The following is a 57671-nucleotide window of genomic DNA, read 5'->3' as shown; positions in this document are numbered from 1 at the left end:
ATCGCCGGCGCTGGAACAGCAAGAAGGATCCCGTTTTCGATCACTGGATCCTGAGTATCCCGCTCACCGTCCCTGAGAATGGGGGTCCTAGTCTTCCCGGCAAGCTGCACTGGCATTGCCTTGCCGCGCCCTATGAGGCGGAAGGAGAGGATGACGGCGCGCTCGCACTTCTCCTCCCCCGTGACTTCGCGTTCTCGCAGCCCCTCGACCTTTCTATTCGTCCCGAGATGGCGGCGCTGATCGTGGATTACATCCAGCTTCTTCATCGCTCGCTTCCCAACCGGACGGAGCGGGATGCCGAACATATCGCCGTCGCGACGACCACATTGCTTGCCGCCTGCCTCGCGCCATCACGCGATCACCTTGTCGAAGCGGATGGACCGATCAACGGCGTGATCATGGCACGCGCGAAGACGCTCATTGCCTCGCAGCTCGCCAAGCGCGACCTGTCACCGGAAAAGCTGTGTCGCGACCTGAACATCTCGCGATCCCGCCTCTATCGGATTTTCGAACCCAGCGGCGGCATTTCGAATTACATCCGCCGCCAACGCCTGCTGCGCACCAGGGACATCCTTTGCGATGACAAGGACCGACGCTCCATCTCGCTGATCGCCGAGGAATGGGGTTTCATGGACCCATCGACATACAGCCGCACATTCCGGCGCGAATTCGGGATGACGCCGAATGAAGCCCGCGAGGCGGGGAGGCTGCAGGCAAATCGGCCACCGAGACTTTCCGCGGCGCATTTCGCCGAAGGCGGCCCGCCTTGGACGTCCCTTTTGGAGAGCGGTGACATTGCGAGCCGCTCGTGACCGCTCCCACGAACATCTTCCCGATCCCCGGCCAGAAAGCTCGGCGCGCCATCGGCGTCCGCGACAGTCTGGCCGCGCGTCCGTGGCTGTGCAGTTTATCCCATCGTCGTGCACGGTATCCATTTCTGCGCGGATGGGCGCAAAACCCCTGTCGGCAGGGCATTTTCCGCTTTCCGGGCCGCACGTTGCAGAAATATGCTTTCCGCGCTGCCGTTGGAGCCGAAGGTCTGACTCCGGTTCTATTCACAGCTTCGGCCATGGCCATTGACGCTTTCAGGAGTGTGACGAATGGGAATTCCTGGCAGATTTTCTGGTGCCTTTCTTGCCTCGATCATCGCAGTTTCGCATTCAATGACGGCTTCGGCGCAGGCCGACGACACACCGAAAGTGGCAACGATCACCGTTGCGCTCGAGGATGTTTCGCCAAAGCATGAATTCGTCGGGCGGGTGGAGGCACTGAACGCCGTGGATATCCGATCCCGGATCGACGGCTTCGTCGATCGGAGGCTGTTCGAGGAAGGCGCCGTGGTTGACGAGGGCCAGGAACTCTTCAAGATCGACAGCCGCGCGCTTGATATCGCACTTGCCGATGCCAATGCCAATCTCGCCCGCGCCAAGGCGACGCTGCTCGATGCCGAGCGGCAGATGACGCGCAACCAGTCCCTCAACCAGACCGTTGCCCGGGCAACCATCGAACAGAGCGAAACCGCGCGAGACACCGCCGCCGCGAACCTGCAGTCTGCGGAAGCGGCCGTAAAGCAGGCCGAGCTCAATCTGAGCTACAGCCGCATCATGTCTCCCCCTGAAGGGGAGGATCGGGACCGCTGCCTTCTCCCCGGGCAGTTTCGTCACCACCGCCTCACCGGCGCTTGCGCGCGTCGTGCAGATGGATCCCGTCAGGGTGGTCTTTTCGGTCAGCGATCGCGCGCTGCTTGATCTGCGCGAAGCCGCCGGCAATGTCAGCAAGGACGAGCTGGCCCAGCGCTACCAGACGCGTCTGAGGCTGTCCAACGGACAGATCTATCCGCAAACGGCGCCCATTTCCTTCCTGGGAAACGAGGTCGATCAGGGAACCGGAACCCTTGCGGTCCGCTCGGTCTTTCCAAATGGCGATTTCCTGCTGATCCCGGGCCAATTCGTGACCGTCGTCGTCTCCGAAACCGCGCGAAAGGAACGCCCGACGGTTCCGCTCGGGGCGGTCCAGCAGGACCGCGAGGGCAAATATGTCATGCTGGTCACGCCGGAAAGGAAGGCCACGGAGCGCAGGATCACAGTATCCGAGCAGAGAGAGGGAAGCTGGATCGTCGACGACGGGCTGGCGGGCGGTGAAACCGTCATCGTCGAGGGGCTTCAGAACGTCGCCGAGGGAGCGATCGTCGAGATCGTCCCGGATCAGAACGCGTCTCAGCCGGCGGTGTCGAAATGAACATTTCCGCTCCCTTCATCGGCCGGCCACGCTTCGCGATGGTGATCGCCGTCGTCATGCTCATCGCCGGCGCGGTCGCGCTCATGCAAATCCCGGTGGCGCAATTTCCGCAGATCACGCCGCCAGAAGTTCAGGTCACCGCCAGCTATCCCGGCGCCAATGCGCAGGTGATGACCGACAGCGTCGGCGCACCGATCGAGGAACAGGTGAACGGGGTCGAGGGCATGATGTACATGTCGTCGTCGAGTTCCGACAACGGCACCTATAGCCTCACCGTCACCTTCGAAGCCGGAACCGACCCGGCGATCGCCCAGGTCAATGTCCAGAACCGGCTGGCGCTCGCGACCCCCGCCTGCCGGCGGCCGTCACGCAGGCAGGTGTCACGGTGCGCAGCCGCTCGTCCAGCATGCTGCTCGGCCTGGCGCTCTACTCGCCGAAAGGCACGCGCGACGAAGTCTTCATCAGCAACTACGCGACGATCAACATTCGCGACGCCATCTCCCGTCTTCCCGGCGTCGGCGAAGCCGCCGTTTTCGGGCCAACCTACAGCATGCGCATCTGGATGATGCCGGATCGCATGGAGGCACTGGGCGTCACGGCCGCCGATCTCATGTCGCTCATTCGCGCCCAGAACGCGCAGGCGTCCGCCGGGCAGATCGGCTCGCCTCCGGCGATGACCGGACAGCAGCTGCAGCTAACCGTAACGGCGCGCGGACGGCTCGCCGACGCCGCCGAATTCGGCAACATCATCGTTCGCAGCAATCGCGACGGCGGCGTTGTCCGGCTGCGCGACGTCGCCCGCGTGGAACTCGGCGCCCAATCCTACGACACCGCCTCGACGCTGAACGGCAATCCAAGCGCGACCGTCGTCGTCTACCAGGCATCCGATGCCAACGCGCTTGCGGTGTCGAACGCCGTGCTCGGTGAGGTCGAGCGGCTCTCGAAGCAGTTCCCCGATGATGTCGCCTATACGCTCGTCTTCGACACGACGTCCTTCGTGCGCGAAACGATCCGCGAGATCTTCGTGACGCTCGCCATCACCTTCGTGCTCGTCGTGGCCGTCGTCTTCGCGTTCCTGCAGGACTGGCGGGCGACCATCATCCCGACGCTCACCATCCCTGTATCCCTCATCGGCGGCTTCGCCGTTCTCTACGTTCTCGGCTATTCGGCAAATACGATCACGCTCTTTGCCGTCATTTTGGCGATCAGCCTCGTGGTTGATGACGCCATCATCGTCGTGGAGAACGCCCAGCGACTGATGAGCGAAAAGGCGATGGATATACGAGCGGCCACGCTTGCCACCATGCAGCAGGTCACCGGACCGATCGTCGCAACCACGCTTGTTCTCGCCGCACTCTTCATCCCGGTGGCATTCCTGGCCGGCATCACCGGCGAACTCTACCGCCAGTTTGCCGTCACCATCCTCGTGACCGTGGTTTTTTCGACCATCAACGCGCTCACCCTCAGCCCGGCGCTCTGCGTGCTGATCCTGAGACCCGCCCCTGAACGCAAGACGGGCCTTTTCGGCCGGATGAACAACGGCCTGGAGGCCTCGCGCCGCTTCTATCTCGGGCTGTTTACGATGTTTGCCCGGCGCCTCGTGCTGGCCGGTGTGCTCTTCGTTGCGGTCATCGGTGGTATTTACGGTTTCTACCGCGTTCTCCCCACCGGCTTCGTGCCGGCCGAGGACCAGGGCTACCTGTTCATGAACGTGCAGCTTCCCAATGCCGCCTCGCTGGAGCGAACGCAGCGGACGATCGCCGAGGTCAGCGCGCTTCTGCAGCAGACACCCGGGATCGCCAACACGATCGGCATCGCCGGCGTCAGCATGGTCGGCGGTGGCGGGTCTAACAGCGGCATGATCATTTCCGCGCTGGAGCCATGGAGCGAGCGCCCCTCCGATCAGAGCGCCTTCGCCCTCATCGCCAAGCTGCGCCCCCAGCTGGCGGCCATCTCGACGGCATCGATCGTGCCGTTCAACCCGCCAGCGATCCCCGGCCTCGGCACGACAGGCGGATTCGACTTCCGCCTTCAGGCGCGGGCCGGCCAGAGCCAGCAGGCGCTGGCCGAGGTCATGCGCGACCTCATCATCCAGGCGAACCGGACACCAGGCCTTGCCGGCGTCTTCAGCACCTTCTCCGCCGACGTGCCTCAGCTCTATCTCGACATCGACCGAAAGCGGGCCGATCTCTACGGCGTCTCGCCGGCGGCGATCTTCAGCACATTGCAGGCGCATCTCGGATCGGCCTATGTCGACGACTTCAACATTTTCTCGAGGGTTTACCAGGTGCGGCTTCAGGATGAGCCGGCCTACCGCCAGCGCATGGACGACATCCTGCGCCTCAGGGTACGCAGCCAGTCGGGCGAACTCGTTCCGTTGCAGAGCATGGTTTCCATTGAGACGATCTATGGGCCGAGCTCGGTCAACCGCTACAATCTGTTTTCATCCGCGGCCATCAACGGCCAGGCCGCGGCCGGCACGAGCTCCGGCCAGGCGCTTGCTATCATGGGCAACCTCGCCAACGAGACAATGCCCGATGGCTTCGGCTTCGAATGGACCGGGCTTGCGCTTCAGGAGCAGCAATCGGGCAACGAGACCGTGATCATTCTCATCGCTGGCATCGTCTTCACCTATCTCTTCCTCGTCGCGCAATACGAAAGCTGGAGCGTTCCTGTTGCCGTCATGCTGTCGGTCGCGGTCGCGGTCGTCGGCGCCTTGGGCGCGCTCGCCGTCGGAGGGATCGATCTCAACATCTACGCCCAGATCGGCATGCTGCTGCTGATCGGCCTTGCGGCCAAGAATGCGATCCTGATCGTCGAATTCGCCAAGGAGCGCCGAGAGGAGGGGATGAGCACCCTTGACGCGGCCTCCGAAGCCACGTCCCAGCGCTTCAGGCCCGTGCTGATGACCGCGCTCGCCTCGATACTGGGTGTCGTGCCGCTGGTCGTGGCGACGGGCGCTGGAGCCGGCAGCCGCCAGGCGATCGGCGCCACCGTTCTTGGCGGCCTGCTTCTCGGCACGGTGCTTGGGCTTGTCGCGATCCCGGTTCTCTACCTGGTTGTTCAGAGCCTTCGTGAAGCGCTCAAGCAGCGACTGTTCGGTGTTAAACCCGATCCGGTCAGCAGCGTCGCTGCGGAATAGGTGTTGCCGGCGAGGATCTACCCGGCTCGGCCTTCGTCGGGAGCGGTTGGCTCATCCGTGGAGGCCGGTGCAAGCGATTTGAACGCCCCCTGCCCCAAGAGCATGAGCCAGGTGACAAGGACGAATGTGGAGGTCAGGACCGGCATCCCGATCGGCTTGAGGAAAATGGCGACCGATGCCCAGAGCCAGCTGGAAATGACCGCGCCGAAGACCGCGTAGAGCAGGCTGCGCCAGGTCAGCGCCAGGAAGACGCCACCCAGCGCCATGGCTGTCAGCGCGGAGTTGTAACCGAAGAGTCCGTCGCGAACCGCGCCCTCCGGACCACCGTAGACGGCCGCCACCACCGTGCCAACGACCGCGCCGAGCAGGGCCATCGCAGCGGTGACACGGGAATTCAGCGCGATCGCGATCACGATGAGGTAGCCGGAGATCCAGTTATCCTGAAAGAATATCTGCCCGATCGATGTCCCAATCCCCTCGTACCAGGTCGCAAGGACATACGGCACCGTTTCGGAAAACTGATCGGGCGACACGGGCTTCGCCATCGGTCCCGCATCGATCGCGTCGAATTTCAGCACCGCGAACAGAAACAGCCATCCCACAAGAACGAAAGGCATCGTGAGCGGCGCGGTCTTGTAGGGCGCCAGAACCGCCCCCATGCTTGCGAAAGCCATGGTCGTGAAGGCGGCAGCGCAAACGAGATAGACGACCATGGCCACGGACGGTATGGCACCCGTGCGAAAATCCTCGCTCGTGAAGGCGACGAGCGCCAGCCCCACCAGCGCGCCATTGAAACCGTATAATCCATCGCGCATGACCGCCCTGTCGGCCTTCAGAACAAGCGCGGTCGCCGTGCTTGAGATGACGCCGAGCACGCAGATCGCGGCATAGATCCAGGAATTCCACGCAAGTGCCGCGAGGATCACCAGCCCGGACAGGGGATTATTCTGAAAGACGACCTGGCCCACGCCGCGCAACGACCAGTCCACGAAGAACAGCGACGGATGATCACGGAAACGATCCAAATTCATTGATCTCTGCTCCTTCGGCCAGCCCGCAAGCGACTCATGCCTCGTTCGCGCGGCGTGTTGGTCCGGCTCGGGCGCGACGCCGCGCCCCGCCTGGTTTGTCCCTAGAAGAGGAAGTATCGCTGCGACATCGGCAATACATCCGCCGGCTCGCAGGTGATCAACTGGCCATCGACGCGGACATTGTAGTTTTGCGGATCGACTTCCAGCTTCGGCGTCAGATTGTTATGCACCATGTCCTTCTTGCGCACGGTTCGCGTGCCCTTCACGGCCGCGAGCTGCTTGGACAGTTTCAGCTTCTCGCCGATCCCGTCGTCCAGTGCCGCCTGCGACACGAAGGTGACGCCCGTCGAGCCGAGCGCCCTTCCGAGCACGCCGTACATCGGACGGTAGTGCACCGGTTGCGGCGTCGAGATCGAGGCGTTGGGATCGCCCATCGGCGCGATAGCGATCATGCCGCCGATCAGGACCAGTTGCGGCTTGATCCCGAAAAATGCCGGCTTCCAGAGCACGAGATCGGCGCGCTTGCCGACCTGGATCGAGCCGATCTGGTCGGCAAACCCATGCGTCAGGGCCGGGTTGATCGTGTACTTGGCGACATAGCGCTTCACGCGGAAATTGTCGTTGCGCCCGCTATCTTCAGGGAGCGGGCCGCGCTGCACCTTCATCTTGTGCGCCGTCTGCCAGCACCGCAGCGTCGTCTCGCCAATACGACCCATCGCCTGCGAATCCGACGACATCATCGAAAACACGCCGAGATCGTGGAGAATGTCTTCCGCCGCGATCGTCTCGCGCCGGATGCGCGACTCCGCGAATGCGACGTCCTCGGGGATTTGCGGGCTCAGATGATGGCAGACCATCAGCATGTCGAGATGTTCGTCGACGGTGTTGATCGTATAGGGTCTTGTCGGGTTGGTGGACGACGGAAGGACATTCTCCTCGCCCGCCGCTGTGATGATGTCAGGCGCATGCCCGCCGCCTGCACCTTCGGTGTGGAAGCTGTGGATCGTACGTCCCTTCATGGCCGCGAAGGTGTCGCGCACGAAACCGCTCTCGTTGAGCGTATCGCTGTGAAGCGCGACCTGCACGTCCATCTCGTCGGCAACCGTCAGGCAATTGTCGATCGCAGCCGGCGTCGTGCCCCAATCCTCGTGCAGCTTGAGCCCGACAACACCGGCGCGAACCTGTTCGCGCAGCGGATCGGGCAGGCTGATATTGCCTTTTCCGAGCAGCCCGACATTGATCGGCAGCGCTTCCGCCGCCTCAAGCATGCGGTGTATCGCCCACGGGCCGGCCGTTACCGTGGTCGCGAGCGTGCCCACCGTCGGGCCGGCGCCGCCGCCGACGAGCGTCGTCGTGCCGCTCGCCAGCGCCTCTTCCGCCTGTTGCGGGGCGATGAAGTGAATATGGGTATCGATCCCGCCCGCGGTGAGGATCTTGCCTTCTCCCGCAATGACGTCGGTCGCGCCGCCGACGACGATGGTCACGCCAGGCTGGATATCCGGATTGCCCGACTTGCCGATCCCCGAGATCCGTCCGTTCTTGATGCCGACATCGGCTTTGATGATGCCCCAGTGGTCGATGATGATGACATTGGTGATGACGACGTCGGCGACCTCGGCATGGGGGCGCTGCCCCTGCCCCATGCCGTCGCGGATCACCTTGCCGCCGCCGAAAGTCACCTCTTCCCCGTAAACCGTGCGGTCTTCCTCGATCTCGATGACGAGTTCGGTATCGGCCAGCCGAAGCCTGTCGCCCTTGGTCGGGCCGTAGAGATCGGCATAGGTCTGCCTTGTGATCGTTCCCATCATAGCCTCCTACAGCTTGCCCATGACCTTGGCGTTGAACCCGTAAACCTCACGCTTGCCGTCGAGCGCCACGAGCTCCACCGTTCGCTCCTGGCCCGGCTCGAAACGGACCGCCGTACCGGCCGGAATGTTCAGCCGAAACCCGCGCGTGGGCTCGCGATCGAAAAGAAGCGCCTCGTTCGTCTCGTAGAAATGATAGTGGGAGCCGACCTGGATCGGCCGGTCACCGGAGTTGGCGACATCGATCTTCTGTGTCTGCCTGCCCGCATTGAGGTCGATCGAGCCATTCTCGATGAAATATTCGCCGGGTATCATGATGGCCTCCTCATGGGATCGGGTTGTGGACGGTGACGAGCTTCGTACCGTCGGGGAAGGTTGCCTCCACCTGGATGTCGGGGATCATCTCGGGCACGCCCTCCATGACCTCCTCGCGGGTCAGCAGCGTCGCGCCGTAGGACATCAGGTCCGCCACCGTTCGCCCCTCGCGCGCGCCCTCCAGCAGGGCCGCCGAGATATAGGCGATGACCTCGGGATAATTCAGCTTCAGACCCTTCGCCTTGCGCCGCTCGGCGACCAGTCCGGCCGTAAAGATCAGGAGCTTGTCTCTTTCACGCGGTAGCAGTTCCATGAGCTTGCCTCCTTGCTTGCTGTTCACGTTGCCCAGATGCGCGGAGCGACGGCCTTCTTCATCAGGCCGCGTTCGCGAAGAATGCTCCACGCTTGCAGAAAAAGTGCCTTGCCCTCGGACATCCGGCTTCCGAGATATCGGCAGACGATCACGCGGTTGAGCTGGCTGGCCGAGAAGACGCCGCGCGCCTGCGCGCCGAGTTCGTCGCGGATATGCTCGACGGTGTTTTCCAGCGCCGGTCCCGCATAGACCATGGTTCCGACGATGGGCTTTCCGGCAAAGAAGAGCGGAGCGTCAAGGACGTCCGGCGCTCGCGAAAACGCCATTCGCTCGAACCAGATCAGCTCGTCGTTGCGAAAAATCTCGACGCGTTGGGCAAGCCGTCCGCTCGCGAAACCCTCGCCCGCGGCCGGGCGACCGAGGCTGACGAAATCCCAACCGACATAGGCCGCGTCCTCGCCGAGCATGACGCGCGTGCTGATCGAGGCATCCGCGCCTTCGAACAGGATCGTCTCCTGCGGAAGATTTTCGCAGACCGCGCCGGCGCCGACATCGATCCGTATGCGCTGCGTACTCGTGCCGTGCTCGCTGCGGTAGAATTTCGTCGCGCCCGGCGTGGTCAGGACACAGCGCGCCTCGGGCGCAAGACGGCAGGTGATATCGAGGACATCGCCGCCGGCCACCCCTCCGGGCGGATGCAGGATATAGACATGGGCGGAGCCGTCATCCTCGGGATGAAAGGCGCGCTGCACCGCAAGCGGACCGACATGCCGCCTGCGCATCAGGCGCGTTTTCCCGTGGGAGTTCGCGAACCACAAATCAAGCTCGGCATGCCAACCATCGACCATCGGCGAAAAACCCTTCCAATTCCGGCCTCCCGGCCCTTCCTGCCACTCCGCAAACTCGCTCAAGCGCTTTCACGCCGGCTTGTCTGGTCTCTTCCTCTCGCGCCCCTCGCTTCTGTCGTGCCGCGTCTCTTCCGACAGATGGTGCGAGCTGGCGGTCAGCTTCATGGCACCTGCCAGGAGCAGCGCCGAGACCGGAAGCACGAGCGACTCCCATTGCGGCGGTGTCTGCATCTCACCCACCTGCGCCGCGAAGTGCACGACCAGATAGAGAATGATCATCTGGAAGAAGAGGTTCTTCAGTTCCGCAACGGTATCGATGATCATCCACTGCGGCAGCTTCGATCGCTGTTCCGGCGGGATATCGAGGGCAAAGCCGAGAGCGATGCCGCAACCAACAACCATCAGCACGATGCCCAGGAGGATCTTGTCGGTGGCGCGCAGCACCGAAACGATGACCGACATATCCGCATTGAGCCGCGTCATCCTGAAGGTTTCCACGAGCATCAAGATGGCCTCCCAGAACATCAGGAAAGCACCGAAAAGCACACCCGCGGCAGCAAGTATGAGAATGGACCGGAGACCGCGGAACAACGAAATCAAGGCAGTATTCCTCCTCGGATTGCTTGGACTGCATGAGATCCGGCTGCTTGCCCGGTCGGAGTCTATGAACGAAACAGCCGGCTGTATTGCGTTTCATGCCATGCGCTTGCCATTGCCATTGCCGGCGCCGCATTGCCGATCTCGTCGTCGCCAGTCATCTCCGCCGTGCGGGCCGCCCGCTCGATGACCTCGGCGGCCGCGATGAGAAGCCGCTGCCCGGCGGTATGCCCCAGCGGCACCAGCCGGATGGCGGCCGACACCTGACCCTCGACAGCACTCCACAGCAGCCCACGCAACGCATCCGCCGGCGCGATCTTCCAGTTGACGGCCGCGAGCGCAAAGACCGCCGGATAGGTGAGCTTCACCGTGGTGAAGGATTTCGCGGAGGAGACGCCGAGATCGCAGAGAACCGTGAGCATCGACGCGCCCATCTGCTTGTCCTCCAGCTCCACCTCCTTGCTTTCGCGCGCGGCAGAAAGCCATGCGTCGGCCTTTAGGAACGACGCGCGATCATCCGCTTCGAGCGCATGCATCATGCGCAGGAACAGCGCCGCATCGCAGACGGCGTAGCTGTGCTCGATCAGCCTGAAGATCCAGTCGCGCGCGGTCGCCTCGTCGCGAACGGTCCGATCGTGGACGGCCCATTCGAGCCCACGGGAATAGGCGAACGCACCAACCGGCTGGCTGGGGCTCACCAGCCGCAGAAGCTGAAGGGGCAGGCCGCCCGATGTTGGTTGAAACGTCACATAAATCTCCCGAAGCGATCACCCGCGGCCGGACCGAAATCCGGCCTACGGTCTTCAAATGCGTCCACGGTTCAACTCGCCAGCAACAGCGCGCCGCCAAGTGCCGTGGCTCCGCCGGCAATCCGCAAGGCCGCCGTGCCGCGTGTCAGCCGACCGGCGGCAACGCCCATTCCGATTCCCACTGCGTGCAGAAGCGCCGTCGCCAGCACAAAGCCCATGCCGAAGAACAAGGCGTTTGCGCCTGCCAGTTCAGCGCCATGCGAATGCCCATGGAAGAATGCGAATCCGCCGACGATTGCGGCGACAAGCCCGGGTGACGCCGGGCGGGCGATCGCGACCAACAGCCCGATGACGACGGACGAGGCGAGAATGACCGGTTCGACAAAGGGCAGCGGCAAGCCGGCAAGCGCTGCGAAGAAGCCAAGGAGCATGACGCCGACGAAAGCCGCGGGGATGGCCAGTCGTGCACCGCTCCCGAGCATGACCGCGCACAGACCGACCGCGACCATGGCGAGCACGTGATCCGCTCCCGAAAGAGGATGCAGGAAGCCGGAAATAAAGGAACCGTTGTCGCCAGAGCCAACATGCGCGAATGCCGGCGTGCTTACCATCAGCAACGGTGCAAGAATCAAGAGATGCATCTTTTTCATGGTACGAGCCTTCCTAAGGTTGATCGAACAGGAACGATTGACATCCGGTAGTTCAGGCATTTCATCGCGCTCATCTCGCCCGCCCAGTCGATGAGACCTGTTCAGAACGAGCCGAACATCGACCCGAGCACGAAGACCGCGACAAGCGAGATGATGACGCCGACGATCACGGTCATCACCATGTCGAAATAGCTTCCGGCATGTGTCTGCCTGCTGATCTGCAGGAGCAGAAGCACGGTGCCGTTGTGAGGCAGTGCATCGAGCGTCCCGGCGCTGATGGTCGTCAGGCGATGCATGAGCGCGGGATCGATGCCATACTCAGCAGCAAGACGCATGTATTCGGCGCCGAGCGCATTGAGCGCGATGGCCATGCCGCCGGAAGCCGTCCCCGTTAGCGCGGCCAGCGCGTTCATCGCCACGACCAGCGAAACAAGCGGGCCGCCAGGCATCTGCAAGACGGCATCGCGCACCACATTGAAAGCCGGCATGGCAGCGACAACCGCGCCGAAACCGACGAGGCTTGCAACGGTCATGATCGGCAGGACAGCCGAGTTGGCGCCCGCGTCGAGACTTTCGCGCAATGCGCCCAGCCGTCCATAGTTGGCGGCGATCACGGTGACGATCGCCGCGGCCAGCGCAATGAGGACCGCCCACACGCCGAGCGTGGAGGTGATGTTGATGCCAAGCGCGGCTTCGGCGCTGGAGAAGTCGATCCGGGGCAGCACCACGAGTGCCATCAGGAAATTGACGCTGATGACGACAATCAGCGGCAGCACCGCGAAGAGGAAGGACGGGCCCTCATCGCTCTTCTTGCCATGGGTGAGCTCGCTCGGGTCGAAGTCGCCCGAGGTCGTTGCCTGTTCGCGCACCTTTTCCGTGATGATGACGGGCGTCTCATCCTCCGTGTATCCTTCGTTGGCGGCGCGGGCTTTGGCCTCGATGCGCGCCAGCCACCACATTCCGAACGCGAAGGTGATGATCGAGGCGATGATACCGAGGCCCGGCGCGGCGAAGGTCGTCGTGCCGAAGTACGGCATCGGGATGGCGTTGTTCGTCGAGGGGGTACCGGGCATCGCCGACATGGTGAAGGTGAAGGCGCCGAGGCCGATCGCCGCCGGCATCAGCCGCGCCGGGATATTCGCCGCGCGAAACATCTCCCGCGCCATTGGCACGAGCACGAAGAAAGCGACGAACACGCTGACACCGCCATAGGTGACAACGGCGGATGCCAGCACCACGGAGAGCATGGTTCGCTTCACGCCCAGCCGCTCCGTCAGGAAACGGGCGATCGACGTGATGGACCCGCTGTCATCCATCATCTTGCCGAAGATGCCGCCCAGCAGGAACATCGGGAACCACTGCGTGACGAAGCGCGCCGTGCCCATCATGAAGGTCGAGGTCCAATGCGGAAGCAACGGCTGGCCGGAGGCCGCGGCAACGACAAGGGCAGCCGCTGGCGCCAGGAGGAGCACGCTCCATCCGCGATAGGCGAACCACATCAGCAATCCGAGTCCAAGCAGAATTCCAAACAGCCCCATGGATCCGCCTCTCAATCCGATCAGGCCAGCTCAGATGCCCCGCGATCCATAGCCTTACGCCCGTCAAGGTGCAGCTAAGTGCGCGGTACAACTCACGGCCCTATCTGGTTTTCATGAACCACGCCCGCGGATGTGTCGACCGGTGACACGCGCAAAGTCCCTGGCCGCCGGAAGAAATGGACGCCGTGCTCACTTCTGGGATTTCGTACCAATCAAGCCGCGCAGGCTGTCACCGTTGGAAGGCGAGCGCATTTGCCAATTCATGCGCGGACACCATCGCGACAGGGTTGGCGCCACCAGCGACGCCTATCGATAACAGCGCTTGTTGTATTCCTCAGGAGCATTATAACGTACACGCCAACCGAACATTCCGAAGCCCTCATGTCATCGAATTCCGACCGGGTAGACATCGCCCATCGCACCCTCAGACAAGCCATCATCGAGCAGGCGCTGAAAGCCGGCACCAAGCTGCCGGAAGACGAGATCGGCCGGCACTTTTCCATGAGCCGCACGCTGGTGCGCGCCGTGCTGGCCAAGCTACAGGCGCAGGGGCTGGTCGACACCTATCACAAGCGCACCGCAACGGTGGCCCAGCCGAGCCTTGAGGAAGCGCGCGACGCGTTCGCCGTACGCCGCGCACTGGAACGCGAGGTGATGAAGGCGGTGGTCAAGCGCTGGAGCCCCGCCATCGAGAAGAGCCTGCGCGAGCACGTGCAGGAAGAGGAAGCGGCTCACGCCAAGGGTGACGTCCGGCTTTCGACGCGGCTGGCCGGCGAGTTCCATCTGAAGCTTGCCGACCTTGCGGGCAACGCGCTGCTGGAGCGCTATCTTTCCGAACTCGTGTCGCGCTGTTCGCTGATCCTTGCCATGTACAGCCGCCCGCATTCCAGCGAATGCGCCATCAGCGAGCACTCCGGACTCATCGGCGCGCTCAAGAAAGGGGATATCGCCGCGGCAGAGCGCCTGATGGACGATCACCTCTCATCCGTGGAAAGCCGGGCCCTCTTCGAGGACGAGGCAGCTGTCGAGCCCGATCTCGGTTCGATCCTCTCGCGCTTCTCCGCCCGCGAAGCGAGCTGACTGCCGCTTTTTCAATCACGTATACATGGTTTTGCATTTTATGTAGACGAAAAATCGTCGATCATAATTTGAGCGGGCACGCATGACCAGGTGTCGGGGCCACTTTATCTGAATGAATCCATACGTCTAGCGCACAAGCGTCGGGATCAAGACGTCGATCGATACGGACTGGCATCAATGTTGCATACGTGATTATAGAGATCATGTAGCCAAGATTGTCATCATGCCACCATCGCCACATACCGAACATAGATCCGAACATCGGCTCGAACTGCGCGGCATCCGCAAGGCCTATCCGGCCGTGGTCGCCAATGACGGGATCGACCTCCGTGTCCGCCCCGGCGAGATCCATGCCGTGGTCGGCGAGAACGGAGCCGGCAAGTCGACGCTGATGAAGATCATCTATGGCATGGTGCGGCCGGATTCCGGCGAACTCCTGTGGGATGGGCGCGAAGTATCGATCGCTTCGCCCGCCGATGCACAGAAGCTCGGCATCGGCATGGTGTTCCAGCACTTCGCGCTGTTCGACACGCTGTCGGTGGCGGAAAACATCGCGCTGGCGCTTCCGGGACGGCCGGCGATCGAGCCGTTGTCGCGACGGATCGCGGAGGTCGCGGCGCGTTATGGTCTGCCGGTCGAGCCCGGCCGCCATATCTACACGATGTCGGTCGGCGAGCGGCAGCGGGTCGAGATCATCCGCGCGCTGTTGCAGAATCCACGCTTGCTCATTCTCGACGAGCCGACCTCGGTGCTGACGCCGCAGGCGGTCGAAACGCTGTTCGTCACGCTGCGCCAGATCGCGGCCGAGGGATGCAGCATTCTCTATATCAGCCACAAGCTGAACGAGATCAGGGATCTCTGCCACACGGCCACGATCCTTCGCGGCGGCCGGGTGACCGGCATGTGCGACCCGAGGCAGGAAAGCCCGGCCTCGATGGCCCGCATGATGATCGGCGCCGATCTGCCCGGCTTTCGTCATCGCGGCCACACGCCGGCCAGTAAAACGCGCCTCAGCGTTTCCGGCCTGACGCTTCCCACCCAGGACCCGTTCGGAACGGCGCTCGCCGATATCGGCTTTACGGTGCGCGGCGGTGAGATCCTCGGGATCGCCGGCGTCTCGGGCAATGGCCAGCAGGAGTTGCTGGCGGCACTGTCGGGCGAAACGCCACTGTCGAACGCCGGCGCGATCACCATCGACGGCATGTCGGCGGGTGATCGCGATCCGGCCGGGCGGCGGCGGCTTGGTCTCTGCTCCGTTCCAGAGGATCGGCTCAAGCAAGGTTCCGTCCCCTCGCTGCCGCTCCTGGAGAACGTGCTGCTCACCGCCAATCGCAACGGCGCCGTTCGCGCCGGCCTCATTCGCTTCGATCGCGTCAAGGCCTATGCCGAGCGCTGCATCGAGGCCTTCGACGTCAGGACGCCCGGCGCGCAGGCGCCCGCCGGCAGCCTGTCGGGCGGCAATCTCCAGAAGTTCATCATCGGTCGCGAGATCTTGCAGGAACCGGGCGTGTTGATCGTCTCGCAACCGACCTGGGGCGTGGACGTCGGCGCGGCACTGGTCATCCGCCAGGCGCTGCTCGACCTGCGCGATCGGGGTGCGGCGATCGTCGTCATATCCGAGGAACTCGACGAACTTTTCGAGATTTCCGACCAGATCGCCGTTATAGCCGGCGGCCGGCTGACGGCGGCCATACCGATCGCGGAGGCGAACCGCGATGCGATCGGTATCGCCATGTCCGGCCAAGGTGCCGGCGATGCCCCAGACGAACGCGCCAGCAAGGAGCTTGCCCATGCGCTTTGAACCGCGCCCCAACCCCTCGCGCATCATGATCCTGATGTCGCCGGTCATCGCGATCGCGCTGACGTCGATCGTCGCCATGGCGCTCTTTGCCCTTGCCGGGCTGAATCCACTGGAGGCGCTGATCACCTTTCTGACCGCACCGCTCGCCGATCTCTATGGTTTCGGCGAACTCCTTATCAAGGCCGCTCCCCTGGTGCTGATCGGTGTCGGGCTCGCGATCGGCTTTCGCGCCGGCATCTGGAACGTCGGCGCGGAAGGGCAGTTGACCGTGGGCGTCATCTTCGCCGGCTATGTGGCGCTGAACTACGGCGCGACCGGCGGCTGGTGGGTTCTGCCCGCGATGGTCATCGCCGGCGCCGTCGGCGGCGTCCTCTGGGCTGCCATCCCCGCACTGCTCCGGACCAGGTTCAATGCCAGCGAAATCCTGGTCAGCCTGATGCTCAATTATGTCGCGGCGCTCTGGCTTTCATGGTTGGTCTTCGGTCTGTGGCGCGACCCGGCCGGATTCAACTTCCCGCAGTCGGAACCGCTGGCGCCGGATGCCCTCTTCCCGATCCTGATCGAAAACACCCGCGCCAATGTCAGCGTGCTCTTCGCGCTCGGCGCGGTGCTGGCCGGCTGGCTGCTCATGAACCGCAGCTTCGCCGGCTTCCAGCTCAAGGTTACCGGCCTCTCCGAAGGAGCCGCGCGCTACGCCGGCTTCAGCGTCAGACGCGCGGTCTGGATCGGCATGCTGGCGAGCGGTGCCGCGGCAGGCATCGCGGGCGTCGGGGAGATCGCCGGGCCCCTCGCCCAGATCTTCCCGACCGCATCGCCCGGCTATGGCTACGCGGCGATCATCGTCGCCTTTCTCGGGCGACTGCACCCGGTGGGCATCCTGCTCTCCGGCCTACTGATGGCTTTGCTCTATCTCTCGGGCGACGTCGCGCAGATGTCGCTCGGCATGCCGTCTTCGATCACCGGCCTGCTGCAGAGCACGCTGCTCTTCTTCCTGCTGACGACGGACGTCTTCATTCAGTACCGCGTCCGCTTCCAGTCCTCCAACCGGCAGGGAGCCGCCGCCTGATGGACCAGATCCTTCCCATTCTCGTGGCCACGCTCGTTGCCGGCACGCCGCTGATCTATGCCGCGCTCGGTGAACTCGTAGCCGAACGCTCCGGCGTCCTCAACATGGGTGTCGAGGGCATGATGGTCATCGGCGCGGTAATCGCCTTCATCGTCATGATGGCGACAGGCAGCCTGTGGCTCGCCGTATTCGCGGCCATGCTGGCGGCCATGCTGCTTGCCCTGATGTTCGCCGTTCTCGCCGTCGGCTTCCGCGCCAATCAGATCGCGGTCGGGCTGGCATTGACGATCTTCGGCACCAGCCTCGCCTCGTTCATCGGCAAGCCCTACATCGGAAAGGCGATCGTGATGGAGCCTTCCACAGCGTCCAACCTTGCCGCGAAAATCCCGTTCCTGGGCGCGGTTCTCGGCCAGCTTCATCCGCTCGTCTGGCTCTCCTGGATCTTCTTTGGCGGCGTCTGGTATTTCCTGAACCGCAGCCGCAGCGGCCTGATCCTGCGCGCCGTCGGCGAATCGCCCACCTCCGCCCACGCGCTCGGCTATCCGGTCAACACGATCCGTTACCTCGCCACGCTGTTCGGCGGCGCCAGCGCCGGCATCGCGGGCGCCTATGTGTCGATCGTCTACACCTCGCTTTGGACCGAGGGACTGATCGCCGGGCGCGGCTGGATCGCCGTGGCGCTCGTCGTCTTTTCCACCTGGCGGTCGGGCCGCTGCTTTCTCGGCGCCTATCTGTTCGGCGGCGCCACCATCGCCCAGCTCTTTGCCCAGAGCGCCGGCATCGGCCTGCCGTCCGAGCTCATGTCCGCCCTTCCCTATCTCGTGACCATCGTCGTGCTGGTGCTGATCTCGCGCAACGCCGCGCTGATGCGCCTCAACGTCCCCGCTTCCCTCGGCAAGCCATTCGCCGCCGAGGGCTGAAACCGCCGCCAATCATCCAAACCGAAAATCAACAGAGGGAACCGAAATGACTACATTCTCCAGACGCGACTTCCTGAGAACCAGCGCCGCCGGCGCCCTTGCGCTCGGCGCCGGTGCGAGACCGCTCCTGGCCGCCGATGAGCCTCTCAAGGTCGGCGTCATCCACATGGGCGCCATTTCCGATACGGGCTGGGAATACTTCCAGGCCAACGCCTGGAAAGCCCTCGAAAAGGAATTCGGCGACAGGGTGAAGGTGACGGTGCTTGAAAACATCGCCCAGGTGCAGGATAGCGAACGGCTGTTCCGGCAGCTCTCCGCCCAGGGCAACAAGCTGATCTTCGGCACCACCTTCTCGCAATACGCCTCGCTGAAGAAGCTTGCGCCGACACTGCCCAAATCGCATTTCGAGTGCTGCGCCGGCATCGAGGCGGGCAACAATCTCGGCGTCTTCGAAGCCCGCCACTATGAAGGCACCTACATTACCGGCATCGCCGCCGGCCGCACGACCAAGACCAACGTGCTCGGATGGGTCGGCGCCTTCCCGGTGCCGCAGGTCATCTACAGCCTCAACGCTTTCCTGCTCGGCGCCCGCTCGGTCAACCCCGACGTGACGCTGAAAGTCGTCTGGGCCAATGCCTGGGTCGATCCCGGCAAGGAAAAGGACGCTGTCGCGGCACTGATCGCGCAGGGCGCCGACGTCATTTCCGGCAGCCCCAACACACCGGTGCAGGGATTGGCTGCCGAGGAGAAGGGCGTCTGGTCGATCGGCTCGACCGGTGATTTTTCCGCCTATGTAAAGAAGAAGCAGCTCGTTTCCTTCGAACTGGATTGGAGCTCCGCCCATATCAACGCCGCCAAGGCCGTGATGGCCGGCACCTGGAAGCCGGAAAGCCGCTGGCTGGGCCTCGGACCGGGCGGCTATGTCAAGATGACGACAAGCAATCCGGACCTGCCGGAAGCCATCGCCGCCGAAATGAAGGCCGCCGAAGCCGCGATCATCAGCGGCAAGCTGAAGCCCTTTGCCGGCGAGATCAAGGATCAGAGCGGCAATGTGAAGGTCGCCAAGGGCCAGGAGCTTGCCGATGCCGACATCAGAGCCATGACGTGGCTGATCGAAGGTGTGCAGGGAACCCTGCCGCAGAACTGATCGCCGCCCCGTGCGATCAAACGATACAGCTTCTCCCCTCACCCTTGAGGGGAGAAGCATCTCAATGACAACAGAACAAAGACATCAAGGGAGACCCCGGTGACCGAAACACTGTTCACGAACGCCAGGCTGGCCGACGGCACGCTCAACGACATTCTCGTCTCGGGTGGCCGCATCTCGGCGATCGACAAGGCCGGCAAAAGCGCAGCCACGGCGAAGACCGTCGACATTGCCGGCGCACTTCTGGTTCCGAGTTTCGTCGAGGGACACATCCATCTCGACACCAGCTTTTACGGCGACAAGTGGATCCCGCACAAAGCCTGCACGAACGGCTTCGACGTGCATGAACGCGTCGCCTTCCAGGCCGAGAACATGGCCGCCGCAGCGCCGATGGACGAGCGCGCCCGCAACCAGCTCGACCTGTGCATCGCAAACGGCGCGCTGCAGATGCGCAGCCATGTCATGGTCGATGGCTCGGTCGGGCTGAAGTCGCTGGAGACCATTCTGGCCGTCCGCGAGGCCTACAGGGACATCATCGATATCCAGCTCGTGGCATTCCCGCAGAGCGGAATCCTGAAAAGCCCCGGCACGCCCGAGCTGATGGACGAAGCGATCGGCATGGGCGCCGACCTCGTCGGGGGGCTAGATCCGCTCTCTTTCGATCGTGACATCAAGGGGCATCTCGACGTGGTCTTCGGGATTGCCGAAAAGCGCGGGGTCGATGTCGACATCCATCTTCATGACGCCGGCACGATGGGCGCGATGACCATCGAGGAGATCTGCGCGCGCACGACAGCACTCGGCATGCAGGGGCGGGTCGCGGTGAGCCACGCCTATGGTCTCGGCGATCTCGGTCCCGATGCGATCAAGAAGATCGCCGCTCTCATTGCCAAGAGCGGCGTCGCGATCATGACCAACGCGCCCGGCAACCACAATTTCCCGCCCGTGGCGCTGCTGCGCGCGGCCGGTGTCACGGTGTTTTCGGGCAACGACAACATCCGTGACTCCTGGTGGCCCTTCGGCGACGGCGACATGCTGCGACGCGCCGAGATCATCGCCTACCGTTCCGGCTTCTACACCGACGCAGAGCTGGCCGCCGCATTTGACGTGGTGACAGCGGGAGGCGCCAAGGCGCTCAACCTGGAAGGCTACGGCATCGCCATCGGTGCCAAGGCCGACTTCGTGACGCTCGCCGCCGAACATGTGGCGGAGGCGGTCGTCGCCATTCCGAAGCCCCGCCGCGTCTTCAAGGAAGGCAGGCTGGTCGCCGAGAACGGCGCCGTGGTGCGCTGATGAACCATCGGAGCCGGCAGACAGAGACTGCCGTCGCGCAATCGCGCGATGGCATGGTGACGACGCCGCACTGGCTGGCCAGCGAAGCCGGCGCCAGGGTGCTGGCGCGCGGCGGCAATGCGATCGAGGCGCTGGTCGCGGCGGGCGCCGCGCTCTCCGTCGTCTACCCGCATTTCTGCGGTCTCGGCGGTGACGCCGTCTGGATGGTCTGCGACCGGGACGGCGATGCACGAACGTTTCTCGGCATCGGGCAGGCAGCCGCGAATATCCATGTCGACGGCCCGATCCCGTCGCGCGGTCCGGCTTCGACGCTGACCACGGCGTGCCTGGTCGACAGCTGGGAGAAGGTGCTCGATCACTCGGCAGCGGCCTGGGGCGGCGCGGAGCAGCTACCCGCATTGCTCGATGATGCCATCGCGCTCGCGGAAGACGGCTTCGCCGTCAGTCCATCGCAAACGTTCTGGCACGATTTTCGCGCGGCTGAATCCGAGACATGGCCGGGCTTTAGCGATCTCTTCCAGCGCGACGGCATACAGCGTCAGCCGGCTTTGGCGCGAACCCTCCAGACAATTGCCGATAGTGGGCTCAGGGAATTCTACGAGGGCGCGCTGGCGGACCGGATCGCGCGGGGGCTTTCCGCCGTCGGATCACCGCTGACGATCGCCGATCTCGCGGCGACGCGAACCAGGGTCGCGGAGCCGGTGCGCCTTGCCTACGGCGACACTGTTCTGCTGGCGCCGCCGCCGCCGACCCAGGGCGTGACCACGCTGGCGATCATGGGCGTGCTCGCGCAACAGGCCGCGAAGGACAAGGCGCCCGACAGCGCCGCCTATTATCACGCGCTGGTGGAATCCGTGAAGCAGGCCTTTGTCGACCGCCACCTGATCGGCGATCCGGAGTTCGGCCCCGACGCCACGAAAATGCTTCTCGATCCCGGGCGCCTGGCCAGAAAAGCTGCGGCGATCGATCCCAACCGCGCCGCCGACTGGCCTGTGCCGTACAGCCAGGGCGACACCGCGCTTCTGGCCGCGGTCGATGCCGATGGCCGGGCCGCGTGCGTATTGCAAAGCATCTATTTCGATTGGGGCAGCGGCGTGGTTGCCGGCGACACCGGCATTCTCTGGCAGAACCGGGGAGCAGCCTTCAGCACCGACCCCGCCAGCCCGAACCGCATTCGCTCGGGCAAGCGACCCTTTTACACGCTCAACCCCGGCATGGCGCTCAAGGACGGGCGCCCGCACCTGGTCTACGGGACACAGGGTGCCGATGGCCAGCCGCAGACGCTGGCGCTGTTGCTAAGCCTGCTGATCGACCATCATCTTGATCCGCTGGCCGCGCTGTCGCGGCCGCGTTTCCTGCTCGGCCGGACCTTTTCAGATAGCCGCGACAATCTGAAGATCGAGGAGAATATCGGCGCCGACACGCTCGCAGCGCTCGGCTCCATGGGCCACGAAGTCGCGACCATCGCCCCGCTCAGCCCGCTCGGCGGCCAGGCCGGCGTCATCCGCATCCATGCGGATGGAGGAATGGAGGCTGCCCACGACCCCCGCAGCGACGGCGGAGCCATCGGTCTATGAGCATGCAGCGCGACAGACTTTTCGACCTCGTCATCCGCGATGTCCGAGTGGCGGAGGATGGCGTCCTCGTCGACATCGCGGTGCGTGATGGCCTCATCGCCGCGATCGAGCCACGCCTCAGCTGCGACGCCGTCTCGGACTTCGATGGCAAGGGCAGCTTTGCCTTCGGCGGTTTCGTCGACACGCATGTGCATCTGGACAAGGCCTGCATCCTCGATCGCTGCTCGATCTGTGAGGGAACACTTGCAGAGGCGGTGCGCGAGACAGCCCGCGCAAAGCCCGGCTTTACCGAGGAAGACGTTTACGAGCGAGCCGCGCGCGTCGTCGAAAGAGCCATCTCGCACGGCACGGTGCGGATGCGGACCTTCGTCGAGATCGATCCCCGCGCTGGTTTCCGCTCCTTCGAGGCAGTCAAGCGTATCCGCGCGGATTATGCCTTCGCGATCGATATCGAGATCTGCGCATTCGCGCAGGACGGCCTCACCAACGAGACAGACACTTGGAAGATGCTCGACGCGGCACTTTCCGATGGCGCCGATCTCATCGGCGGCTGCCCCTACACAGATCCCGATCCTGAAGCGCATATCGCGCGCATCTTCGAGCTCGCGGAGAAACACGACGTCGCCGTCGACTTCCATCTCGACTTCAGCCTCGACCCCGACAAGACCGACCTGCCGGCCGTCATCGCGGCCACGAAACGCCACGGCTGGCAAGGCCGCGTCTCCATCGGTCACGTCACCAATCTCTCGGCATTACCGGAAGCATCCGTGATCGAGATCGCGAACGCCCTGACAGAAGCAGGCATTGCCCTGACGGTTCTTCCGGCCACGGATCTCTTCCTGAATGGCCGCGCTCACGAGCGGCTGGTGCCACGTGGCGTCGCTCCCGCCCATATCCTCGCCGCGCAGGGCGTCGTCGCCTCGATCGCCACCAACAACGTGCTCAACCCCTTCACGCCTTTTGGCGATGCCTCGCTGATCCGGATGGCCAATCTCTATGCCAACGTCGCCCAACTCTCGCGCGACGCCGAGATCGCGGGCGTTTTCGACATGGTTGGACGATCCGCCGCGCGCCAGCTCGGCATTCCCTACGGGCTTGCGGTGGGTAACGACGCCACGATCATCCTCATCGACGCAGCGGGACCGAAAGCCGCCGTGCGCGAGGTCGGAAGGATCGTGGCCGGCTGGAAAAGCGGTCGCCAGAGCTTCGACAACGGCCGGCCGCAGATCCACAAGCCGGACAGACAGTGATCCCCGACGCCGACTAACGATCGAGCATCTGCTGGAACCGCTGCAGCTCGGCGGCATCCATGTTGACGACGTGGCGGCCTTCCGGATAGGCGGCAGACGCTACATCGCCGACATACTCCCGGAAGGCCGCGATCCTCTCCGACTGAAGCCGCTCGTATTCGGCGGCGAAATTGCGATAGACCTTGGAATGGCGCGGGACATGCCCCTTCGTCTGCCCGAGAATATCGTCCGCGAAAAGATATTGCGCGTCGCACCCGGCGCCCGCGCCCATCGATAGCATGATGAGTGACGTGCGCTGGGAAATGGCGGTGGCGACTTCGACGGGCACGACCTCGATTTCCGCACCGACGGCGCCTGCCGCCTCGAGCTGTCGAACGGCCTCGAAAACGTGCATGGCCTGTTCGGCCGTCTTGCCGACTGCCTTGAAGCCTCCCGTCCACGTGGCGCGCGATGGAATGAGCCCGACATGACCGACGACCGGAATGGCCTCGTCGGCCATTCGCCTGATGGTCGCCAGGCTCGCGCTGCAATAGACGGCATCGGCGCTCGCCTTGTAGACGCGGAAGGCCCACCGCACGAAATCGTCGGCGGTGCCTATCTCGTAGAAATTATCCCCGGGCATCGTGAAGAGGTTTGGCGCCGCGTCCCGGTAGCGGGGATCGCAAACCAACTCCGGCGGAACGGAGACGATGTCGACGCCGGCCTTGTCGGCGGCCTCGGCCTCCTCGAGCGTCAGGACGCGCAGCATCGTCAACTGCCGCTTGCCCTTCATCGATCTCAAATCTGCAACGGTTGGTCTTGCCTGGCGCATAATTACCTCTCGGGGGTGGCGAACGTGTCAGCCGATCATGATCCGCACGCTGTCGGCTTCGATCTGGACGGGATAGGTTCGCAGGTTCACGCAAACGGGAGCGCCCTTGGCCTCCCCGGTCTTGTAGTTGAAGCGGCCGTTATGCTTGGGACACTCGATAATCTCTCCCATGACAAGGCCATCGGCGAGATGCACCTTTTCATGCGTGCAAAGACCGTCGGTCGCGAAATATTCGTCGTCCTCCGACCGATAAATCGCGAACGTCTGGCCGCCATGATCAAACCGGATAAGGTCTTCCGGCTCGATATCGCCGACCTTGCATACTTCAATCCACATTCCGCTCGACTTCCTTATTCGGCGGCGCGTGTCGCGCCATCAAGGTGATGAAACTCGTCCTTGTAGGGCCGAGCAGTTGGGGGCAGTTCGCGCTTGAGGAAATAATCCTCGTTTCGCAACTGCCGGATCAGCACCGGGAACACCTCCCTGTAGGCGTGCCACATCGATGGGTTGGGCGCGGGAAGGTCGTGCTTGATGAGCGCGTGCAGTCTCGGCAGCGCGTGAAACGGCACCATCGGGAACATGTGGTGCTCGACATGGTAGTTCATGTTCCAGTAGATGAACCGGCTGATCGGGTTCATGTAGACCGTGCGTGTATTCAGCCGGTGGTCGATCACGTTATCCGCCAAGCCGATATGCTGCAGCAGGCCGGTCAGGACCATGTGCCAGCAGCCGTAAAGACGCGGCAGCCCTATCAGTAGCAGGGGCAGGATCGAGCCGATGATAAGCGAGACCGCGATCGTCGCGACGTAGATGGCGATGTGGATGCGCGCCGCGAAGACCACCTTCGCCCATTCGCTTTCGGGGACGAATGTCTTCTCCTCCGCCGTCACGCTGCCGCAGCTGTTTCGCAACAGGGCGATCATCGAGTACCAGGCGTCCAGAATGCCGAAGAAATTGACGACCACCCGGAGCAGATCCGGCGGGCGCATGACGGCAATCTCCGCATCGCGCCCGACGATGGTCGTATCGGTGTGATGGCGTGCATGGCTCCAGCGCCAGGTCACCGGATTGCGCATCAGCATGAAGCTGGCGATCTGATAGATCACATCGTTCATCCAGCGGGTCTTGAAGGCCGTCCCGTGGCCGCATTCATGCCAGCGGGAATCCGACGAGGAACCGTAGAGAACCCCATAGACGAAAAGGAAGGGAATGCTCAACCAGCTGGGCCAGAAGTAGATCGCGCCTGCCGCCGAAACGGCGAACGCGGCAAACCAGATCAGCGTATCGCGGATGGCGGGCAGGTCGGAGCGCTGCATCAGCTCCTTCATCGTCTTGCGCGGCACCTCGGTGTGATACCAATCCGCCGACGCCAACCCGATCTCGATCGCTCGTTTCGTGCTTTCGCCGACGAGACTGTAATCGCGCTTCATCATGATCTTTTCTTGCTGTTGGTCTGTCATTGCAAAGTCACCTCGAAGAGGTGCCCGGTGTGGCGTCAGCGCGCCGACCGAGCATGGGAAAAACATTCGATGGTTCGGGAAAGTCTGCGTCAGGCGCCGTTGCGACGGATGCGATCCTGCTCTGTGCGGCCTCCAACGCGCCGCGCCCGTCAAGAATGCGGAAGGTCAAACTGTATGGACGCTCATCGCCATGCGAGAGCCAGACGATCTCGTCGCGTTCGCGGGCGAAGTTTTCTCCAAGGACATGATTGGTCGAGGGTTCTATTCCCAAGGCATATTGCCCGGCCTGATAGTTTTGCCAGACATAGGCGCAGGGAAGCTGCTCCCTGACGGTCTCGATCTCCAGACCCAGCTGCAACCGGTCGTTCATGACGGCAACAGGTACGCGCCCCGCCGTATCGGCGGCCATGGCGTGCTGCCAGACTTGTTCGCGAAACGCTTGCCGCGGCGCGACCGCCGTTCGATAGCCCGCTTCCTGCTTTCGAAAATCAGCGCCTGCATGCGACGCCCAGACCACGTCTTCGATCGGCGCCAGATATCGCGTGCCGGCGTCGAGCAAGGGGTAGCTGACATTGATGTGGTAGAACAGCATATGCGGCGTCGGCATGAAGCCCTGGTTGATCACCCGATCCGTCACCCTGATTTCATCGCCGCCCACATCGGCTTCGATCCGGCGCACCAGATGCAGATTCTCGCCAAAGACCGCGGCCTGTTGCACGACGCCTTCGGCCCACAGGACGCAGCGATCCTCGAACCAGCTTTCGCCATAGCCGACCAGACGAGCCGGGATGTTGCCGACCCGCCCGTGCAGCGAATGGCGAATGGTTTGCTTGCCCGGATAGTTGAAATGCGCGGCGGAGACCTCTTCCGGGCCGAGGATGTGATCGAGGCCGCAGGTCACCAGCAACCCCGAAAACGACCGCGCCCAGGCCAATCCACCCTCGCCCTCGTATTCATGGAGGGCAGGATTGCGAAAGCCGGTTGGCGAGTTCCAGGCGATCCCGAGCCCTTTGTAGTCGCAATCGCCGATGTCCATCGCCCGATCGACCAGCACCGTGAAACGCAAGCCGCTTCCCGTCCGGAATTCCAATATGCGGACGCCGCGCTCGACGCCATCAGAGAGCGTCATCAGGCGCACCCCGGCGACCTGCGACAGGCTGCCCGCTCGCTCGGCGAGCTGGCGGCGGCTTAGCGTCTGACCGTAAAGTTCCACCATCGCCGCCTCAGTGTCCCGCCGCTTCGCCCGCCAGGGCGGACTTGTCGACACCCATGATGAGACTTTCGACCGTCAGCAGATCTCGTCTCGGCCACCACCAATTCCGAAACCACCTCGCCGCGTCGCATGACGACGATGCGGTCGGCCACCTGGAAGACGTGATGGATATTGTGTGTGATGAAGAGGACAGAATGGCCTGCCTGGCGCATGTCCCTGACGAAACGCAACACACCATGCGTCTCCTCGACGCCGAGATTGTTGGTCGGTTCGTCGAGAATGATGACCTTCGCGGCGAATTGCATCGCGCGCGAGATGGCGATCGACTGCCTCTCGCCGCCCGACAGCGTGTTGACGGCGGCATCCGCATCGAGCTTCTTGGAAATGCCGACCCGCTTCAGAAGCGTGGAAGCGGCCTCCCTGAGCTTCGCGAGGTCCATCGGCGCGAGAACGCCAAGCCATGACGATGTTGTCGGCTCACGACCGAGAAACAGGTTGCGAGCGATGCTGAGATCGGGCGCAAGCGAGGTATCCTGATGGATGGTCTCGATGCCGAGATCCATGGCCTCGCGCGGCGACTTCACGGACACCCTCTGGCCAGCAACGAATATGTTGCCGCCATCGGCAGGATGAATGCCGGAAATGGCCTTGATCAGGGTAGACTTGCCTGCGCCGTTGTCGCCGAGCAGAGCCACGACCTCGCCCTCGTTCAACGAGAAGGAGGCGTTGCGCAGCGCGCGGACATTGCCAAAGGATTTCTGCACGTTTTCCAGTCGAAGAACCTCGGACATCCCTTCAGCTCCTTGCGACCGTTTTCTGCAGCAGCGCGTGCAGGATGAGCATGACGAGGATGATGCCGCCGACGAATATGTTGTAGGCGAGGCCAGGTACGCCGATCAGCACGATGCCGTTGCGGATGGCGCGCAGCATGAGAACGCCGACGACTGTGCCAAGGATCGTGCCGCGCCCGCCGGTCAGCGCCGTGCCGCCGACCACGACCATCGCGATGACCTCCAGCTCGTAGCCTGTGCCGGCAACCGGCGAAGCCGCCGATATGCGGAAGGCGCTGATCATGCCGGCGAGACCCGCGAGAACGGACGTCAGAATGAACAGCCAGATCTTGACGCTATCGGCGGGTACGCCACGGGCGATGGCGGCATTGCGGTTCGAGCCGATGGCCGAAATCCAGTTGCCAAGCTTCGCGAAGCGCAACACATAGGTCGCGGCCAGAGCCAGTGCGATGAACCACAGCAGGGAAACGTAGAGCCTGAATGGCCCGATCATGAAATCGCCGGCGAGAAGCGTGACGAAAATGCCGGGCTGATCCCAGGACTTCAGCGGAAAGCCCTGGGTGATGTAAAGAGCGACGCCGCGAATGATCAGCAACATCGACAGGGTTACGAGGAAAGACGAGATCTTGACCTTGGTGACGATCAGACCGTTGATCGCGCCGATGAGGACGCAGAGCAGGAGACCAGCTAGCAGCGAGAACCCGATCCCCCAGTCCGCATTTTGCACCAGCAGGGTGACGATGACGGGCGCGAGCCCGAAGACCGCGCCCACCGAGAGATCGAACTCGCCAGCCGTCAGCAACAGCGTCATGCCGAGCGCGATGATGCCGAGTTCAGGCAGGAAGGCCAGCATGTTGGACAGGTTGAGCGGCGACAGGAAGTTGTCGTTGGCCACCGCGAACGCCACGAGCACCACGATCAGGATGATGAGCGAGGCAATTTCCGGGGAACGGCCGATGACAGGCAATCCCCTTTCCCTTGTTGTCGTCGCCGATGTCAGCATCGTCATGTTTCGTGCTCTCTATCGCCAGATGCCTGTCTTCAGTGCCTGTCCCGTCACTTCTTGTCGTAGAGCTTCAGGATGGGGTCGACGCTGCTGGCGTCGTAAAGGCTGAACGTCTGGATGTCGTAGCCGATCGGCTCGCCGGCGGCGGCGAGCGACAGGAGCGAAACGGGCATGAAGCCCTGGGCCGACGGATACTGCCAGGCGGCCGCGCTGACATAGCCGGCCTTGACCGCCTCGGCCGTCGCCTTCGAATTGCCCCAGCCCACGACCGGGATCTTGCCGGGGGCAAGACCCGCGCTGTCGAAGACCTGCTTGACGCTGGCGGCGACGGAATCGCCGAGCGCGATGATCGCCGGCGGATTGTTGGCGAGCATGTAGTCGCTCATCTTCGAGATGATGCCCGCCGGATCGGTGCCGCAATCAACGACATCGTACTTGATGCCGAGCGGATCGAAGACGCTGGCGATGCCTTCCGTCTCCAGCTGCTGATAGCTTGCGCCGGGAACCTCGACGGGAAGAAAGACCGTATCACCTTTCTTCACCGCCTTCTTGTCGACCAGGTACTGGGCCCACATGACACCGGCCGCCTTCAGATCGGCGCCGACATAGGCTTGCCGCGCCGTCGACGTGTCGTCGGTGTTGAAGAACACGACCGGAATGCCGGCTGCCCGCGCATCCTTGACCTCACCGGTCCAAAGACCTGGCTGCGCCGATGTGGTCGCTATGCCGTCGGCTTTCGCGGCGATCGCCGAGCGAAATGCCTCTTTCTGTGAGGCCATGTCGCCGCCGCTGAACGAAATCTTGCAAGTGACCTTCAACTGGTCGCAAGCCTTCTGCGCTCCGGCGTTCCAATCCAGCCAGAAGGCATCGGATGGGCCGCCGTGCGACAGCAGATAGAAGGTCTTCTGGCCTTCGGCGGCCTGCGCCGAGGGGGCCGCGAACGCCAGGGCAAGGCCCGCGGCGATGGCAAGCGTCGCATGGAATCGCATGATCAATCCTCCCGATCGGCCGATCCTCTGGCCGGAGACCAAACCCTTGGCGCAACCGCTGGATGGCGTTTCCTCTCGGACTTCCTCCTGTCGTCGAGAAAATGACATCACCGCCTCCCTGCCGCGACATCTAATTTGATGAATAAAGACGGCTTAAGCTCCTGTCAACATCAAAACAAATCATAAAACATCATTCCTGATTTCGAACATGACGTCATCAGTTGACAGCCGACCGTTTGTGGCCAATTGAATGGAGCATTGCATCAATTCGCATCAACATGGCCTTGCAACGAGGCCGCAGCGATCGAAAGGTCCACGGTTGCGGTCCACCATCCTAGATATCGCGCGCGAAGCCGGCGTCTCCCCGGCTACCGTCGATCGCGTCCTGAACAACCGGCCCGGCGTGAAACTGCGCACCAAGCAGGTCGTTCTCGCCGCCGCGCAGAAGCTCGACTACTCCGCCGAGGCCGATGGCGCGCCTGTTGCCGTCAATTCGGCTAAGATCAGGCTGCACTTCGCACTGCCGGCCGGCAGCAACGCCTTCATCATGACATTCCGGCGGCAAATCGAAATTCTCGCGGCGGCGCGCCCGGAACTCGACGTTTCCGTCCTGATGATCGAAGGTTTCAGCCCCGATTCACTGGCGCGCACGCTGAGGGGAACTCGAGGGCCAGACGGACGGCGTGGGCGTCATCGCGCTCGATCATCCGACCGTGCGCGAAGCGATCCGCTCGCTCGCGGCGAGCGGCGTCAAGGTCGCGACCGTCGTCTCCGACATCTCGCATGTGCCGCGTACCGCCTATATCGGCATCGACAACAGAGCGGCCGGCCGACTGGCCGGCTATCTCCTCAGCCGTTTCATCGGGTCACGCCCAAACGCCAAAGTGGCGTTGCTGGCAGGCTCTCTCTCCTATCGGGGCCATGAGGAACGCGAGATGGGCTTCCGCCATATCCTGAAGGAGGAATTCCAGTCGATCGAGATCGTCGAGATCAGGGAGATGCTGGATGACCAGGATCGGGCCTACGCCGAAGCGACGGCCCTTCTCGAGAAACATCCGGACCTCGCAGGGATCTATAATGTCGGCGCCGGCAGCATGGGGATAGGCAAGGCGCTCAAGGACCGCAATCTCCAGTCCTCGATCGTCTTCGTCGGCCATGACGCGACGGAAGACACCAAACCACTGCTGCTCGACGGCACCATGGATGCGGCAATCGACCAGAACCCGAGGGTCGAGGCGCGCGAATCGCTCAATATCCTCACCCATGCCGTGCGCGGCCTTCCCTATGAAGGCCATCCACCGCGACTGCAGGTGATTTTCAAGGAAAACATCCCCGAATTCTAGACTGGCGGACGTGGCGCGCCCTCGCGTGAGGAGGACGCGCCGTGTTGCTCAGAGACCCTGCGCGCGAAGCTTCCCGTCCAGGAACTTCTTGGCGCGCGGCACGTCGGATCTCGTCCAGATGCTCGATGATCATCGGGATATTGGGGTGCTTCTGCGCGAGGCGCTTCAGATAGAGGTCGTAGTTCAGCGAGCCGAGCCCTGGGGCGGGCAGTTCGATCTCGCCGACACCACGGAACGTATGGCTCTCGGACGCGTTTTCGTCGCCGATATCGGCATGCTTCTCGCTCTTGTCGTCGCCCGAGCGCTTCACATCCTTGGCATGACCGATCTTGATCTTGTCGGAGAGCGTGTCGAACACCTGGTTCAGGATCGCGTCCATGCGGTCGATATTGTGGGTTTCGAAATAGTTGGTCGGGTCCATCAACAGGCCAAGGCCGGGATGGTCAACCTGCGCGAACATCCTGACGGTTTCCTCGACCGAGCCGACGACGTTGTTCACGTAGGTTTCGAGCAGAAACATCGCGCCATGATCATAGGCAAACTGCGCGAGATCGGCGACCACCTTGCGGCACTCTTCGAAGCCCTCTTCGGTCTTGTTCTTCGGATGATGAACCCAGTCGGATTCCGTGTTGAACGTGCCGGTCTCCGAGATCACGTAGGGCGTGCCGAGATACTGGGCGTGGCGGATGATTTCCTTGAGGTAGCCGACCCGGCGCTCTCGCTCCGCCTTGTCGGGGTGAATGATGTTCGTATAGCCGGAAATGCAGGAGATCGGCAGGTTTTGATCGCGAAATGCCTCGCGGATACGGACGCATTTCTCCCGGGTGATCTGGCCCGCCGAAACGTCGACGTCCTTGAAATGCATGTCGAGCTGGACGGTATTGAAACCAAGCGCCCGGATCTTGGCGGCGGTCTCATCGAGACCATAGGGGAAATAGCCGGTGAATATGCCTGTCTGCATCATGATGTCGTTCCTCCCTCGGAATTCATGAATGGATTGGGATTTCGTCGAGTTTGACGGTACGGCCGCTCGCCATGGACCTGTAGCCGGCCTCCACCAGCGCCATGGTCTTGACATTGTCGGCGACCGACAAGGCCGGAGCCTCGCCGCTCTTGATCGCATGTTGCAACTGCTCCATGACGCCGATGAAAGCCTGCGGGAACCACATCGTCTCCCAGCTCGGCGTCACCCATTTGCCGTCCGTTGCGTGCCGCGACGCGTAGGTAAGTGTCGATGGTTGGCCATGGGGCCAGCCGATCGTGCCTTGGGCGACGCCGGCGGTGCCCTCGACGCGCCATTTGATGTAGTTGTCGCTGTCGAAGCCCTCTTCGCGCGGCCCGGCCCAGACGTCCTCCATCGACACGGCAAGCACATTGCCCGGGAATCTCATGGTCGATACCGTGATGCCGTCCTTGTGGGCGAAGGCGGTGCGCGGATCGATACGAGAGACCGTGCTGATCTCTTCGGGGTCGCCGAAGAGAAAGCGCAGGACGTCGAGGTGATGCACGCTCATATTGGCGAGCGTCAGCCGGTCATATCCTTCCAGAAATCCCTGCCAGTGTGGAATGGCGCGCATCTCGATCGTTGCCATCACGACGTCGCCGAGATCGCCGCGATCGAGGATCTGCTTGAGGACGCGCATGGACTGATCGTAGCGCATGTTCTGATTGACCGAGAGAATCCTCCCGGCCCGCGCCGCCTCGTCGCGCAGCGCGATCGCTTCCTCCAGCGAAAGAGCAAGCGGCTTCTGCGCCAGAATGGCCTTTATGTGCGGCGCCTGAAGCGCCTTGCGGATGAGGGCCGGTTGCTGGTCCGGCGGAAATGCGAGATCGACGATATCGACGTTCTCGTCGGCGATCAGCGCCTCCGGTGTGTCGTGAACCGTCGGGATGTCCCAGCGCCTGGCGACAGCCTCGGCCTTTGACCTGGTTCTCGACGCAATCGCGACGACCGGAAAGCCGGCTTGCCTGTAGGCGGCGAGATGACACTCCGCCATGATCATGCCGGCGCCGATGCAGCCGATGCGATAGTCGCGGGCACGGATCGGCGGATCCGGCGTGAAACCCTTGGTGTCTGACATGTTTCCTCCCAACTCCCTGTTCATTTACCGAGCCAGCGCCTCACCCGCCGACCCGAAGAAATGCATCCTCGTCGGATCGCAACTCAGTGCGACGGCGCTATCAGGTTCGAGCCGCGGCTGACCGCGCATCAGAGCCCTCAGTTTCTGGCTGCCCGTATCGATCGTGACCACCGTATAGCCACCGAGCGGCTCCACTTCGAACACCCGCGCCGGCTGGCCGTCGCGACCATCCGTCCAGGGCTCGACCTTGAGATCCTCCGGCCTGATGCCAATCCCCGACACAGCCTTCGGCAGCACCTCCCCCGGCACGCCGATGGTTCCCTGCGCAAATCGCGGGCTACCACGGTGGTCTCCATCGAGTTCCGCCGCCATGATGTTCATGACCGGCGCGCCAAGCAAGCGCGCCACATACTGGCTGGCCGGCCTGTCATAGATTTCGACCGGCGATCCGATCTGGCGGATATGGCCGTTTTCCATGATCGCCATGCGGTCGGCGACCGACATCGCCTCTTCCTGGTCGTGGGTCACATAGATCAGCGTCTGGCCGAGTTCGCCCTGAATGCGCTTGAGTTCGACGCGCGTTTCCTCGCGAAGCCTGGCGTCGAGCGCGGAAATCGGGTCGTCCATCAGATAGGCAACCGGATCGCGCACCAGAGCACGGGCGATGGCGACACGCTGACGCTCGCCGCCGGAAAGCTGCGCCGGCGGCTTGTGCAGCAGATGCGCGATGTGCAGCTTGGCGGCGACGGCATCGACGCGCTCCCTGATCTTCACTTCCGGCACGTTGCGCTCGACGAGTGGGAAGCGGACGTTGTCGCCGGCGCTCATATGCGGGAAAAGCGCCAGGTTCTGGAACACCATGGCGACGTTGCGCGCGGCCGGCGAGATGTCGTTGACCGGCTGTCCGCCGATCAGCACCTCGCCCTCGTCGGGCCTTTCCAGCCCGAGGATCAGCTTGAGGATCGTCGACTTGCCCGACAGTGGCGGCCCGAAGAAGCAGAAGAACTCGCCGGCCTTGATGTCGAAGGACGCATTCTGGACCGCGACGGTCTTGCCGTAGGACTTAGAGACGTTTCGAAAGGATATGCCAGCCATCAGCCCACCTTTTGAATCGCGGCGCCGCTCGCGGCATCAAAAAGCCGCACGGCATCCGGCTCGACCACGACATGCGCCACCGCGCCCGCTGCAAGCCCGACATTGTTGTCGAGCACCGCCTTGACCGCCTGTTCGCCGAAGCCGAGATGGACGATCGTGCGCGCGCCGATGCGCTCGACGAAGGTGACCGGCATGGCGATCCCGCCCTGATCCGCGAAGGTGACGCGCTCCGGGCGAAATCCGTAGACCACCTCCCTGACACCAGCGTTTCGCGCACCCTCCGCGATCTCCTGCGGCAGAGGCGCGCTCTGTCCCAACGGACCGAGATCGACCAGCAGTCCACGGTCGGACTCCGCGAGCGTGCCCTTGAGACGATTCATGCCGGGTGCGCCGATGAAATCGGCGACGAAGAGGTTGACCGGGTCGTTGTAGACCTGAAGCGGGGTGCCGACCTGCTGCAGTACGCCATGATCCATCACGGCGATCCGGTCGGCCATTGTCATCGCTTCCAGCTGGTCATGCGTGACGTAGACCATCGTCTGCCGGAACTGCCGCTGAAGATGCTTGAGCTCGGTTCGCATGACGGCGCGAAACGCCGCATCGACATTCGACAGGGGCTCGTCAAGCAGAAAGATGGCCGGCTCGACGATCGCCGAGCGGCCTATCGCCAGCCGCTGCAGGATATTCACGGAGAGCTTCGCGGAAGGCTGTTTCAGCAAGGGGGTCAATTGCAGGAAGTCGGCCATCGCCACCACGCGCCGGTTGATTTCCGCCGACGCAACGCCGCGCATCTTCAGCCCATAAGCCAGATTGTCGTAGACGCTCATATGCGTGAAGATCGCGTAGTTCTGAAAGACGAAGCCGACGCCACGCCTGCCCATGGCGACGCCGTTCATGTCCTTGCCGTCGAAAAGGATACGCCCTTCCGACGGGTTTTCCATGCCGGCAATCATGTTCATCGTCGTCGATTTTCCACAGCCGGACGGTCCGAGCAGCGCCATGAACTCGCCGTCGCGGACTTCGAGGTCCATGGCCTTCAGCGCGGTGAACGCGCCGAAGCGCTTGACCAGATTGTCGAGGTGAATGGTGGTCACGCGGCGACCTCCTTCCTGGCGGCATTCATCCGCCCGATGGCAAAGGCAACGAGGATCGAGAGGACGAAGAGGATGGCAAGGGCGATGGCGGCGACATAGCCCCAGATGAGGTCCTGCTGCGTGACCTTGTATATATAGACCGATATGGTTTCGGTCGCGACGCCTGGGCCGCCACCGGTCATGATGTAGAGCGTGTCGAAGATCTTGAAATTCTCGATGACGCGGATCGCGAGTGCGATGACGATGATCGTCTTCATCTTCGGCAGGACGATCGTGCGGAAGCGTTGCGACCAGGAAGCGCCGAGCAGGGTTGCGGCGCGCATCTGATCCTCGGGGACACCGACGAGACCCGCGAGCAGGATGAGAAACATCAGCGGCGTCCATTGCCAGATATCGGCGATCATCACCGCGATCAGTGCCGTGCCGGGGCTCGAAAGCCAGGCGAGCGTTATCGTCGTTCCCGTCAAAGCCGAGAGAATATTGTTTACCGGACCGCCCGACTGGAACAGCATGAAGAACATGTAGCCCGCAACCGCCGGCACGACCATCATCGGGATCAGCATGACGGAATAGAACAGCCGCTTTCCCGGGAAGTCGTCGATGAACAGGATGGCAAGCCCAAGCCCGATCAGGAATTCGGCGGGCACGCAGATGACCATGATCAACGCGGTTTTTCCGAGCGCGCTCCAGAAGCGACTATCGACGGCAAGGTCCGTGTAGTTGGCGAAATTGTTCCACGACTGCCAGGCCCGCCACCAACCCACACCGTCGAGCGGCGACCAGTCGGTCATGCTGATATAGAGCTGCATCAGCAGCGGAAACAGCGCGATGAAGAGAACCAGCACCTGCGCCGGCAGCGTCAGCAGCAGCCCCAGTCGACGCGCCTCGGGGGCGGCGGCGGATATCTCTTCCGCAATCACGGGCAGCTTCTTTTCGGTTGCGACGGCACTCATTGCTTGAGAGCTCCGAAGGTCAGGCCGCGAACGAGATGGCGCTGAATGGCGATCCCCATGATAACGGGCGGAACGGCGGCGATGAGGCCAAGGGCCGCCTTGGCGCCGTAGAGTTGCCCCGTCATCGAGGACGAGAGCGACGCCATGTAGACGGGGATGGTGACCCATTCGCGCGTGGTCAGAAGCAGGGAAATGAGATAGTCCGACCAGTTCAGAATGAAGACGAAGAGCGCTGAACTCGCAAGCGCCGGACGCATCATCGGCAGCGTGATCTTGATGAAGACGCGCAGCCGCGTGCAGCCCTCGACCAGGGCGGCATCCTCGATCTCCCGTGGCATGTCGTCGAAAAACGTCTTCATCAGCCAGAAGGCGAAGGGCAGCGTGACGATGCCATAGATCAGTGCCAGGCCCCACCAGCTGTCGATCATGCCGAAATAGGCCCACATGATCATGACCGGGATCATGACGGCCATCGGCGGAAATAGCCGCAGCTGGATGAGCGCCAGCGGCAGGTTCTGGCCCGAACCGAAGCGCGACAGGCCATAGGCGGCCGACGTGCCGCATATCATGGCGATCAGCGTTCCGAAGATCGCCGACAGCAATGAGGCCAAAATCGGCTTGGCCGCCGTGCGATCCAGCGCGACGATGAGATCCGTCGTCGAGGTGCCGAAGATGAAGCGGAAATTGTCGAGCGTCGGTTGCCGCGGCCACCATGTCAGTTCCGCACCGCTGGCCGACCACTCGGCGATCGGCTTGAACGCCATCGACGCCATCCAGACGGTCGGCACGAGCGTGACTGCGAGAGCCAAGAGGATCACGCAATAGCGGAAGATTTCAAAAGACAGCGAACGGTTCATGTCAACCACGATCGAGACTGAAAGATCGGATGTGCGGGCCTGTCCGCCCGCACATCCAGCGTCTGCTCGTCAGCTTTCCAGCGGATCCAGCAAGGTCGGCCAGGCCTGCTTGTTGGTCTTGATCGCTTCGACCAGCTTGTCTTCACCAATGCGGCGGGCAATGCGCGTCCATTGCTTTTCGGTGTCGGCCATCGCTTCCTTGGCGGTCTTGGCCTTGGTAAGCGCGGCCACCAGATTTTCATCGAGCGCGCTGTGGAACGCCGTGGCACCGGGATAGTTGATGGATGGAACTACGCGGCTGACGGTCTCGCGCACGACGTCCATGTGATAGGCGTGGTACGTGTCGCGGACCAGCGGATCAGCGAAATTGGCCAGCTGAAAGGGATCGAAATAGCCGCCCGGATTTGCCGTCATCCACGAGTAGATCCGGCTCGAGCCGAGCCATTGCAGCAGCAGGTAACAGACTTCCGGGCTCTTGCTCTGCGACGAGATCGACGCCGACAGATTGAGCCAGAGGACGGACCGGCGCACCAGATGGCCGTCGATCTCGCGGCCCGGCGGCAGCATCGAGCCGATCTTGCCGGTAATCTTCGAGCCTTCGTTGGCCTTGTTGTCGAGAAACTTCGGTAGGTTCGAGAAGGCGCAGGTCATGGCCGCGCCGCCACTTGCGAAGTTGCCGTATTGCTCCGGCCATCCCCAGGAGACGGCATCCGGCGAATGGTAGGACAGCGCGTCCACATATTCCTGGGTTGCCTGATAGCCGGCGTCAGAGTTGATCAGCGGCTTGCCATCGTCGCTGAACAGGTACTGGTTCGGCGACGCCATGGACGTGAAGCGCTGATACCAGTTGGTATAGCCCCATCCCTGGTTTCGAAGATCGGTACAGCCGAAGAGCCCCTTGTCCGGGCGATGGAAGAAGGCGGCGATTTCGTCGAGCTGCTTGAATGTGCGCGGCGGCGCGAGCGCATAGCCATGCTTGTCGGCGAAGGCCTTCTTCTCGGTCTCGTCGTTGAAGAGATCCGTTCGGTAGTTCCAGGTCTGGAAGTCGCCGTCGAGCGAAACGCCGTATGTCGAACCGCGATATTGGTTCAGCAGCGAAACGCCCGCCTTGCCGTTGACATAACCTCGCTGCGGATCATCCCACTCCGGTTTGTAGCTGGCGACGAAATCGTCCATCTTGATGATGCCGCCGGTTTCGGCCAGATCGCCAAGACGGTTCCACTCGACAGCATAAATGTCGAAGGCACCGCCCTTGGTGGAGATGTCCTGCATGGTCTTGGTGAATTCCTGCCCGTTCGGCACACCGACGACATCGAGAACGATCCCTGTTTCCTTTTCCCAGAGATCCTTGATCGAAGGCGCCCCGGCCGGGAACGGCTTCGTCAGCTGGCCAATAGAGCCGTCGGACAGGCCAAGAACGATCTTGGCGGGAGCCTTGCCTGCACCCTTCAGCGCCTTGACGCCCTCGATCGCACGCCCTTCCGGCGTGTCTGCGCCATACTGGTACCGCTCGGCGCCGGCAAAGCCGGTCGGCCCGCCAATCATGCCGGGGGCGAGCCCGTCTGCTGCGAACGCGCGGCCAGGACGGATAAATTGCGGGGCAATTCCCGCGGCGGCGGTCAACGCGAAGACGCGACCAGTCGTGCTCAACAGGTCGCGCCGCGACATGCGCATAGAATCTGACATTTGATGTTCCTCCCGGTCGGCGGTTCCTCCTCCTCCGACTTTGATGATTATTGACGCGTCAAAGATTTGATGTCAACATCATTTCCAATCATATTGAATTGGCGACTCCGAGGCCTTGCGGTTTTGCAGTGCAATAGCGCAGAGAGCAGGTCGCCAAAGCTAAATGCAGTCAGGTCTTCGATGATTTTTACCCAGATAAGGAACATCAAATCCAATCATTTGTGCCGCGCGGGACACCCGGTAAGATGACTGGAACCATTATCATCGCGGGAGCAGGATTGTGCGGCGCTCGCGCCGCCTTCTCCCTTAGAGAGCGGGGCTATGAGGGACGCATAGTGCTGATCGGCAGGGAGCGCCACGCGCCATACGATCGGCCACCTCTCTCCAAGCAAACGATCGACGGTTTGCAATCCATCCAGCACATCGCCGAAGACGAGAACTACAGGACCAGCCGGATCGAGCACATGGGCGGCGTCGACGTCATCGCCATCGATCGTCATCGACGGGCGGTCAGCCTGAGCGATGGCCGCACTCTGCCCTATGACAAGCTGCTGCTGGCGACCGGTGCGCGTCCGCGCGTGCTTCCCGGCGCCGAGAGCCTGACAAACGTGCTGACGCTGCGCTCGTTCGACGATGCCATGAAAATCCGCGACCGCATCGGGGTGAACCGCAGTCTGGCGATAATCGGCGGCGGCTTCATCGGGCTTGAGCTTGCCGCGACGGCGCGGCAGCTCGGGACGTCGGTGACCGTCATCGAGAGCCTGCCGCGTTTGATGGCGCGCGCGGTGCCTGCCGAGATCGCATCGATCGTCCAGGCCCGCCATCAACAGGAAGGCGTCGAAGTGCTCCTGAACGCGAGCATCGCGTCGCTTGGGCAAGACGACGACCGTGTCCGTATTCGCCTGACCGACGGCAAGGAGATCGATGCCGACCTCGCGGTTGTCGGCATCGGAGCCATCCCCAATACGGAGCTTGCGGAGGCGGCGGAACTAGCAGTCGATAACGGGATTGCCGTGGATGCCTTCATGCGGACGTCTGATGCGAACATTTTCGCCGCGGGCGATTGCTGCTCCTTCCCCCTCCAGGCTTATGACGGCAGCCGGCTCCGTCTTGAATCCTGGCGCTGCGCGCAGGATCAAGGGATCACGGCGGCGGCGAACATGATGGAAATCGCAACCGAGTATGATGGCATCCCCTGGTTCTGGTCGGATCAATACGATCTCACGCTGCAGATCGCCGGGCTGCCCAGCCATGCCACGGAAACGGTGCGGCGCGAGCTTCCCGACGGTTCCCTCCTGCTGTTCCATCTCGACGCGCGAGGGCGCCTGATGGCGGCGAGCGGTATCGGTCGGGGTAATGCGATCGGACGCGAGATCCGCCTTTGTGAAATGCTCATTTCCGCGAAGGCCCATCCCAGGCGTGAGGATCTCGCCTCGCCGTCCACCCGGTTGAAATCGCTGCTGGCGGCGTGAACGCACTCCCGATTGTCTATCTAAGCCGCCGCGCGACGCTCCGGTGCCTTGCGCTCTGCAATCCTCATTGTTTCAAGAAAGCCACCAGACCATGAAGAGCTATGTACTGACGGTATCGTGCAAATCGACACGCGGCATTGTCGCGGCGATCGCCAACTATCTGGCCGATCAGGGCTGCAACATCACGGATTCGTCCCAGTTCGACGACCTCGGCACCGGAAAATTCTTCATGCGCATCAGCTTCATCTCGGAGCAAGGGGTGAGCCAGAACACGCTGATCGACGACTTCCAGCCCGTGGCCACGAAATTCGGCCTTCAAGCCAGCCTGCACGATGCCGAAAAGCGCATGAAGGTGCTGTTGATGGTTTCGCGTTTCGGCCATTGTCTGAACGACCTGCTCTATCGCTGGAAGATCGGCGCGCTGCCGATCGACATCGTCGGCGTCGTCTCCAACCACTTCGATTACCAGAAGGTCGTCGTCAATCACGACATCCCCTTCCACCACATCAAGGTGACGAAGGAAAACAAGCCGCAGGCCGAAGCCCAATTGCTCGACCTGATCGACCAGAGCGAGACGGAACTTGTCGTGCTGGCACGCTACATGCAGGTGCTCTCGGATGCCATGTGCAGGAAGATGTCCGGCCGCATCATCAACATACACCATTCGTTTCTTCCCAGCTTCAAGGGCGCGAACCCCTACAAGCAGGCCTATGAGCGCGGCGTGAAGCTGATCGGCGCCACCGCGCACTATGTCACCGCCGATCTCGACGAAGGACCGATCATCGAGCAGGACGTCGCCCGCATCACGCACGCGCAGTCGGCCGAGGACTACGTCTCGATCGGCCGCGACGTCGAAAGCCAGGTGCTCGCGCGCGCCATTCACGCCCACATCCACCACCGCGCCTTCATCAACGGCAACCGGACGATTGTCTTCCCTGCCAGTCCCGGCTCCTTCGCCTCGGAGCGGATGGGGTAATCTCTCGCGTGATGCGGCTGGCCTCGCCGTCTCGGCGGCTGTTCGGGTACCGGCAGCCGAGTGCGCCGATCTTCGGTCTTAACCACGGCTCCCGAAAGCCTGAAGATCTTCACGGTCTCATCAGGTTTTCGTCAGGCAGGGAGGTTAACAGACGCGAAACGTCAACAGCGAGAACATAAATGTCAGAATTCATATCCTATCTTTTCATGCTGCTGGTTGTCGCTCCGCTTCAATCCGCGATCACCGACAACCTGAAGGAGGCTGGAGCGCAGGCGGAGGTGATACAGGTCGGGCAAGCGTGCCTTAACGCCGCCGTCCCGCAGCTCGTGAAGCAAGCGCAGGGCGATTACGTATGGGCAGCATCCACCGCGGCTGGCGTCATGTTCGGCTACATTCCTCCGACGAACCTGCTGACGGGAAAGAGCCCTGAATGCGACCGTCTCGTATCGCTGCTCGGCGACAAAGGCGGCAGCGGCGAGAAAATAGAATCGCAATCCGCGCCCGAAGCAAGCGACGTGTAGTCTGCATACCCGGGACTGGCGGGCGGGCAGATAACTTTGCCGTGAACCCCGATGCGGTCAGTTCATCGTCAGCTGTTCAAATTAGGTTTCTTACATACAAACCAAGGAACCCCCATGGACAGGACAAAACCTCGCTTTTCGAGCAACAAGGGCTATCTCGGACAATTGTCGGCATATCTTCCCCGTCGCGACAATGCCTTCGCGGCGGAGCAATGCGGAACGATTTGTCACCGGATCTCGAGAAGCGGCGCGGTCGAGATCCTGCTAGTTTCCTCACGTGAAACGGGCCGCTGGATCATCCCGAAAGGATGGATGAAACTCGACAGGGCGCCCTACGAGCAAGCCGCCGCGGAAGCATGGCAGGAAGCGGGCGTCATAGGTCTGGTTGAAAGGCGCCCCTTCGGATATTTTTCCTATCTCAAGCAGTGGGCGGACGGCACACGTTCGCCGACCATCGTCTCGGTGTTTCTTTTGCTGATGGAGCGTCTTGTCAACGGCTTCAGGGAAGAGAGCGAACGCAGACGAGAGTGGGTTTCCACGACGGAAGCAGCAAGGCGGGTTCAGGAACCCGAACTGAGAACGCTGATTCTGAAGGCCGGCCAGGCAATCGCCTCCGGCCGCGCCGGCTGAGGTGGAATCACTACGCAAATTCTCTGCTGTTCCGGCCGATAGTCCTGCAGACGCGAAGCGTGGGGCCGCGTTCCCGCGACATGAATTTGGTGCGCGCTTCGCCCCCCGGATCGCGCGATCATCTGAACGCCTGGATGTGGACCCGGCTTAGGGACAAATTGGCGCAGTCTTAGAATGCGGCTTTTGTTTTGGGTGGAGCTTTGCTAATCGTGCGTCGATTTTACGTCCTCTGCTGACCTAAACCTATGACAAGCAACGTTTTCGCCGGTTGGAAGACCGCAACTGTTCTGACGATGATCTTGATTCAGATCGTCTACGGAAGCCTGTGCGCGATTCCGCTGGCGGACCGGACTTTCGTTCCGTCGAGCGTTGCCGTCACCGCGCAGGAGCGCAGCTCCACCGCGGAAAACAAGGCGCTGCTGGCGTTCGATGCCGACGATCACGTTCGATGCGAGCAGCGGTGTCCGCGGGTCGAACTGGACAAAGTCGTATTATCGGAGGGATTGCCGTCTTCCGCGTCGGCAGCCTTCCCGCGCGAAAACCGGATCTATTTGATCTCGCGCCCCCCCAAACAGCTGGTCTAAGCAATCCATTCGGCCTTGCCGGGGCGTTTCGCCCCGAGTTGGCTCGATCATGGATTGGACACGACTGAGCAGACTCTTCGACCAGACCCCTGGCGAAGCGTGTGCGATGCGCACCGGGATCTCGTGAGAGCTGCCGGATTCATCCTGAAATTACAATGTCCTTATTGCGGGAGTCGAAAGTGCCTCTGTCGAAGAAGCTCTTTTGCCTCGCTGTCGTTACCTCACTGCCCCTCCTCAGCGGGTGCAAGATGGTGGTGATGTCGCCCTCCGGCGATATCGCGCGTCAGCAGGCGAACCTTATCATCGTTTCAACCGTGCTGATGCTGCTCATCATCGTGCCGGTCCTGTTTCTCACGTTGTATTTCGCCTGGCACTATCGCCAATCCAACAAGAAGGCGAAGTACGATCCGACATGGCACCACTCCACCAGGCTCGAAATCGTGATCTGGTCGGCTCCCCTGGCGATCATCATCGCGCTCGGCGCGATCACCTGGATCAGCACGCACAAGCTCGATCCATATCGACCGCTTGACCGCATCGATGCCGCCCGGCCTGTCACGGCCGACACCAAGTCGATCGCGGTGGAGGTCGTCGCACTCGATTGGAAATGGCTGTTCTTCTATCCGGAATACGGCATCGCCACCGTCAACGAACTCGCGGCGCCTGTCGATTCGCAGATCAAATTCAAACTGACGGCCTCATCGGTGATGAACGCCTTCTATGTGCCCGCGCTCGCCGGGATGATCTACACCATGCCCGGAATGCAGACCAAGCTCCATGCCGTCATCAACGAGGCCGGCACCTACGAGGGCTTGTCCGCGAACTACAGCGGTGAAGGTTTCTCCCAGATGCGGTTCAAGTTTCTGGGACTGGAGCAAGGCGATTTCGACCAGTGGGTCGCAAACGTCAAGCGCAACGGCACGGCGCTCAATCGCGACAGCTACCTGAAGCTCGAAAAGCCGAGCAAAGCCGAACCCGTGCGCTATTACGCGACGGTCCAGGACGGTCTCTACCGCTCGATCCTCAACATGTGCACCCGCGAAGGCCAGATGTGCATGGAAGAGATGATGATGATCGACAAGATGGGCGGGGCGGGCAAGGAGAGCCAGGAAAACCGGGAGCGCCTGGAGTTTCAAATGCCAGAGGCGGAGGAAGCAGGCGCGGAGGGCAATGGCCCGCTTGGCGCGGCCATCCCTGTCGCCGATCCCAAGCCCGCAATGCCGTCCATGCCGGGTATGTCAGGCATGTCAGGGATGTCGGGCATGTCGATGGACCACAACATGCAGAACATGCAGGACCCCGCGAGATCTGGAAGCGACGGGAACGGGCAGGAACCTAGTCCGCCCGACAACGGCGCTTCCGCGAAACCCTGAAGGATTCGGTAGATAAGAATGTTCGAAAATCTCACACTCGCCCAGCTCGTCTTCGGACGACTCACCTGGGACGCCATTCCATACGATCCCATCGTGCGCAGCACCTTCGTCGTGGTTGCGCTCGGCGGCATCGCGCTCGTCAGCTTGCTGACCTACTACAAGCTCTGGGGCTATCTCTGGAAAGAATGGTTCACCAGTGTCGATCACAAGAAGATCGGCATCATGTATATCGTTCTTGCGCTCGTCATGCTCCTGCGCGGCTTCGCGGATGCGATCATGATGCGTATCCAGCAGGCCATCGCGTTCAATGGAAATGAGGGCTATCTGAAGCCCGATCACTACGATCAGGTCTTCACGGCGCATGGCGTGATCATGATCTTCTTCGTGGCAATGCCTTTCATCACCGGGTTCATGAACTATATCGTGCCGCTCCAGATCGGCGCGCGCGACGTGTCGTTCCCGTTCCTGAACAATTTCTCGTTCTGGATGACGACGGCAGGCGCGATCATCGTTATGATCTCATTGTTCGTCGGCGAGTTCGCCAAGACGGGCTGGCTGGCCTATCCTCCGCTTTCCGGCTCTGATTACAGCCCGGGTGTCGGTGTCGACTATTATATCTGGGGCCTCCAGGTCGCTGGTGTGGGAACGACGCTATCGGGCATCAACCTCGTCGCAACCATCGTCAAGATGCGTGCTCCAGGCATGGGCTTCATGAAGATGCCCGTGTTCACCTGGACCTCGCTCTGCACCAACATCCTGATCGTTGCGACCTTCCCGATCCTGACCGCAACGCTGGCGCTCCTGTCCGCCGACCGCTACCTGGACACCAACTTCTTCACGAACGATCTCGGCGGCAATCCGATGATGTACGTGAATCTGATCTGGATGTGGGGACACCCGGAAGTTTACATCCTGATCCTTCCGGCTTTCGGCATCTTTTCCGAAGTCGCGTCGACGTTCTCGGGCAAGCGCCTGTTCGGTTATGCCTCGATGGTGTACGCGACCTGCGCGATCATGATCATGTCCTACCTCGTCTGGCTGCACCACTTCTTCACGATGGGCGCTGGGGCTTCCGTCAACGCCTTCTTCGGCATCGCGACCATGATCATCTCCATTCCGACAGGAGCGAAGATGTTCAACTGGCTGTTTACGATGTATCGCGGCCGAATCCGCTACGAACTGCCGATGTACTGGCTGATCGGCTTCATGGTGACCTTCGTCATCGGTGGCATGACCGGTGTCATGCTGGCCATTCCGCCAGCCGACTTCGTACTGCATAACTCGCTGTTCCTGATCGCCCACTTCCACAACGTCATCATCGGCGGCGTGCTGTTCGGCCTGATGGCAGGGGTGGCGTACTGGTGGCCGAAGGCGTTCGGCTTCAAGCTCGACATGTTCTGGGGCAAGATGACCTTCTGGTTCTGGCAGATCGGCTTCTTCTTCGCCTTCATGCCGCTCTATGTGCTCGGCCTGATGGGCGTTACCCGCCGTACATCGCAGTTCGATGACCCGTCGCTGCAGATCTGGTTCATCATCGCCGCATTCGGCGCGGTCCTGATCGCTCTCGGCATCGTATCCTTCATCATCCAGATGGCCGTCAGCATCATGCGGCGCGACCAGCTGCGTTGCTCGACGGGCGACCCGTGGGGTGGCCGCACGCTGGAATGGGCGACCTCCTCGCCGCCGCCGGAATACAACTTCGCGTCCACGCCTGTCGTGCACGAGTTGGATGCCTGGAGCGACATGAAGGACAACGGCTACGAGCGTCCGACCACCGGCTTCCGGCCGATCCACATGCCGAAGAATACGGGCACGGGCGTGATCCTGTCGGCAATCAGCATCGCGCTCTCTTTCGCGTTGATCTGGTACATCTGGTGGCTGGCGCTGGTGTCTTTCGTGGCCATCATCGTCGTCTCGATCGCCCATACCTTCAACTACAACCGCGACTTCTACATCCCGGCGGAAAAAGTCACCGAGGTCGAAGACGCACGTACAAAGCTGCTTGCCGAGAGGACCTGACATGGCAAACCCTATCGAAGCCGTCCCGGCGAAAAAGCAGTTCCATCTCGAGGAGGAGCATCATCCCGAGGGGAGCACGAACCTCGGGTTCTGGCTCTACCTGATGAGCGACTGCCTGATTTTCGCGGCTCTCTTCGCCACTTATGCAGTGCTCGGCGGCAACTATGCCGCCGGCCCCGCGCCCGCCGATCTTTTCGATCTCAGGTTCATCGCCCTTGCGACGCTGATCCTGCTCGTGTCGTCGATCACCTACGGCGTCGCGATGATCCGCGCCGAGCGCAATGACAAGGCTGGCACGCTGTTGTGGCTCGGCATCACCGGCCTGCTCGGTCTCGCATTCCTCGGTCTCGAAGTCTTCGAGTTCTCCACCCTGATCGCCGAAGGAGCCGGCCCGCAGCGATCCGCCTTCCTGTCCGCGTTTTTCGCGCTGGTGGGCACGCACGGTCTGCACGTTACCTTCGGGATCGTCTGGCTCGTCGTGCTCATGGTGCAGGTGTGGAAGTTCGGCCTCACGCCGGAGAACCATCGACGGCTGATGTGCCTGTCGATGTTCTGGCACTTCCTCGATCTGATCTGGATCGGTGTCTTCTCCGTGGTTTATCTTATGGGAGTTGTCGTATGACTTCGAAATCCACTCACGATCACGCCAGTCACCAAGCGGGTCACGCTTCCTTGAAGGGTTACCTTACCGGCTTCGTTCTCTCGTTGATCTTGACCGCCATTCCGTTCTGGCTGGTGATGGGCAACGTCCTCGAGAGCAAGCCGCTGACGATCGCGTTGATCATGATCTTTGGCGGCATCCAGATGGTCGTCCACATGATCTACTTCCTCCACATGAACAGCCGTTCGGAAGGGGGCTGGACGATGATGGCGCTGATCTTCACGATCGTGATCCTCGTGATCGTTCTCGTCGGATCTCTCTGGGTCATGTACCACCTTAACGCCAACATGATGCCGATGTCGCCGGAGATGATGAAGAACATGCCATGAGGCGGTTCGTTCCAACCCCTCTCAAGCGCTTCTGACGCTCATCCTCATGCGCGGGATCGGTCCGCCCTTCCCGCGCATGAGACCATAATCCTGAGACCCGGAAGGGTCGATCACGGGCCTGAGTGGTGGGATCTCGCTCTCTCCGGCTTATGTTACTTCGCGAGCAAATGCCCTTCTTTCTCGTCACCCATCGATCACTTGTTGAAGCCGATGACGTTGAGCACGCCGCCCGCAAGGCGATCGCTAAAATCGAGAGCGGCGGCAGGTTCGAAGTGGAGGTTAAGTCCGACGTGGCGACCATCGCAACCGTCGTCATAGACAGGGATCGGACGGAGACGACGTCCGCAACGGGAAAATCCGCGCCCGGGCCGGAGGCAACACCCGATCCTGATGTTCCCGCGGCGAAACCTGGTCAGGCTGCTATCGAAAAAGCCGTGCGAGCCAATATTCCGCAACGCCCAGACAGGCGAACCGCCGCGATCGTGCAGGTCTTCCTTGCCGGACTTACGCTGGCCTCTCTCTGTCTCGCATTGCTTTGACTGTCGAAGGCAACGGTAGAGGCCGGCTCTCACGAGCCATCGGCGCGCCGCCACACCACGCCAATGCTGGATGGCTTTTTTAGCCTCACAAAACGCGGCTATTCATCGCGATTGCGTCAGACCCAATATTCCAGCCGAAACACAGCCTGCAACGAACTCCTTGAGATCGGGTCGCGTAACATAGTGCTCCCCCAGCCAAGGAGGAACTCGTGCGAAATGAAGCGGCAAACCGGTGTTACCTGATGTCTTCGAAATCTCAACGATGCTTAGGCCCGACCGGCCGAAAACACGAGATCGCCCGTCGCCCCTGATCTTGCGGCTATCGTGGTTTGGTCAGCTTTAGCCAGAAATAGGCATAGGGCTGGAATGTCAGCGGGTAGCTGTCCCGGCCGATAGCGGGAAACGATGCGCCACCCGACAGCTCAACCGGCACCAAACCTTCGAGGTCGGGAAGGGAAAGCTTCACCGCCAGCGACGTGTCGGAGAGATTGGCGGCGCACAGGATCACATCGTCCCCGCATGTCCTGAGATAGGCGATCACGCTGTCGTTGTCGGTCTTGACGAACCGCATATTGCCGCGCCCGAAGGCGCGGTGCTCTCGGCGCAACGTCAGCATCTGCCGGGTCCAGTTCAAGAACGAATGCGGATCGTCATCCTGCTCGGCGACGTTGATCGCGGCGTAGCTGAATTGCGGATCCTTGATGACGGGCAAAGCCAGCTTGTGGGGCGCCGCATTCGAAAAGCCCGCATTCTCGGCACTCGACCACTGCATCGGCGTCCGCACCCCGTCACGATCGCCGAGATCGATATTGTCGCCCATACCGATCTCGTCACCGTAATAAAGAACCGGACTTCCGGGCAGCGACAACAGCAGCATGTGCAGCAGCTCGATCTTCCGTCGGTCCTGATCCATCAACGGCGACAGCCGGCGGCGGATGCCGAGGTTTAGCCGCGCGCTTGTCGGCGGCATAGGTGTCCCAGAGAAAATTGCGTTCCGCCTCCGTCACCATCTCCAGCGTCAGTTCATCGTGGTTGCGAAGGAAGATCGCCCATTGGCATTCGTCAGGTATGGAACTCGTCTGCCTCAGGATCGTCTTGATCGGTCTGGCGCTTTGCTTCGCCAGCGCCATGAACATGTGCGGCATGAGCGGAAAGTGAAACGCCATATGGCATTCGTCGCCGTCGCCAAAATATTCGCGCGCTTCTTCCTGCCAGAGATTGGCCTCGGCGAGCAGGATCACATTTGGATGCTTCTCCTCAAGCTTCGCACGGATGTGTTTCAGGAGGGCATGGGTTTCGGGGAGATTCTCGTTGTCGGTATGCTCACGCTCGACAAGGTGGGGAATGGCATCGAGCCGGAAACCGTCCACACCCTTCTCCAGCCAGAAATTCATGGTAGAAAGCAGTTCCTCGACCACCGCGGATTCCGATAGTTCAAATCCGGCTGGTGGGAATAGAAGCGGTGCCAGTAGTAAGCTTTGGCGACGGGATCCCAGCTCCAGTTCGATTTCTCCGTATCGATGAATATGATGCGCGTTTCCTCGAATTTGTCATCCGTATCCGACCAGACGTAATAATCTCGCTCGGGCGAGCCTGCCGGAGCGCGACGGGCGCGCTGAAACCATGGATGCTCATCGGAGGTATGGTTGACCACAAGCTCGACGATGACGCGAATCTGTCGGACATGCGCCTCATCGATGAAGGCCTGGAAGTCCTCGATCGAGCCATACTCGGCGCTGACAGCACGATAATCCGAGATATCATATCCATCGTCACGGCGTGGAGATGGGTAGAATGGCAATAGCCAGATCGTGTTGACCCCGAGTGAAGAGATATAATCAAGCTTGCGTGTCAGCCCGTTTAGATCGCCCACGCCGTCTCCATTGGCATCGAAGAAGCTCTTGATGTGGAGCTGGTAGATGACCGCATCCTTGTACCACAGCGGGTCGCCGCTCAATTGGTGGTCTCGCACCGGCCTCTCGTATCGGTTCATTGGGCGGTCACCCGCCAGACCGTGTTGCCGACGTCATCGGCGAGAAGCGCTCCGATAAAGCAGGCAGCGGCGAAATGCAGGGGGATGGAGCGGAAGGAAGATTTGAAAGCCCGCAAGGGCTGGGAGACGGCATGGGTCATGGCCATTGTCCAAAGAGACTGGAAACTCGATGGTGAACTGGCAATCGCGCTGATTGTTCCCACCACGGCCGTATTCACCGACACTTGTCCCGTCTGGCGTCGTCGTTGATCCACGGTGTGCGGCACGGAGTCTGGAGGAAAGGTTCGAACGCTCGTGCGTGCGAGGCGATCTATGTGTTTCGCGAACGCAGCCACGGAAGCTGTGCCACCTGAAATGGCCCGATCGCCGAGTTACTTTGACTGTAAAAAGCCGTAGCCATATCCATCGCTTGCAGACAGTCTTCCGCGATAACCAGCACGCAGCGCCTCCTATTGCCGCCAAGCGCGGCAATATGCCTTCCGGTTAGGCGCGTTGGGCTTTTCGTCCGAATAAAGCACGCGTTCGACAAGGGTCTGTGGCTTGGAAAGCGGGCCATTCCAGAAATGCTTGAGGAAACGTTGGCTCGCCTACTCGCCCCGAACCGAACAACCTTCGAGGTAAATTAAGACCCCCGCCCCGCCACAGCCATACCCGACCACCGGCACATGGGAACTCTGCTGTTAGGCGCCTTCCTCGCCATGTTGCGGCCGCTCGATTTCCTTGCCTTCCTGCTTGAAGCTGGTCATGACCCGCAATGTGGCGAAGGTGGCGATGGACAGTACGATCGCTGTCTCGTAATTGCCCAAGCCAACCGCTACCCCGATGGCGCCTGTCGCCCAGAGGCTCGCGGCCGTTGCCGTGCCGCGGATGCTTGCCTTGCCGACGAGTATGGCCCCGCCGCCGATAAAGCCGACGCCATTGATAAGGCCCTCGATAATCCTTGCTGTGGCCTCGGCACTGCCGCGCGTGACATTTTCGGCAGCGAGGATGAAACCGCAGGCCGCGATTGCCACGATCGGAAAGGTGCGCAGACCCGCGCTCCGTTCGTTTCGCTCGCGATCCCATCCGATCGGAAGGGCCAAGACATAGGCGATGATCAGTGTGGCAAGACCCTTGAGGAACTCCAGATCTATTCCGACGACATTCAGCCATTCCATCAAACGACCGGTCTCCTGTTGCTTTGCTGACGGAAGGAGATGGAAGTCTCGAAAAGACTGACAAGATCACTTGGCATGGATTTCGCGGGCGCCATGCAGCACCGAGCTTCTCTTCCTCGATCGATAGCCGCGTGAGCGGCATTCCACCCCGTGTCGCGGCGATCGCGAGGGGAGCACAATGGTGAGCCGCTTGTCTCGGAGGAGAGCGATCCCTGCTCCGCCCCCATTGACAACGTGCTTATGCCATAAGTTCCTCGATCACGAGCAGGATCAGAAAGCCCGCGAAGAACATCGCCGTCACCCACGGGCGGTCAGGTGTCTCGTGCGCATCGACCAGCAATTCCTCCGTGACCAGATAAAGAAGGGAAATCAGGCCGAAAGCGAGAAATCCCGTCATCACCGGTCCCGGCAACATCGCGACGGGCGCCGCCAGAAGCGCTCCCGCCGGCAGGAGCAGCAGGAGCACGGCGATCGTCGTGACAATCCGCAGACGGGATTTCACCGTTTCAGCCATTTCCGTCGCAACCGTCAGCCCGAGAAAGAGCACCTCCAGCGTCAAGGCGATCGTCAGCAGCAGCCCTGTTCGCGCACCGGCCGCAAAGCCGATGCCGAGCACCAGTCCATCGACGAGGATGTCGATCGCGACCGCCACCAGCAGTCCGGTGGAGCCCTTGAGAAAGCCCTCCATCTGCTTGACCATCAGCATGGCGACGACGCCGGCCACGCCGCCAATCGCCGTCGCCCAGACAGACCCGCCGTGCACCACATCGGGAAGAATCTCGCCGGCCGCGGCGGCGAACACCACACCGGCGGCGAAATGCTGAATGGCGCTGATGGCTATCGGGCTCGGACGTGCGAACAACGCGACAATGGCACCTGCCAAAGCGGCAAAGGCGGGAATCAAGGTGTAGGTTAGAACCATCATGCGTCTTCCAATCCCCGGATATGGACCTTCCGAAGAAGGTCTGTCGGATGACCTAAGTCAAAGGATGAGCAAGGCAATGGTGGCCACCCGCCTCGATAGCGGGACGCACCACGACCACCATCAAAAGCAACAGTAAAATCCATTGATTGCGACGCCTCGGCAAAGGGCTGCACATGTCATTGGCGTTTAACAGCGCCGTAAGCATCGAGCCACTCGAAAACGTACCGCGTGCCGTCGCTTCGTCAAGTCGCGCAGGTGCTCGCCAACCGAGTTGATGATATTCGACCGTTCCACACGCCTCTACCTGTAATTGCTGACCTACGAACAGGCGAGAAGCACTGTCATCGCCGAGCTTTACCCCCCGCTTGCAATAAGTTGGATACTAATATACTACTTCTTTCCAAGCCATTGGGAGGTGGCGTCAGGTGGAGAAAACCCTCGGGCAAATGATTGCTGACATGTTGTGTGCCGCGCGATGAGCGAAGCCCGCAAGAGACGCTCGCTCGCCGGTGTCACCCACCTCTCGCATCAGAGAGCGGCCGCCCCGCGCGCGGCGACGCTCGTCTACAACACGCTGCGCGATGACATCATTTCCTTGCGCCGAAGGCCGATGGACCTCCTCAACGAGAAGGAGCTGGAGGCGCATTTCGGCGTCAGTCGGACGCCCATCCGCGAGGCGATCCTGCGCCTTTCCGACGATGGTCTCGTCAATGTCTTTCCGCAGTCCGGCACCTTCGTTTCACGCATTCCGCGTCACGCGCTGTATGAGGCGATACTGGTGCGCAAGGCGCTGGAGGATACGACGGTGTCGATCGCCGTCGAGAAGATCACCCCGGCGGGCATTCGTTCGCTCGAGCGTAATCTGGCCGATCTCAGCGCCTGCTTGCGCGACGACGATGTCGCGACCTTCCATGTCGTCGACAACGATTTTCACAAGCTGATCAGCGATATCTCCGGCTTTCCCGGCATCTGGGCGATCATCCAGCAGGTGAAGGTCCATTCCGATCGCTACCGCCTGCTGACCCTGCCGCAGGAGGGGCGTCTTGCCCGCGTCATCGAGGAGCACTCGGCGGTGATCGAGTGCATGAAGACGGGCGACAAGGCCGGGGCGCGGCCGCCATGGGTTTCCATCTCGGCAGGTTGCTCGGCGAAGTCGAGAAGGCCGAAATATGGGATCCGAACTATTTCATCGAGGATGCAAAATCTCCCTTGGCATCCATTGAAGAGAAGGGAAAAAGTCAATGAAGATCGACGTCCGTCACGCTTCCCATCCGGAAGCCGTTCGGGGCTACGACACGGAAACGCTGCGCCGCCATTTTCTGATCGAGACGGTGTTTGCAGGCGGCGAAATCCGGCTCACCTATTCCCACTATGACCGCATGGTCATTGGCGGCGCGATGCCGCTCGGCGAAGGCCTTTCGCTCGGAGCGCCGAAGGAAATCGGACAGGAGACCTTCCTGGCCGAACGCGAGCTTGGCGCGCTGAATATCGGCGGCGCCGGCCGTGTCGTCGTCGATGGTAGCATCCATGAGCTTCAGAAATACGATTGCCTCTATATCGGCAAGGGCGCCAGGGATGTCCGTTTCGAAAGCACTGACGCTGCCGACCCCGCGAAGTTCTATCTGGTCTCGACGCCGGCGCATGAGGCGCATCCGACCGTGCTTCTGACGCGCGACAAGGCGCGCCATCTGACGCCCGGCGAAGCGGCGACTGCCAACAGGCGCTCCATCTACCAGTTCATCCATCCCGAAGTCTGCCAGTCCTGCCAGTTGACCATGGGCTTCACGATGATCGACGCCGGCAGCGTCTGGAACACCATGCCGGCCCATACGCATGACCGGCGCATGGAAGCCTATCTCTATTTCGACCTGGAAGCCGATCAGCGCGTCTTCCATTTCATGGGCGAGCCGCAGCAAACCCGCCACATGCTGGTTGCCAGCGAACAGGCGATCATCTCGCCGCCCTGGTCGATACACTCGGGCGCCGGCACCAAGAATTACAGCTTCATCTGGGCGATGGCCGGTGACAACAAGAGCTTCACCGACATGGACCATATCGCCATCGCGGATCTGAGGTAGGACGATGGCCAATCCGTTCGATCTCTCGGGGCGCACCGCCATCGTTACCGGCGCCAATACCGGCATCGGTCAGGGCATCGCTGTCGCGCTCGCCGAGGCTGGTGCCTCGATTGCTGCCGTCGGCCGCTCGTCGATGGAGGAGACCAGAGAGCTGGTCGCCAGGACGGGCGTGCGCTTCCACGCGATCAGGGCCGATCTTGGTTCGATCGCTCCGGTCAAGGATATCGTTGCCGAGACCCTCTCGGTCTTCGGCTCTCTCGATATCCTGGTCAACAATGCCGGTATCATCCGTCGTGCCGATGCGATCGACTTCACCGAGGAAGATTGGGACGCCGTCATCGATACCAATCTGAAGACGGCCTTTTTCCTATCGCAGGCGGCTGGCAGGCACATGCTGGAAAAGGGCAGCGGCAAGATCGTCAACATCGCCTCGCTCCTGTCTTTCCAGGGCGGCATCCGTATTCCGTCCTATACGGCGTCGAAGAGCGGGCTTGCCGGGATCACCCGGCTGCTTGCCTGCGAGTGGGCCGGCAAGGGCGTCAACGTCAACGCGATCGCGCCCGGATATTTCTCGACCAACAACACGACGGCGCTGCGCGAAGACCCGGATCGCAACGCCGCGATCCTGGCGCGCATTCCGGCCGGGCGCTGGGGCACGCCATCGGAACTCGGCGGTGCCGCTGTATTCCTGGCATCGGCAGCATCCGACTACGTCCACGGTACCGTCATCCCCGTCGATGGCGGCTGGCTCGCACGATAAGGCATTGGCGTCGGCGTGATCCGCCGCGCACGGAGGAGTTATGCAGTATCAGTTCGATTTCGGGGCGCTCTTGCCCTACTGGCAGGATTTCCTGTCCGGCGCACTGACGACGATCGAGATCACCCTGTTCTCGGTGATCATCGGCATGGGCATCGGCGTGGCCTGCGCCATTGCCCGCCGCTCGAACTCCGCCATCCTGTGCGGCATGGTCAGCGTCTATATCGAAACGGTGCGCAACACGCCTTTCATCGTACAGATCTTCTTCATCTTCTTCGGCCTCTCGTCGATCGGCTTTCGCCTGCCGATCATCGCCGCGTCGGTCTTTGCGATGGTCATCAATGTCGGCGCCTATACGGCCGAGATCGTGCGTGCCGGCATGGATCTGATCCATCCGAGCCAGATCGAGGCGGCAGAGGCGCTCGGTCTGTCGAAATTCCAGATCTACCGCGACATCATCCTTCTGCCGGCGATCGAGCGCGTCTATCCCTCGCTCTCCAGCCAGTTCATCCTGATGATGCTGTCGACGTCGATCTGCTCGCAGATTTCGGCCGAAGAGCTGACGGGTATTGCCAACAACATCCAGTCGAACACCTTCCGTTCGCTCGAAACCTATTTCGTCGTCGCGCTCCTCTATATCGCGATCACCTATCTGATGCGCGCCGCCTTCTTCGGGCTTGGCCTCGTTGCATTCCCGCGCCGTCGCCGGCTCGGGCTCGGCGTGTGAGGTGACGATGCTCGGCGCGTTTTCGACCAATCATCTCTTCTACCTGCTCAACGGCCTGCTCTGGACCGTCGTGCTCTCGGCGCTGGCCTTCGTGCTCGGCGGCATTGCGGGCTTCTTCGTCATGCTTGCGCGCATCTCGCGCTTCCGCTGGCTGCGGCGCACGGCGCTCGTCTACATCCAGATCGTCCAGGGCACGCCGCTGCTGATCCAGATGTTCCTGCTCTATTTCGGCCTCGGCGTCTTCGGCATCTCGGTTCCGCCGCTCGTCGCCGCCGGCCTCGGCATGATGGTCTATTCGAGCTCCTATCTCGGCGAAATCTGGCGCGGCGCGGTGGAATCGATCGCCAAGACGCAGTTCGAGGCGGCCGAATGCCTGGGCCTCACCCGCTGGCAGGCATTGCGCGACGTCATACTACCGCAGGCGCTGAAGATCGCCACGCCGCCGACGGTCGGGTTTCTCGTCCAGCTCGTCAAGAATACCTCCCTCGCATCCGTGGTCGGCTTCCTGGAGCTGACGCGCGCGGCGCAGGTCATCAACAACTCCCTGTTCCAGCCGTTCCTGGTCTTCGGCGTCGCAGCGCTCTTCTATTTCTGTGTCTGCTATCCGCTGTCGGTCTGGAGCCGTTCGCTTGAGAGGAAACTCAATGCCGGCCGCCGTTAAACTCACCAATGTCGTCAAGCGTTTCGGCGCCCTCGAGGTGCTGAAGGGTGTGTCCTTCGAGATCAATACCGGCGAGGTCGTGGCGCTGATCGGCCAGTCCGGTTCCGGCAAGAGCACGGCGCTGCGCTGCATCAACCGCCTGGAGACGATCCAGGACGGCACGATCGAGGTCTGCGGCCACCGCGTCGAGGATCCGAAGCTCGATCTGCGCGCGCTGCGCCGCGATATCGGCATGGTATTCCAGAGCTACAATCTCTTCCCGCACATGACCGTCGCCGAAAACATCATGCTGGCGCTGCGCCGCGTGAAAAACATGCGCAAGGACCAAGCGCATGAGATTGCCAGGCAGGTCCTCGCCAAGGTCGGCCTGTCGGAGAAGATCGACAACTATCCGGAACAGCTCTCCGGTGGCCAGCAGCAGCGCGTGGCGATCGCCCGTTCTCTAGCCATGCAGCCGAAGGTGATGCTGTTCGACGAGGTGACCTCGGCGCTCGATCCGAAACTGACCGGCGAAGTTCTGCGCGTCATGGAAGATCTCGCCCGCGGCGGCATGACGATGATCGTTGTCACCCACGAGATGGGCTTCGCCAAGCGGGCCGCCAATCGCGTCATCTACATGCATACCGGCAAGGTCTGGGAGACCGGAGGGGCTGACATCCTCTCCAATCCGCGGACGCCGGAACTGAAGGAGTTCATGGCCGAAGAGCTGTGAGCTCAGGAGGAGGACCTGCGCGAAACCGCAGGGTCGGGTAAACGAGAGAGGAGACTCATATGCCGACGAAAATGATTTCGAAACTGGCGCTCATCGCCGGCGCGGGCCTGCTGGCCTTTGCATCGGTCGCCAATGCCGACGTGCTTGAAAACATCAAGAAGGCCGGGAAGGTCCGCATCGCCGTGGCGATGGGCATTCCGGAATATTCCTTCGTCGATGAAAACCTGAAGCCGACCGGCTCGGATGTCGAAACCGCCAGGCTGATCGCCAAGGATCTCGGCGTCGAACTGGAGTTGGTGGAAATCACCAACGCCGCCCGCGTTCCCTCGGTTCAGACCGGCAAGGCCGACATGGTCGTCTCGTCGCTTGGCATCACCGAAGAGCGCAAGAAGGCGATCGACTACTCCGTTCCTTACGCGACGCTCGCTCTCGTCGTTGCCGGTCCGGGTGACGTCGCGATCAAGGACTATGCCGATCTTGACGGCAAGCGCATCGGCGTGACGCGCGCCACAACCAACGACCAGGACATCACCGCCAAGGCCAAGGGTGCAGATATCGTCCGCTTCGAGGATGATGCGACGCTTATCACCTCGGTTGTCTCGGGCCAGGTCGACATCCTCTCCAGCCAGTCGGCCGTCATCAACGGCATCAACAAGAAGATGACCGCCAATCCGCTGCAGGTGAAGTTCACCCAGAAGGAAACCAATCTCGGCATCGGTATCCCGAAGGGCGAGACGGCTCTGAAGGGCTGGCTCGACGGGTGGGTCAAGACCAATTTCGAAAACAAGGTGCTGCGCGACATCTACCGCAAGTACCAC

At 61.9% G+C, this 57671-nt stretch carries 50 protein-coding genes and 7 pseudogenes (1 of these 57 running past the window's edge); 30 read left to right on the top strand and 27 right to left on the bottom strand.

The genetic code is table 11. The annotated features are described in order from the left end of the window. The 4 genes and pseudogenes from P3R82_RS00285 to P3R82_RS00270 all read left to right on the top strand — a co-directional run. A protein-coding gene (locus tag P3R82_RS00285; RefSeq protein WP_283192537.1) for a helix-turn-helix domain-containing protein crosses the window boundary here: on the top strand, nucleotides 1-812 show its 3' portion. It extends 241 nt beyond the left edge of the window; only the last 812 of its 1053 coding nucleotides appear in the window; its start codon lies beyond the left edge, outside the window; its stop codon occupies nucleotides 810-812. A gap of 288 nt (nucleotides 813-1100) precedes the next feature. Then, nucleotides 1101-1562 (top strand): annotated as a pseudogene (locus P3R82_RS00280) (biotin/lipoyl-binding protein); the annotation flags it as partial. A 52-nt stretch (nucleotides 1563-1614) separates the two neighbouring features. Next, a complete protein-coding gene (locus P3R82_RS00275) occupies nucleotides 1615-2238 on the top strand; it encodes an efflux RND transporter periplasmic adaptor subunit (protein WP_349294037.1) in 624 nt (207 codons plus the stop codon). Beyond that, nucleotides 2235-5380, top strand: a pseudogene (locus P3R82_RS00270) (multidrug efflux RND transporter permease subunit). The gene P3R82_RS00275 and the pseudogene P3R82_RS00270 overlap by 4 nt, the downstream one beginning before the upstream one ends. A 17-nt stretch (nucleotides 5381-5397) precedes the next feature. Here the strand turns inward: P3R82_RS00270 and P3R82_RS00265 are convergent. From P3R82_RS00265 to P3R82_RS00225, 9 genes are all read right to left on the bottom strand, one after another. Then, a complete protein-coding gene (locus P3R82_RS00265; protein WP_283192536.1) occupies nucleotides 5398-6411 on the bottom strand; it encodes an urea transporter in 1014 nt (337 codons plus the stop codon). Nucleotides 6412-6512: 101 nt separating this feature from the next. Next, nucleotides 6513-8219 carry an urease subunit alpha gene (ureC, locus tag P3R82_RS00260; RefSeq protein WP_283192535.1) on the bottom strand — a complete coding sequence of 569 codons (1707 nt, stop codon included), beginning with the start codon at nucleotides 8217-8219 and terminating at the stop codon, nucleotides 6513-6515. Between the two features lie 6 nt (nucleotides 8220-8225). Next, nucleotides 8226-8531 carry an urease subunit beta gene (locus P3R82_RS00255; protein WP_183898738.1) on the bottom strand — a complete coding sequence of 102 codons (306 nt, stop codon included), beginning with the start codon at nucleotides 8529-8531 and terminating at the stop codon, nucleotides 8226-8228. Between the two features lie 10 nt (nucleotides 8532-8541). Then, the gene (gene ureA, locus P3R82_RS00250) at nucleotides 8542-8844 is read right to left on the bottom strand and encodes an urease subunit gamma (protein WP_183898737.1); all 303 of its coding nucleotides are present in this window, start codon (nucleotides 8842-8844) and stop codon (nucleotides 8542-8544) included. 23 nt (nucleotides 8845-8867) lie between these two features. After that, on the bottom strand, nucleotides 8868-9626 hold the full coding sequence (locus P3R82_RS00245; protein WP_349294027.1) for an urease accessory protein UreD: 759 nt from the start codon (nucleotides 9624-9626) through the stop codon (nucleotides 8868-8870). A gap of 135 nt (nucleotides 9627-9761) precedes the next feature. Next, nucleotides 9762-10283 carry a YqhA family protein gene (locus P3R82_RS00240; protein ID WP_283193460.1) on the bottom strand — a complete coding sequence of 174 codons (522 nt, stop codon included), beginning with the start codon at nucleotides 10281-10283 and terminating at the stop codon, nucleotides 9762-9764. Between the two features lie 71 nt (nucleotides 10284-10354). Next, nucleotides 10355-11038: an urease accessory UreF family protein gene (locus P3R82_RS00235; RefSeq protein ID WP_283192533.1), complete on the bottom strand. Its 684-nt coding sequence runs from the start codon at nucleotides 11036-11038 to the stop codon at nucleotides 10355-10357. A 71-nt stretch (nucleotides 11039-11109) separates the two neighbouring features. Next, nucleotides 11110-11688, bottom strand: a complete 579-nt coding sequence (locus P3R82_RS00230) for a HupE/UreJ family protein (protein WP_283192532.1) — start codon at nucleotides 11686-11688, stop codon at nucleotides 11110-11112. 101 nt (nucleotides 11689-11789) lie between these two features. Further along, nucleotides 11790-13226, bottom strand: coding sequence for a GntP family permease (locus P3R82_RS00225; protein WP_283192531.1), 1437 nt, complete (start codon nucleotides 13224-13226; stop codon nucleotides 11790-11792). Between the two features lie 381 nt (nucleotides 13227-13607). Here P3R82_RS00225 and P3R82_RS00220 point away from each other — a divergent pair, with 381 nt between their 5' ends. From P3R82_RS00220 to P3R82_RS00185, 8 genes are all read left to right on the top strand, one after another. Further along, complete coding sequence (locus tag P3R82_RS00220; RefSeq protein ID WP_183898732.1) at nucleotides 13608-14306, top strand: GntR family transcriptional regulator; 699 nt, start codon at nucleotides 13608-13610, stop codon at nucleotides 14304-14306. A 223-nt stretch (nucleotides 14307-14529) separates the two neighbouring features. After that, nucleotides 14530-16107 carry an ABC transporter ATP-binding protein gene (locus P3R82_RS00215; protein ID WP_283192530.1) on the top strand — a complete coding sequence of 526 codons (1578 nt, stop codon included), beginning with the start codon at nucleotides 14530-14532 and terminating at the stop codon, nucleotides 16105-16107. Next, nucleotides 16097-17173 (top strand): ABC transporter permease, encoded by a 1077-nt coding sequence (locus tag P3R82_RS00210; protein WP_283192529.1) that lies wholly within the window; start codon nucleotides 16097-16099, stop codon nucleotides 17171-17173. The genes P3R82_RS00215 and P3R82_RS00210 overlap by 11 nt, the downstream gene beginning before the upstream one ends. Beyond that, nucleotides 17173-18093, top strand: a complete 921-nt coding sequence (locus P3R82_RS00205; RefSeq protein ID WP_283192528.1) for an ABC transporter permease — start codon at nucleotides 17173-17175, stop codon at nucleotides 18091-18093. Before P3R82_RS00210 ends, P3R82_RS00205 begins: the two co-directional genes overlap by 1 nt. Nucleotides 18094-18139: 46 nt before the next feature. Continuing rightward, nucleotides 18140-19240, top strand: a complete 1101-nt coding sequence (locus tag P3R82_RS00200) for a BMP family ABC transporter substrate-binding protein (protein ID WP_283192527.1) — start codon at nucleotides 18140-18142, stop codon at nucleotides 19238-19240. 99 nt (nucleotides 19241-19339) lie between these two features. Then, nucleotides 19340-20533, top strand: a complete 1194-nt coding sequence (locus P3R82_RS00195; protein WP_283192526.1) for an amidohydrolase family protein — start codon at nucleotides 19340-19342, stop codon at nucleotides 20531-20533. Then, nucleotides 20533-22110 carry a gamma-glutamyltransferase family protein gene (locus P3R82_RS00190; RefSeq protein ID WP_283192525.1) on the top strand — a complete coding sequence of 526 codons (1578 nt, stop codon included), beginning with the start codon at nucleotides 20533-20535 and terminating at the stop codon, nucleotides 22108-22110. Before P3R82_RS00195 ends, P3R82_RS00190 begins: the two co-directional genes overlap by 1 nt. Next, nucleotides 22107-23360 (top strand): amidohydrolase family protein, encoded by a 1254-nt coding sequence (locus P3R82_RS00185; protein ID WP_283192524.1) that lies wholly within the window; start codon nucleotides 22107-22109, stop codon nucleotides 23358-23360. Before P3R82_RS00190 ends, P3R82_RS00185 begins: the two co-directional genes overlap by 4 nt. A gap of 13 nt (nucleotides 23361-23373) precedes the next feature. On the opposite strand, the gene P3R82_RS00180 is transcribed toward P3R82_RS00185, so the two are convergent. The 7 genes and pseudogenes from P3R82_RS00180 to P3R82_RS00150 form a co-directional block, all read right to left on the bottom strand. Continuing rightward, nucleotides 23374-24171: a 3-methyl-2-oxobutanoate hydroxymethyltransferase gene (locus P3R82_RS00180; protein WP_283192523.1), complete on the bottom strand. Its 798-nt coding sequence runs from the start codon at nucleotides 24169-24171 to the stop codon at nucleotides 23374-23376. Between the two features lie 27 nt (nucleotides 24172-24198). Next, nucleotides 24199-24507, bottom strand: a complete 309-nt coding sequence (locus tag P3R82_RS00175; RefSeq protein ID WP_283192522.1) for a MocE family 2Fe-2S type ferredoxin — start codon at nucleotides 24505-24507, stop codon at nucleotides 24199-24201. A gap of 14 nt (nucleotides 24508-24521) precedes the next feature. After that, the gene (locus P3R82_RS00170) at nucleotides 24522-25631 is read right to left on the bottom strand and encodes a fatty acid desaturase family protein (RefSeq protein ID WP_283192521.1); all 1110 of its coding nucleotides are present in this window, start codon (nucleotides 25629-25631) and stop codon (nucleotides 24522-24524) included. A 7-nt stretch (nucleotides 25632-25638) separates the two neighbouring features. After that, the gene (locus P3R82_RS00165; RefSeq protein ID WP_283192520.1) at nucleotides 25639-26847 is read right to left on the bottom strand and encodes an aldose 1-epimerase family protein; all 1209 of its coding nucleotides are present in this window, start codon (nucleotides 26845-26847) and stop codon (nucleotides 25639-25641) included. A 7-nt stretch (nucleotides 26848-26854) separates the two neighbouring features. Further along, nucleotides 26855-27635: pseudogene (locus tag P3R82_RS00160) on the bottom strand (ATP-binding cassette domain-containing protein). Between the two features lie 4 nt (nucleotides 27636-27639). Then, nucleotides 27640-28644: an ABC transporter permease gene (locus P3R82_RS00155; protein WP_283192519.1), complete on the bottom strand. Its 1005-nt coding sequence runs from the start codon at nucleotides 28642-28644 to the stop codon at nucleotides 27640-27642. Nucleotides 28645-28691: 47 nt separating this feature from the next. Then, the gene (locus P3R82_RS00150; RefSeq protein ID WP_283192518.1) at nucleotides 28692-29630 is read right to left on the bottom strand and encodes a substrate-binding domain-containing protein; all 939 of its coding nucleotides are present in this window, start codon (nucleotides 29628-29630) and stop codon (nucleotides 28692-28694) included. Between the two features lie 319 nt (nucleotides 29631-29949). Here P3R82_RS00150 and P3R82_RS00145 point away from each other — a divergent pair. Continuing rightward, nucleotides 29950-30973, top strand: a pseudogene (locus tag P3R82_RS00145) (LacI family DNA-binding transcriptional regulator). Between the two features lie 48 nt (nucleotides 30974-31021). On the opposite strand, the pseudogene P3R82_RS00140 reads toward P3R82_RS00145, so the two are convergent. From P3R82_RS00140 to P3R82_RS00110, 7 genes and pseudogenes are all read right to left on the bottom strand, one after another. Beyond that, nucleotides 31022-31937 (bottom strand): annotated as a pseudogene (locus tag P3R82_RS00140) (sugar phosphate isomerase/epimerase). 22 nt (nucleotides 31938-31959) lie between these two features. Further along, nucleotides 31960-33054, bottom strand: a complete 1095-nt coding sequence (locus tag P3R82_RS00135) for a Gfo/Idh/MocA family oxidoreductase (RefSeq protein ID WP_283192517.1) — start codon at nucleotides 33052-33054, stop codon at nucleotides 31960-31962. 24 nt (nucleotides 33055-33078) lie between these two features. Continuing rightward, nucleotides 33079-34149: an ABC transporter ATP-binding protein gene (locus tag P3R82_RS00130; protein WP_283192516.1), complete on the bottom strand. Its 1071-nt coding sequence runs from the start codon at nucleotides 34147-34149 to the stop codon at nucleotides 33079-33081. Continuing rightward, the gene (locus P3R82_RS00125) at nucleotides 34149-35243 is read right to left on the bottom strand and encodes an ABC transporter ATP-binding protein (protein WP_283192515.1); all 1095 of its coding nucleotides are present in this window, start codon (nucleotides 35241-35243) and stop codon (nucleotides 34149-34151) included. The genes P3R82_RS00130 and P3R82_RS00125 overlap by 1 nt, the downstream gene beginning before the upstream one ends. Beyond that, nucleotides 35240-36196, bottom strand: coding sequence for a sugar ABC transporter permease (locus tag P3R82_RS00120; RefSeq protein WP_283192514.1), 957 nt, complete (start codon nucleotides 36194-36196; stop codon nucleotides 35240-35242). The genes P3R82_RS00125 and P3R82_RS00120 overlap by 4 nt, the downstream gene beginning before the upstream one ends. Further along, nucleotides 36193-37053 carry a carbohydrate ABC transporter permease gene (locus P3R82_RS00115; RefSeq protein ID WP_283192513.1) on the bottom strand — a complete coding sequence of 287 codons (861 nt, stop codon included), beginning with the start codon at nucleotides 37051-37053 and terminating at the stop codon, nucleotides 36193-36195. Before P3R82_RS00115 ends, P3R82_RS00120 begins: the two co-directional genes overlap by 4 nt. A 69-nt stretch (nucleotides 37054-37122) precedes the next feature. Further along, entirely contained in the window at nucleotides 37123-38739 is a 1617-nt protein-coding gene (locus P3R82_RS00110) for an extracellular solute-binding protein (protein ID WP_283192512.1), read from the bottom strand. 245 nt (nucleotides 38740-38984) lie between these two features. On the opposite strand from P3R82_RS00110, the gene P3R82_RS00105 reads away from it, so the two are divergent. The 10 genes from P3R82_RS00105 (at nucleotide 38985) to P3R82_RS00060 (ending at nucleotide 47843) form a co-directional block, all read left to right on the top strand. Continuing rightward, entirely contained in the window at nucleotides 38985-40211 is a 1227-nt protein-coding gene (locus tag P3R82_RS00105; RefSeq protein ID WP_283192511.1) for an FAD-dependent oxidoreductase, read from the top strand. Between the two features lie 91 nt (nucleotides 40212-40302). Beyond that, the gene (gene purU / locus P3R82_RS00100) at nucleotides 40303-41187 is read left to right on the top strand and encodes a formyltetrahydrofolate deformylase (RefSeq protein WP_283192510.1); all 885 of its coding nucleotides are present in this window, start codon (nucleotides 40303-40305) and stop codon (nucleotides 41185-41187) included. A gap of 179 nt (nucleotides 41188-41366) precedes the next feature. Further along, nucleotides 41367-41708: a hypothetical protein gene (locus tag P3R82_RS00095; RefSeq protein ID WP_183898724.1), complete on the top strand. Its 342-nt coding sequence runs from the start codon at nucleotides 41367-41369 to the stop codon at nucleotides 41706-41708. 51 nt (nucleotides 41709-41759) lie between these two features. Next, nucleotides 41760-42338 (top strand): hypothetical protein, encoded by a 579-nt coding sequence (locus P3R82_RS00090; protein WP_283192509.1) that lies wholly within the window; start codon nucleotides 41760-41762, stop codon nucleotides 42336-42338. Nucleotides 42339-42583: 245 nt separating this feature from the next. Continuing rightward, the gene (locus tag P3R82_RS00085) at nucleotides 42584-42922 is read left to right on the top strand and encodes a hypothetical protein (RefSeq protein WP_283192508.1); all 339 of its coding nucleotides are present in this window, start codon (nucleotides 42584-42586) and stop codon (nucleotides 42920-42922) included. A 179-nt stretch (nucleotides 42923-43101) separates the two neighbouring features. Beyond that, nucleotides 43102-44295: a ubiquinol oxidase subunit II gene (cyoA, locus tag P3R82_RS00080; protein ID WP_283192507.1), complete on the top strand. Its 1194-nt coding sequence runs from the start codon at nucleotides 43102-43104 to the stop codon at nucleotides 44293-44295. Nucleotides 44296-44313: 18 nt separating this feature from the next. After that, a complete protein-coding gene (gene cyoB, locus P3R82_RS00075; RefSeq protein ID WP_283192506.1) occupies nucleotides 44314-46314 on the top strand; it encodes a cytochrome o ubiquinol oxidase subunit I in 2001 nt (666 codons plus the stop codon). 1 nt (nucleotide 46315) lies between these two features. Beyond that, nucleotides 46316-46936 carry a cytochrome o ubiquinol oxidase subunit III gene (gene cyoC, locus P3R82_RS00070; RefSeq protein WP_283192505.1) on the top strand — a complete coding sequence of 207 codons (621 nt, stop codon included), beginning with the start codon at nucleotides 46316-46318 and terminating at the stop codon, nucleotides 46934-46936. Next, the gene (gene cyoD, locus P3R82_RS00065; RefSeq protein ID WP_183898719.1) at nucleotides 46933-47304 is read left to right on the top strand and encodes a cytochrome o ubiquinol oxidase subunit IV; all 372 of its coding nucleotides are present in this window, start codon (nucleotides 46933-46935) and stop codon (nucleotides 47302-47304) included. The genes cyoC and cyoD overlap by 4 nt, the downstream gene beginning before the upstream one ends. 167 nt (nucleotides 47305-47471) lie before the next feature. Continuing rightward, on the top strand, nucleotides 47472-47843 hold the full coding sequence (locus tag P3R82_RS00060; protein ID WP_283192504.1) for a hypothetical protein: 372 nt from the start codon (nucleotides 47472-47474) through the stop codon (nucleotides 47841-47843). A gap of 319 nt (nucleotides 47844-48162) precedes the next feature. Here P3R82_RS00060 and treS read toward each other — a convergent pair. From treS to P3R82_RS00040, 4 genes and pseudogenes are all read right to left on the bottom strand, one after another. Beyond that, nucleotides 48163-49836: pseudogene (gene treS / locus P3R82_RS00055) on the bottom strand (maltose alpha-D-glucosyltransferase). Beyond that, a complete protein-coding gene (locus P3R82_RS00050; RefSeq protein WP_283192503.1) occupies nucleotides 49833-50054 on the bottom strand; it encodes a hypothetical protein in 222 nt (73 codons plus the stop codon). Before P3R82_RS00050 ends, treS begins: the two are co-directional and overlap by 4 nt. Nucleotides 50055-50516: 462 nt before the next feature. Beyond that, the gene (locus P3R82_RS00045) at nucleotides 50517-50993 is read right to left on the bottom strand and encodes an MgtC/SapB family protein (protein WP_283192502.1); all 477 of its coding nucleotides are present in this window, start codon (nucleotides 50991-50993) and stop codon (nucleotides 50517-50519) included. Between the two features lie 238 nt (nucleotides 50994-51231). Further along, complete coding sequence (locus tag P3R82_RS00040; protein WP_283192501.1) at nucleotides 51232-51918, bottom strand: transporter; 687 nt, start codon at nucleotides 51916-51918, stop codon at nucleotides 51232-51234. Between the two features lie 475 nt (nucleotides 51919-52393). Between P3R82_RS00040 and P3R82_RS00035 the strand changes: the two are divergent. The 7 genes and pseudogenes from P3R82_RS00035 to P3R82_RS00005 form a co-directional block, all read left to right on the top strand. Then, a pseudogene (locus tag P3R82_RS00035) lies at nucleotides 52394-52972 on the top strand (GntR family transcriptional regulator); the annotation flags it as partial. Between the two features lie 187 nt (nucleotides 52973-53159). Next, the gene (kduI, locus tag P3R82_RS00030) at nucleotides 53160-53996 is read left to right on the top strand and encodes a 5-dehydro-4-deoxy-D-glucuronate isomerase (protein WP_283192500.1); all 837 of its coding nucleotides are present in this window, start codon (nucleotides 53160-53162) and stop codon (nucleotides 53994-53996) included. A 4-nt stretch (nucleotides 53997-54000) separates the two neighbouring features. Then, nucleotides 54001-54756, top strand: coding sequence for a 2-dehydro-3-deoxy-D-gluconate 5-dehydrogenase KduD (kduD, locus tag P3R82_RS00025; protein WP_283192499.1), 756 nt, complete (start codon nucleotides 54001-54003; stop codon nucleotides 54754-54756). A gap of 40 nt (nucleotides 54757-54796) precedes the next feature. Continuing rightward, on the top strand, nucleotides 54797-55480 hold the full coding sequence (locus P3R82_RS00020) for an amino acid ABC transporter permease (RefSeq protein WP_283192498.1): 684 nt from the start codon (nucleotides 54797-54799) through the stop codon (nucleotides 55478-55480). A gap of 7 nt (nucleotides 55481-55487) precedes the next feature. Further along, nucleotides 55488-56141 (top strand): amino acid ABC transporter permease, encoded by a 654-nt coding sequence (locus P3R82_RS00015; protein WP_283193459.1) that lies wholly within the window; start codon nucleotides 55488-55490, stop codon nucleotides 56139-56141. Beyond that, complete coding sequence (locus P3R82_RS00010) at nucleotides 56125-56853, top strand: amino acid ABC transporter ATP-binding protein (RefSeq protein ID WP_283192497.1); 729 nt, start codon at nucleotides 56125-56127, stop codon at nucleotides 56851-56853. Before P3R82_RS00015 ends, P3R82_RS00010 begins: the two co-directional genes overlap by 17 nt. Before the next feature lie 59 nt (nucleotides 56854-56912). Beyond that, nucleotides 56913-57671, top strand: a 759-nt coding sequence (locus tag P3R82_RS00005; RefSeq protein ID WP_283192496.1) for a transporter substrate-binding domain-containing protein, incomplete at its 3' end; no start/stop codon positions are given.

It is taken from the genome of Rhizobium sp. AN80A, from assembly GCF_030053015.1.
GTDB lineage: Bacteria > Pseudomonadota > Alphaproteobacteria > Rhizobiales > Rhizobiaceae > Rhizobium > Rhizobium metallidurans.
This window is presented reverse-complemented; position numbering and strand designations above follow the sequence as displayed.

What these genes read in the sequence shown, in the direction of transcription:
- cyoB (WP_283192506.1), top strand. Translation starts at nt 44,314, where the DNA reads ATGTTCGAAAATCTCACACTCGCCCAGCTCGTCTTCGGACGACTCACC.
- ureC (WP_283192535.1), bottom strand. Translation starts at nt 8,219, where the DNA reads ATGATGGGAACGATCACAAGGCAGACCTATGCCGATCTCTACGGCCCG.
- P3R82_RS00155 (WP_283192519.1), bottom strand. Translation starts at nt 28,644, where the DNA reads ATGACGATGCTGACATCGGCGACGACAACAAGGGAAAGGGGATTGCCT.
- P3R82_RS00245 (WP_349294027.1), bottom strand. Translation starts at nt 9,626, where the DNA reads ATGCGCAGGCGGCATGTCGGTCCGCTTGCGGTGCAGCGCGCCTTTCAT.
- P3R82_RS00105 (WP_283192511.1), top strand. Translation starts at nt 38,985, where the DNA reads ATGACTGGAACCATTATCATCGCGGGAGCAGGATTGTGCGGCGCTCGC.
- P3R82_RS00210 (WP_283192529.1), top strand. Translation starts at nt 16,097, where the DNA reads ATGCGCTTTGAACCGCGCCCCAACCCCTCGCGCATCATGATCCTGATG.
- kduI (WP_283192500.1), top strand. Translation starts at nt 53,160, where the DNA reads ATGAAGATCGACGTCCGTCACGCTTCCCATCCGGAAGCCGTTCGGGGC.
- P3R82_RS00010 (WP_283192497.1), top strand. Translation starts at nt 56,125, where the DNA reads ATGCCGGCCGCCGTTAAACTCACCAATGTCGTCAAGCGTTTCGGCGCC.
- kduD (WP_283192499.1), top strand. Translation starts at nt 54,001, where the DNA reads ATGGCCAATCCGTTCGATCTCTCGGGGCGCACCGCCATCGTTACCGGC.
- cyoD (WP_183898719.1), top strand. Translation starts at nt 46,933, where the DNA reads ATGACTTCGAAATCCACTCACGATCACGCCAGTCACCAAGCGGGTCAC.
- ureA (WP_183898737.1), bottom strand. Translation starts at nt 8,844, where the DNA reads ATGGAACTGCTACCGCGTGAAAGAGACAAGCTCCTGATCTTTACGGCC.
- cyoC (WP_283192505.1), top strand. Translation starts at nt 46,316, where the DNA reads ATGGCAAACCCTATCGAAGCCGTCCCGGCGAAAAAGCAGTTCCATCTC.
- P3R82_RS00190 (WP_283192525.1), top strand. Translation starts at nt 20,533, where the DNA reads ATGAACCATCGGAGCCGGCAGACAGAGACTGCCGTCGCGCAATCGCGC.
- P3R82_RS00180 (WP_283192523.1), bottom strand. Translation starts at nt 24,171, where the DNA reads ATGCGCCAGGCAAGACCAACCGTTGCAGATTTGAGATCGATGAAGGGC.
- P3R82_RS00215 (WP_283192530.1), top strand. Translation starts at nt 14,530, where the DNA reads ATGCCACCATCGCCACATACCGAACATAGATCCGAACATCGGCTCGAA.
- P3R82_RS00175 (WP_283192522.1), bottom strand. Translation starts at nt 24,507, where the DNA reads ATGTGGATTGAAGTATGCAAGGTCGGCGATATCGAGCCGGAAGACCTT.
- P3R82_RS00255 (WP_183898738.1), bottom strand. Translation starts at nt 8,531, where the DNA reads ATGATACCCGGCGAATATTTCATCGAGAATGGCTCGATCGACCTCAAT.
- P3R82_RS00090 (WP_283192509.1), top strand. Translation starts at nt 41,760, where the DNA reads ATGCGGTCAGTTCATCGTCAGCTGTTCAAATTAGGTTTCTTACATACA.
- P3R82_RS00165 (WP_283192520.1), bottom strand. Translation starts at nt 26,847, where the DNA reads ATGGTGGAACTTTACGGTCAGACGCTAAGCCGCCGCCAGCTCGCCGAG.
- P3R82_RS00020 (WP_283192498.1), top strand. Translation starts at nt 54,797, where the DNA reads ATGCAGTATCAGTTCGATTTCGGGGCGCTCTTGCCCTACTGGCAGGAT.
- P3R82_RS00200 (WP_283192527.1), top strand. Translation starts at nt 18,140, where the DNA reads ATGACTACATTCTCCAGACGCGACTTCCTGAGAACCAGCGCCGCCGGC.
- P3R82_RS00150 (WP_283192518.1), bottom strand. Translation starts at nt 29,630, where the DNA reads ATGCGATTCCATGCGACGCTTGCCATCGCCGCGGGCCTTGCCCTGGCG.
- P3R82_RS00060 (WP_283192504.1), top strand. Translation starts at nt 47,472, where the DNA reads ATGCCCTTCTTTCTCGTCACCCATCGATCACTTGTTGAAGCCGATGAC.
- P3R82_RS00045 (WP_283192502.1), bottom strand. Translation starts at nt 50,993, where the DNA reads ATGGAATGGCTGAATGTCGTCGGAATAGATCTGGAGTTCCTCAAGGGT.
- P3R82_RS00095 (WP_183898724.1), top strand. Translation starts at nt 41,367, where the DNA reads ATGTCAGAATTCATATCCTATCTTTTCATGCTGCTGGTTGTCGCTCCG.
- P3R82_RS00110 (WP_283192512.1), bottom strand. Translation starts at nt 38,739, where the DNA reads ATGTCAGATTCTATGCGCATGTCGCGGCGCGACCTGTTGAGCACGACT.
- P3R82_RS00265 (WP_283192536.1), bottom strand. Translation starts at nt 6,411, where the DNA reads ATGAATTTGGATCGTTTCCGTGATCATCCGTCGCTGTTCTTCGTGGAC.
- P3R82_RS00230 (WP_283192532.1), bottom strand. Translation starts at nt 11,688, where the DNA reads ATGAAAAAGATGCATCTCTTGATTCTTGCACCGTTGCTGATGGTAAGC.
- P3R82_RS00120 (WP_283192514.1), bottom strand. Translation starts at nt 36,196, where the DNA reads ATGAGTGCCGTCGCAACCGAAAAGAAGCTGCCCGTGATTGCGGAAGAG.
- P3R82_RS00225 (WP_283192531.1), bottom strand. Translation starts at nt 13,226, where the DNA reads ATGGGGCTGTTTGGAATTCTGCTTGGACTCGGATTGCTGATGTGGTTC.
- P3R82_RS00170 (WP_283192521.1), bottom strand. Translation starts at nt 25,631, where the DNA reads ATGACAGACCAACAGCAAGAAAAGATCATGATGAAGCGCGATTACAGT.
- P3R82_RS00015 (WP_283193459.1), top strand. Translation starts at nt 55,488, where the DNA reads ATGCTCGGCGCGTTTTCGACCAATCATCTCTTCTACCTGCTCAACGGC.
- P3R82_RS00040 (WP_283192501.1), bottom strand. Translation starts at nt 51,918, where the DNA reads ATGATGGTTCTAACCTACACCTTGATTCCCGCCTTTGCCGCTTTGGCA.
- P3R82_RS00205 (WP_283192528.1), top strand. Translation starts at nt 17,173, where the DNA reads ATGGACCAGATCCTTCCCATTCTCGTGGCCACGCTCGTTGCCGGCACG.
- P3R82_RS00220 (WP_183898732.1), top strand. Translation starts at nt 13,608, where the DNA reads ATGTCATCGAATTCCGACCGGGTAGACATCGCCCATCGCACCCTCAGA.
- P3R82_RS00115 (WP_283192513.1), bottom strand. Translation starts at nt 37,053, where the DNA reads ATGAACCGTTCGCTGTCTTTTGAAATCTTCCGCTATTGCGTGATCCTC.
- P3R82_RS00135 (WP_283192517.1), bottom strand. Translation starts at nt 33,054, where the DNA reads ATGTCAGACACCAAGGGTTTCACGCCGGATCCGCCGATCCGTGCCCGC.
- P3R82_RS00185 (WP_283192524.1), top strand. Translation starts at nt 22,107, where the DNA reads ATGAGCATGCAGCGCGACAGACTTTTCGACCTCGTCATCCGCGATGTC.
- P3R82_RS00130 (WP_283192516.1), bottom strand. Translation starts at nt 34,149, where the DNA reads ATGGCTGGCATATCCTTTCGAAACGTCTCTAAGTCCTACGGCAAGACC.
- purU (WP_283192510.1), top strand. Translation starts at nt 40,303, where the DNA reads ATGAAGAGCTATGTACTGACGGTATCGTGCAAATCGACACGCGGCATT.
- P3R82_RS00085 (WP_283192508.1), top strand. Translation starts at nt 42,584, where the DNA reads ATGACAAGCAACGTTTTCGCCGGTTGGAAGACCGCAACTGTTCTGACG.